Source organism: Sphingobacterium sp. HMA12 (assembly GCF_002933815.1).
Classification (GTDB): Bacteria; Bacteroidota; Bacteroidia; order Sphingobacteriales; family Sphingobacteriaceae; genus Sphingobacterium.
Genome location: NZ_BEYR01000001.1, coordinates 230,687 through 288,357, shown reverse-complemented (window position 1 = coordinate 288,357; position 57,671 = coordinate 230,687). Strand labels below are relative to the sequence as shown.

30 protein-coding genes (2 of these 30 running past the window's edge) are annotated in these 57,671 nt (G+C 42.1%); 12 read left to right on the top strand and 18 right to left on the bottom strand.

What is annotated here, in order from left to right; genetic code table 11:
- A protein-coding gene (locus HMAT_RS01120; RefSeq protein WP_104380985.1) for an aspartate aminotransferase family protein crosses the window boundary here: on the bottom strand, window positions 1–72 show its 5' portion. Its footprint begins 1,251 nt before the window's first position; only the first 72 of its 1,323 coding nucleotides appear in the window; its start codon is at window positions 70–72; its stop codon lies off the left edge, out of view.
- A gap of 158 nt (window positions 73–230) precedes the next feature.
- Between HMAT_RS01120 and HMAT_RS01115 the strand changes: the two genes are divergently transcribed.
- Complete coding sequence (locus HMAT_RS01115; RefSeq protein ID WP_104380984.1) at window positions 231–1,028, top strand: SMP-30/gluconolactonase/LRE family protein; 798 nt, start codon at window positions 231–233, stop codon at window positions 1,026–1,028.
- Window positions 1,029–1,066: 38 nt separating this feature from the next.
- Here the strand turns inward: HMAT_RS01115 and HMAT_RS01110 are convergent, their stop codons facing one another.
- From HMAT_RS01110 to HMAT_RS01095, 4 genes are all read right to left on the bottom strand, one after another.
- Complete coding sequence (locus HMAT_RS01110; RefSeq protein ID WP_104380983.1) at window positions 1,067–1,705, bottom strand: GntR family transcriptional regulator; 639 nt, start codon at window positions 1,703–1,705, stop codon at window positions 1,067–1,069.
- 70 nt (window positions 1,706–1,775) lie between these two features.
- Window positions 1,776–4,499 (bottom strand): hypothetical protein, encoded by a 2,724-nt coding sequence (locus tag HMAT_RS01105; protein WP_104380982.1) that lies wholly within the window; start codon window positions 4,497–4,499, stop codon window positions 1,776–1,778.
- Between the two features lie 55 nt (window positions 4,500–4,554).
- The gene (locus HMAT_RS01100; protein WP_158655551.1) at window positions 4,555–6,171 is read right to left on the bottom strand and encodes a RagB/SusD family nutrient uptake outer membrane protein; all 1,617 of its coding nucleotides are present in this window, start codon (window positions 6,169–6,171) and stop codon (window positions 4,555–4,557) included.
- 11 nt (window positions 6,172–6,182) lie between these two features.
- Entirely contained in the window at window positions 6,183–9,299 is a 3,117-nt protein-coding gene (locus HMAT_RS01095) for a TonB-dependent receptor (protein WP_104380980.1), read from the bottom strand.
- Window positions 9,300–9,674: 375 nt separating this feature from the next.
- Between HMAT_RS01095 and HMAT_RS01090 the strand changes: the two genes are divergently transcribed.
- From HMAT_RS01090 to HMAT_RS01070, 5 genes are all read left to right on the top strand, one after another.
- Window positions 9,675–11,198: a PQQ-dependent sugar dehydrogenase gene (locus HMAT_RS01090; protein WP_104380979.1), complete on the top strand. Its 1,524-nt coding sequence runs from the start codon at window positions 9,675–9,677 to the stop codon at window positions 11,196–11,198.
- A 4-nt stretch (window positions 11,199–11,202) separates the two neighbouring features.
- Entirely contained in the window at window positions 11,203–12,435 is a 1,233-nt protein-coding gene (locus HMAT_RS01085; protein WP_104380978.1) for an Nramp family divalent metal transporter, read from the top strand.
- Between the two features lie 7 nt (window positions 12,436–12,442).
- A complete protein-coding gene (locus HMAT_RS01080) occupies window positions 12,443–13,465 on the top strand; it encodes an NAD(P)-dependent oxidoreductase (RefSeq protein ID WP_104380977.1) in 1,023 nt (340 codons plus the stop codon).
- Window positions 13,466–13,483: 18 nt separating this feature from the next.
- A complete protein-coding gene (locus HMAT_RS01075) occupies window positions 13,484–14,542 on the top strand; it encodes a dihydrodipicolinate synthase family protein (protein WP_104380976.1) in 1,059 nt (352 codons plus the stop codon).
- 197 nt (window positions 14,543–14,739) lie between these two features.
- Window positions 14,740–15,939: an MFS transporter gene (locus tag HMAT_RS01070; RefSeq protein WP_104380975.1), complete on the top strand. Its 1,200-nt coding sequence runs from the start codon at window positions 14,740–14,742 to the stop codon at window positions 15,937–15,939.
- Between the two features lie 182 nt (window positions 15,940–16,121).
- On the opposite strand, the gene HMAT_RS01065 is transcribed toward HMAT_RS01070, so the two are convergent.
- The 10 genes from HMAT_RS01065 to HMAT_RS01020 form a co-directional block, all read right to left on the bottom strand.
- The gene (locus HMAT_RS01065) at window positions 16,122–20,297 is read right to left on the bottom strand and encodes a two-component regulator propeller domain-containing protein (protein WP_158655550.1); all 4,176 of its coding nucleotides are present in this window, start codon (window positions 20,295–20,297) and stop codon (window positions 16,122–16,124) included.
- A 62-nt stretch (window positions 20,298–20,359) separates the two neighbouring features.
- A complete protein-coding gene (locus tag HMAT_RS27635; RefSeq protein ID WP_104383243.1) occupies window positions 20,360–23,053 on the bottom strand; it encodes a glycoside hydrolase family 88 protein in 2,694 nt (897 codons plus the stop codon).
- 86 nt (window positions 23,054–23,139) lie between these two features.
- On the bottom strand, window positions 23,140–24,327 hold the full coding sequence (locus HMAT_RS01055; protein WP_104380973.1) for an alginate lyase family protein: 1,188 nt from the start codon (window positions 24,325–24,327) through the stop codon (window positions 23,140–23,142).
- A 19-nt stretch (window positions 24,328–24,346) separates the two neighbouring features.
- The gene (locus tag HMAT_RS01050; RefSeq protein ID WP_233789076.1) at window positions 24,347–26,917 is read right to left on the bottom strand and encodes a glycoside hydrolase N-terminal domain-containing protein; all 2,571 of its coding nucleotides are present in this window, start codon (window positions 26,915–26,917) and stop codon (window positions 24,347–24,349) included.
- A 4-nt stretch (window positions 26,918–26,921) separates the two neighbouring features.
- A complete protein-coding gene (locus HMAT_RS01045; RefSeq protein WP_104380972.1) occupies window positions 26,922–29,396 on the bottom strand; it encodes a glycoside hydrolase family 2 TIM barrel-domain containing protein in 2,475 nt (824 codons plus the stop codon).
- A gap of 36 nt (window positions 29,397–29,432) precedes the next feature.
- Complete coding sequence (locus HMAT_RS01040; RefSeq protein WP_104380971.1) at window positions 29,433–30,887, bottom strand: alpha-L-fucosidase; 1,455 nt, start codon at window positions 30,885–30,887, stop codon at window positions 29,433–29,435.
- Between the two features lie 17 nt (window positions 30,888–30,904).
- On the bottom strand, window positions 30,905–32,470 hold the full coding sequence (locus HMAT_RS01035; protein ID WP_104380970.1) for a RagB/SusD family nutrient uptake outer membrane protein: 1,566 nt from the start codon (window positions 32,468–32,470) through the stop codon (window positions 30,905–30,907).
- A gap of 12 nt (window positions 32,471–32,482) precedes the next feature.
- Window positions 32,483–35,572 carry a TonB-dependent receptor gene (locus tag HMAT_RS01030; protein WP_233789075.1) on the bottom strand — a complete coding sequence of 1,030 codons (3,090 nt, stop codon included), beginning with the start codon at window positions 35,570–35,572 and terminating at the stop codon, window positions 32,483–32,485.
- Window positions 35,573–35,860: 288 nt separating this feature from the next.
- Window positions 35,861–37,375 carry a RagB/SusD family nutrient uptake outer membrane protein gene (locus tag HMAT_RS01025; protein ID WP_104380969.1) on the bottom strand — a complete coding sequence of 505 codons (1,515 nt, stop codon included), beginning with the start codon at window positions 37,373–37,375 and terminating at the stop codon, window positions 35,861–35,863.
- A gap of 115 nt (window positions 37,376–37,490) precedes the next feature.
- Window positions 37,491–40,592: a TonB-dependent receptor gene (locus HMAT_RS01020; protein ID WP_104380968.1), complete on the bottom strand. Its 3,102-nt coding sequence runs from the start codon at window positions 40,590–40,592 to the stop codon at window positions 37,491–37,493.
- A gap of 384 nt (window positions 40,593–40,976) precedes the next feature.
- Between HMAT_RS01020 and HMAT_RS01015 the strand changes: the two genes are divergently transcribed.
- The 6 genes from HMAT_RS01015 (at window position 40,977) to bglX (ending at window position 52,601) form a co-directional block, all read left to right on the top strand.
- Window positions 40,977–42,485 (top strand): two-component regulator propeller domain-containing protein, encoded by a 1,509-nt coding sequence (locus HMAT_RS01015; RefSeq protein ID WP_104380967.1) that lies wholly within the window; start codon window positions 40,977–40,979, stop codon window positions 42,483–42,485.
- 35 nt (window positions 42,486–42,520) lie between these two features.
- Entirely contained in the window at window positions 42,521–43,801 is a 1,281-nt protein-coding gene (locus tag HMAT_RS01010) for a triple tyrosine motif-containing protein (protein ID WP_104380966.1), read from the top strand.
- 266 nt (window positions 43,802–44,067) lie between these two features.
- Entirely contained in the window at window positions 44,068–47,172 is a 3,105-nt protein-coding gene (locus HMAT_RS01005; protein ID WP_104380965.1) for a TonB-dependent receptor, read from the top strand.
- Between the two features lie 19 nt (window positions 47,173–47,191).
- Window positions 47,192–48,622: a RagB/SusD family nutrient uptake outer membrane protein gene (locus tag HMAT_RS01000; RefSeq protein ID WP_104380964.1), complete on the top strand. Its 1,431-nt coding sequence runs from the start codon at window positions 47,192–47,194 to the stop codon at window positions 48,620–48,622.
- A 76-nt stretch (window positions 48,623–48,698) separates the two neighbouring features.
- On the top strand, window positions 48,699–50,084 hold the full coding sequence (locus tag HMAT_RS00995; protein WP_104380963.1) for a glucoamylase family protein: 1,386 nt from the start codon (window positions 48,699–48,701) through the stop codon (window positions 50,082–50,084).
- A gap of 240 nt (window positions 50,085–50,324) precedes the next feature.
- The gene (gene bglX / locus HMAT_RS00990; RefSeq protein ID WP_104380962.1) at window positions 50,325–52,601 is read left to right on the top strand and encodes a beta-glucosidase BglX; all 2,277 of its coding nucleotides are present in this window, start codon (window positions 50,325–50,327) and stop codon (window positions 52,599–52,601) included.
- 364 nt (window positions 52,602–52,965) lie between these two features.
- On the opposite strand, the gene HMAT_RS00985 is transcribed toward bglX, so the two are convergent.
- The 3 genes from HMAT_RS00985 to HMAT_RS00975 form a co-directional block, all read right to left on the bottom strand.
- Window positions 52,966–54,330, bottom strand: a complete 1,365-nt coding sequence (locus HMAT_RS00985; protein ID WP_104380961.1) for a sulfatase-like hydrolase/transferase — start codon at window positions 54,328–54,330, stop codon at window positions 52,966–52,968.
- Window positions 54,331–54,372: 42 nt separating this feature from the next.
- Window positions 54,373–55,932: a RagB/SusD family nutrient uptake outer membrane protein gene (locus tag HMAT_RS00980; RefSeq protein ID WP_199768511.1), complete on the bottom strand. Its 1,560-nt coding sequence runs from the start codon at window positions 55,930–55,932 to the stop codon at window positions 54,373–54,375.
- 85 nt (window positions 55,933–56,017) lie between these two features.
- Window positions 56,018–57,671, bottom strand: partial view of a TonB-dependent receptor gene (locus HMAT_RS00975; protein WP_104380959.1) — the 3' portion only. The gene runs 1,442 nt beyond the window's last position; 1,654 of the gene's 3,096 nt are visible here — the last part of the coding sequence; its start codon lies beyond the right edge, outside the window; its stop codon occupies window positions 56,018–56,020.

The following is a 57,671-nucleotide window of genomic DNA, read 5'->3' as shown; positions in this document are numbered from 1 at the left end:
CGATACCACACCACCTGGTATCCATTTTGCATTTTCGCGCAGTAATGCGGCTGATCTTTCGTTTTCTTGCATGCTTATTAAAAGTTTTGCTTTTATTATTTTTATAATTGGAGTACTGCCTCGCACCTAATCTGTGATACAGCAATCTTGTATTTAAATACACATCATTTTATGTATACCAAATTACAATATTTTTGTATACATTTAAAATAAATTTTAAAATAATTCAGATGAATGTACTTATTGACGGCCTACACTTTCCGGAAGGCCCCGCCTTTGATCAGCAAGGCGATATATGGCTGGTAGAAAAAGAAGCCGGCAACCTAATCCGCTACAGAGATAACAAGCACGATCGCATACAGGTTGGCGGACATCCCAACGGGATTGCTGTTGCGCCAGACGGAACGATCTGGTTCTGCGACGCATTACAAAACAGCATCCGCAGGTATAACCCTGCCAACAGCAGCTGCGAAACCCGCCTTAATGAATTGAACAACAAAGCATTAAAAATGCCCAACGACTTATGCTTTGACAGCAGCGGAAACCTGTTATTTACCTGTCCGGGAAGCGAATTGACAGATGGAACAGGCTACATCTGCTGCCTACAGACCAATGGCACTGCTCATGCAGTCCATCAGAACATGTACTATCCGAACGGACTAGCCTTTGCCCCCAATAGCAGCAGACTATATGTTGCTGAAACAGGCAGTAAATGGATCTGGAAAATGAACTGGAATGCCTTATCATGCCAAATGGATTCCATTGAAAAATTTGCACTTGCAGGTGGACAGATCGGACCCGATGGGATCGCATTTGATGAGGAAGGCAATTTATTTGTTGCCATATATGGCTCATCGCATATCTTAGTGCTGGATCAAAGCGGTACAGCCACTAAAAAAATTCAAACATCAGGAAAAAACCCAACCAATTGTGCACTAGACCCATCCGGAGTAATTGGATTGATTATTACAGAAGCGGAAAAGGGGCAATTACTACAACTGAATCACACAAAAAAGGGGATATTATAGTCTATATCCCCTTCTCTTTTGTATATTCTAGTAAAACCTTAAACAAGCTCCAAAGCCTCCTGCTCGCCTCGATCGAGATGATGCACCAGCGTCTCATAAGCCCTGTTCCAATCATTCGCTTTTAATGCATCCACAATCGCACGATGCTCTTGCTCGGTATCCAGGTAATCCTCCATCTGCCCAAGAATAGCACCCAATTTCATGTGAAATAAAGGTATATTGCTATTTTTATAAATCGCAATTAACCTGGAATTACAAGTCCCCTCGATAATACGTTCATGAAAGCGTACATCTGCCTCACAAGCTCCACCATAATACCCTTTGCTGACCATATCCGAAAAGTCATTGCAGATCAATTCCAAATCATCAATCAGTTCTTTATTCTTTTTTGAAAACAAAATCTTTAAAGCACCGACTTCAAGCAATTCACGCAGTTCACGGATATCCCGCACATCCTCGACGGTCATCTTTTTCACAAAGCAACCTCCTTTTTCACCAAATTCCACCAGACTCTCTCCCGCCAAACGCATAAAGGCTTCGCGAACAGCCACTCTGCTTACAGCCAGCTTATCGGCCCAGGCACTTTCGACCAACCGCGCCCCGCCAGCGAGCTGACTTGATAAAATCTTCTTGCGGACTTCCAAATACACCTTATTGGCAAGCGAATCCTCTTTCATATTGTATACAATTTTCTACAAAAATAAGAATACAAAATCATTTAAAAAATTTAAACAATATATTCCTTTACTAAAACGCCCCTTCACGGGCACCATACTGTCTCCCCGGTGACAAATAGAATAGCTCTGCCTTAGATTTCCAACTGGTTGTATGATTCCCTTTGAGGATATTTATATTAAAGCTACTATTTTTCGATGGATTTTTCACATTCCAGAAACCATCTTTCAAGCCCACGACAATCACTTCATATTCCTGATCCGCAGGAACAGCGATTTCAACCGTTTTATCGAGATATCGATCAGGTTTGGCAATAACGAGCATGCGATCTGCAATCCGAATCAGGTAATAATCTTCCTTTTCCTCGTAATTCACCTGTAATTTTGCTTCGGCACTTTCCACCATTTGAAAAACCGTCGCGTAACTCACTTGCGCACTTTTAGCTTTTGGACTAACCAAAACCCGCGCCCCGCGCGCCTCCGGCCAGGGCGATTTTACCTGATACTGGTCTCCAAATACAAAAGCCGTGGAATCACCCGCATAAATTTTCACCTCCCGATCGACCACCGCAGGCTTAAACATATCGATATAGGTCGTCCCGCCCATATCCTTAAACTGGTTATTCAAAACAAAGCCTGCTTCATTGATAACTGGTTTATTCAGGGTATTAATCTGCCAGTAGGGTTGAAATTCACTATTATTGGTTTCCAATTCATCCAATAACACAATAGCAGCAGGCACATCTTTCCGTTTCAGATTCAAAAACAGAAAACTCTTTGCATACGACTTTACTTTGGACGAGTAGGCCGCGGTAAGGTCTGCATTAAAGTAACTATAAGCAGGCTGGATAGGATCCGTACCAAATGCAGAAGCCCTGATTTCTCCGGTATGGTACCAGGAGTCACCGAGCACTTCCGCAACAGTACGCGGAAAGCGCTGACTAAACCGCGTCCCACCATCATTAGTTTTGGTCCGGAACAAGAGCGGCTCGGCAGGATCGCGAACCAACAGCATACTGTGCGCAACGGAACGCTTATTAAAATTAAAATCATAAGGTGATCCATAAGAAAGATATAAACCCAGATCACCCACCTGAATACCATGATGATAAATCTGCAAGGCACCGGCATCCGCATGTTGATGATTTCCAAAATGATAACCACCACCTTTTATTTCCGCAACGACCTCCTTACTTGTTTTCTCCTCACTCCATCCAGTCCGAGCAACCATAGACCCCAAAACCGGCCCAAAATCCTTGGTCAATGGCAGCTCTGAGCGATCGTAATCCGCTTTGAGCTTCGGATCATTTAACAACAGAAACAGTACTGGATTGTCAGGCAAACCACCCTGTTTCAAAAACTCAGCTTTGATCATTGCATTTCCCGAGTAAGCGTAACAAAGCAGCATTGTTTGGGGGTTCTTCCAATAAAAATCATCACTGGAATTATACTTCACATTAAACATATCGCCATCACGCAGCATTTTCCCGTCAGGTGTACGCATGTACAACCAATAATAGGGCATATTCTTGATATTATCATCAAATACGGGATAACCCAGCATACGATAATATAACCAGGCAGCATGCATTTCCCAGCCAAAGCGATAACCACCATAATCAACCCCCTGGTTGTGCCGTGGGGACTGATATTCGAACTTACGCATTGGCACAAGCTGCTCCAGAACACTATAAGCAACATATTTATACGGTTCAGGATCTTCATCATATACTGCCAAACTCCAGGACAGCATATCCCGGCAGATTTGTGCTTCATTACCATGACCATTAATAATACTCTCTAGCCCATAAAATGGTGGCCATCCCACTTCCATATCCATGACCAATCGCTTAAAATCCTTCTGCATCTGACTCTTTAAACCGGTATCCATCAGTGGATAACACCAGTCATAGACCAGTGCCCCTGTATAGATTGCCCGTCCCAATTCCCGGGTAATATCACCGTGTGTTACATTCCCAAATTCCAGAACTGACAAATAACGCGAAACCAGATCCACAGCTTCCCTGCCGACTCGTTCATCCTGCGTCATAAGGTAGTAAAAAGCTTTCTGCTCAATAACATGCTCCAGCCCTTCGTTGTAAAATATTTCCTGATTTCCATTAGTCGGAAAGGTATAAGGCGCTAAAGCGGTGACTTTCACCTTAGCCCACGCCGGACCATTCTCTTCAGACAAAAGCCGCTTCCTAACAACAGGCAAACTTTCTTTATTCACCCACAACCTTGGCCTTTCTTGCGGCGGTGTAATTTTAGGCTGATAATGCACAGCCTCTAAAGGTGCCACAGGCGGGACATAGGGCCTGATGCGCAAGCCCTGCAACATTAAATTTGCAGGTAGCCAGATTTTCAATTTTTCCGTTGTATTCAGCAGCTCAAATTTTCCAAGCTCCTGATGCCCACCTTTCAGATTATCATACACAACACGTTTTGTCACCCGTTGTTTCCCCAGTTGAAAATAGGCAACTTTTGTCAGTAAGCCTGTTTCATCTTCTTGTTTTAATCGCTCCAAATCTTGAGGCCGAGCATCTGACTCCAACGCATACCACCCTGCCTGCGGCACCTTAACCGCAACTTCAATATCTGCCACGCGATCAGGGTAACCTGCAATGGGGGCGATTTTCAACACCAGCCCCCGCCCAGCTCCTCCCGTTGGTTTTTCATAAGCGACGGTCTTTCTATTTAAGTCACCCCGACTCAAGTCAACTAGAATCTCTTTTTGCTGCGCACGGGAAACCGACACTAACCCCAATACCATAAACAACGAAAAATATGTTTTCATCACACTCATTACGAATAATACAATACAACTATTTAACCAAGGGACGGAAGTATTTCTACTCCCAACCCGGATTTTGTGTCAACTTTGGATTCACATCCCTTTCCGCCTGCGGAATAGGCCACAGATAATAATGATCCGGAAACCCCCGCTGCCTGATCTGCGTTCCGTTAAAATCTGTCATCCAAACTTTATCCACGACATCTTTTGCGATTTTCCATCGTCGGATATCCGAATACCGCTGCCCCTCACCAGCCAGCTCTACCATGCGTTCGCGACGTATTTTTTCACGCATTAACGCCTTACTCAAGCCAGAAGGCAAATCAGGCATTTTAACTCTCTTACGAACTGCATTCACCGCATCATAGACCGTTTGATCAGGTGCACCCAGGGCCTCATTCTTTGCTTCAGCATACATCAGCAGCACGTCCGCCAGGCGAATCAACGGAAAGTTTTGTGGCATATTATCCTGAAGTGTATAAACAGAACCTGTCTCCACAAATTTCCGCCAGGCGTAGCTGCCGTTTGTCCACACAGGCACATAAGCATTCGGATCGGTACTCGCCACCGGAAACTTGTACAGATAAGACACACCACCACGCCCCACAAAAGTCGACCATGGCACAACAATAGACTGCTGCAAGCGTGGATCACGTTTTTCAAAAAGCTTACGTACCGAAGCCTCATCTTTCCAGTCTTCCACACTATTGGGATTAAAAGGCTGCCCTTTTGCATTGGTATAATTCGCAAAATCAAAGGGCGCTCCATCTTCCATATCAAAAGCATTGACAAGCTGAGGTGTGGGCCTTGTCCTCTGGGATCCTGTCGTCGCACCCCGAGCATTCCCATAATTACGATCGGTCGCTATACCGTTCCCCTGTTCAGCAATATATTGCACATCAAAGATCACTTCACTATTGTTATTTCCGGCAACCCGAAACAAACTATGGAAATCAGCAAGCAACTTGCGGTCACTTTTATCCATCAGCTCCTTAAAATCAGCAGCAGCTTTTGCATATTCCTTTGCCCAAAGATGCGCTTTGCCCCGCATGGCGAGGGCCGCCCATTTGGTCACACGCCCCTTATTTGAAGCATCATATGTATCCGGCAATGTCTCATAGGCTTCGGTCATATCTTTGACTATAAACGCATACACCTCTTTCTCCGTATTGCGGGGCTCATAAGATTCATCCACATTGATCGGGCTGTCATACAAAGGAACTCCCCCGAAATAATCCCATAATTTAAAATAAAAATACCCCCGGAAAAACTTAGCTTCGCCAATACTCCGTTTTTTTATAGCTTCACTCATTGCGATAGCAGGAATATTCTTCAGGGCCGTATTTGCACGATACACTCCTTTAAAAAATATCCCCCAAGAGGTGAGGTAAAAACCCGCATTGGCAGGAAAAACACCCGTTGTCAATCCCGTTGCAAAAGACTGATAGGATATATCGGTAAAATCATCCATCATCCCATAAATCACAATACTATTTGTAAATTCCCTATTGGCATGGTAAAGGGTATTCACCCCCATGACAGCATCTTGCTCAGACTTCCAAAAACTCTCCTCCGAAAGACCGACCAATGAGTTTCGGTCCAAAAAATCACTACAAGAACTTAGTAGCGCTAATGCAAGTGATGCAATTATTATCTTGTTAAATTTCTTAATCATGGCTTTTCGTCTTAAAATGTAACATTTAAACCAACTACCCATTGTTTCATTAAGGGATAAGAGACACTGGCGTTCTCCGGATTATAACCTTTGAACTTTGTGAATGTAAAGTAATTCTCCAGATTAGCGAATACACGTAATCTATCCACTTTAAATTTCGCCGAAGCTTCTTTTGGCAGCGCATAACCCAGCTGTAGCGATTTTATCCTCAAAAACGAGGTATTCTGCAACCAATAATCACTATACACGGTATTTAAAGCACTGCCCGAAGTACGCAGTCGCGGATATTCGGTAGAATGGTTTTCAGGTGTCCAGCGATTTAATATTTCGGCATTCTGCAAGAAACCTTCATTAATGTTGAACGTATTAAAACCGTCGTTACCCCAATATTGCTTCACACCACTAACACCCTGTGCCACGACGTTCAGATCAAAGCCTTTATAACCGGCATTCAGACTCAGTCCGTAAGTTACTTTAGGCAATCCCGAATAATTCTTGACAACCCTATCCTCCTCATTGAACACCTTGTCACCGTTCACATCTTTGTACAACATATCCCCCGGCTTAGGCTCTCCGCCTACATATGTCCCAAAAGTATAACCATCTGCCTTCAATTGATCAATTTCACTTTGATCCTGTATAATTCGATCAAATTCAAGCATAAAGAAACTATTGAAAGGCTTTCCTTCCATCGTAATATAACTTTCGTTGATTGATCTATTGCCATTGAACTTAATCACTTTATTATTCAGGAAGGACAGGTTACCATTTAAACCGTAGGACCAATCTGCACCTATTTTCCCAAAGTATCCAAGCTGAAGATCAACCCCTCTGTTACGCATCTCGGCAACATTTTGCCAAGGCGGTGAAAAGTTACCCATCACCATAGGAATAGGGATCTTCGTCAGGATATCAGATGTATTGCGATCAAAATATTCTGCACTAAAAGTCAACCTATTATTTAATAGAGCAAGATCCAAACCGATATTAGCAATCGTGGTCGTTTCCCACTTTATTTTACTGTTCGCGATTTCCTTTGGCGCCACTCCTTGCTTCAGCTGACCGCCAAATGGATATAAATAGGAACCGTATACGACTTGATAAGTATAATCGCCGATTCTATTATTCCCCAGCTTACCCCATGAACCACGAATTTTAATTTCATCAAATACAGCTTTCAAAGGCTGAGCAAACGCCTCTTCCGTTACACGCCAGCCCGCTGAAAAGGACGGGAAGAACCCCCATCTATTCTCCTTTGCAAATCGGGAAGAACCGTCATAGCGTGCATTTGCTTCAAATAGATATTTCCCCTTAAAATCATAATTCAAACGGCCGAAATAAGACTGGAGGGCATCATCTGTTCCGGAACCATTGATCGCTTCAAGGTTTGCCCCCGCATCCAGAATATAGATCGCATCATCCCCCAATATATCATTCTTTTTTGCATCAAATTTGTCCAGACGGTTATACTGCTGATCAAAACCCAGCAATACCGCCAAATGGTGATTCTCAGCAATTGTTTCACGATACCGCAACAAGGTATTCAACACCGTTGTATAATTACGGATACTACCATTGAACAAACTACTTACGCTTGGCTTTTTTTGATATTCCAATCCAGTCTGTAAATTCCACAAGGAGTAAGGCCGCACATATTCCCAATTCCGATTATTATTGTAATTAAAACCAAAACTACTCTCCCACTCTAGATTTTCCATGAAATTTACTATACTAAAAAACTTAAGACCAAGCCTTTGTCTTTCGTAATCACCCCGAATATTATCTACATAAGCTCTTGGATTAGCACCCTGAGGGAGCCCTCGAAACATCTCCCCTCCATAACGACCGTCCTCATACAGTGGAACAACCCCGGGCGTGGTATTACGAATCGCTCCAAAAAAGCTATTCACATCCAGCGGCTGACGGTTTGACCAGGTACCAAAAACATTTCCGCCCAATGTCAAGAAATTCTTGATTTTCGTATCGGCATTAATCCGAAAATCATATTTTTTATAACCAGAATTATCCACTACCCCCTTATTATCCAGAAAACCCAAGGACATGGCAAAATTTCCTTTTTTTCCACCGCCACGAACAGACAGCGTATGCTCGGTTAAGGGTGCGGTATTCAGCATTTCCTTGTACCAATCTGTATTTGGATACAGCGGATTACCGGCCGCCGACTCCTTTCTCCAGGTATCAATTAATTCAGCACTATATTTTTCTCGCCCTTCTGACTCGTTTACAAGCTCCATATGGGTTGCCATATCGGTTATAAAATCGATATTTTTAGCCACTTGCTGACGCCCGAAGTACCCATTATAAGTTACAGTAAAATCTTCTCCTTTACCGCGCTTGGTGGTTACCAATATAACGCCATTCGCAGCGCGGGAACCATATATGGCAGCCGATGACGCATCCTTCAACACGGATATGCTTTCTACGTCATTGGGATTCACATCATTCAACGCACCGGGCACCCCATCAATGACAACCAAAGGGGAAGCATCATTCATTGTCCCCTTGCCACGAATCAACAGGTCAAATCCTTCTGCACCGGGACTACCGGAGGTCTGCGCGATATTAAGCCCAGAAGCCTTACCGACCAAAGCAGACGCCAAATTCATGTTTGGCCGACTCACCGTTGACTCATCAAATCTAACACTGGAAACAGAACCTGTCAGATTCTCTTTCTTCTGCTTACCATAACCAACTACAACGACTTCATCAAGGGCATTTTCATTCGTTTCAAGCACCAAAGCCTGCACGTCACTCGCCGAGACCACCTTTGTACTAAAACCAATTAGACGAAACTGAATGCGATCCGAAGATGCCCCATTCAATTTAAAACGTCCTTCCTGGTCTGTCACCGTAACAGATGAGTTTTTAAGATTGCGCACCTCCACCCCAGCCAAGGGCTGACCTTTCGCATCGAGCACCTGCCCAACGATCTGCTGTTGAAAATTTGCTGCGTTCCCAGCCGAATTAAGAACGCGTTGAATAGGAATCTTTTCCAGGTGAGGAAAAGACGGAACGGTGGCAAACGCACCCATTGAAATAAAAGGCAGTCCGACCAAAAGACAGTTCCTGTTTATCACATCCCGGATTTTAATCTGTTTTAGTATCATGAATACTCAGGTTAAAGTGGTTAAATAAATGATTTATAAGCTCTTCAGTTTATTGGTATTTAAAAGAAGCGGTATTTCGTAGTCCTGATTTATGATGACTCCGCCTCTATACTTTATCATAGTGAATACAATAATATATATTTTTTGTATACAATTCAATATTTTTTTTATTTTTTTACAAAAAGACCTTTATAATAAATACAGATTAGTATAACTAAACCATCCATTAAATTAATAAATGAGAAGACTAAATTGAATTTAGCAATGTGCTGCCAATATTTTTGTATACAATTTACATTATTTTTTGTATATTTATTTTTAATAAACTAATTTTGACATAACCAGATAAATCAAAAAAATAACCATTGACCGACAATGAAACAACAAATAAACTGCGTTTGGCTATTGCTATTGATATCATTTCTATCTTCCTGTTCTACCCGGGACGAAAAGGAGACAGCCATAATCAACAGCATCCAATTGGAAAATAGCATACTTTCCTTATCCAAAGAAGCCACCGGCCTGCAGGTTCCATGGGATTTACAATACGACCGTGTGAACCAGGCTATTTTATTTTCGGAAATCGGCGGAAGTATCCGAAGGCTGGATATACAAACAAAAACGGTCAGCTTAGTTGACAGCCTAAAAGAGGTCTACCATCAACGTACGCTTGGGCTGTTAGGCATGTTTTTGTATCAGCCTGAACACGAACAGGCCTATCTCTATCTTTCCTATACCAGTAAAAGAGACAGTCTTATTTTTTCAAATTTATACCGCTATGATTACAGTGCCGATGGCAGACTGTCCAACCCAAAGCTCCTTTTGCAGATACCGGGCAATACCGGACACAACGGTTCGCGTGTCATTGTATCTTCTGACAAGAAAGTCTATTGGGCGACAGGCGATGCGGCAAGCGATACCTTTGCACAGGATAGCAGTTCGTTAAACGGAAAGATCCTGCGGTTAAACCTAGATGGTACGATTCCTTCGGATAACCCGATCGCAAACAGTTATGTTTACGCCTGGGGTTTCCGTAATATGCAGGGACTTACCCATAACGACAAAGGGACGATCTACACCTCCGAACATGGGGATGCCATTGAAGATGAGATTAATCTTATCCAGCCCCTTAAAAATTATGGTTGGCCACAAATTGAAGGTATGATTGATACCGAAAAGGAGAAAGCCATAGCCAAGCTAAGTCCTCGAACCGAACCCATAAAAGCGTGGACACCAGTTGTTGCCCCCTCCGGAATGGCTTATTATGGCGCCGCTACCATTCCTGAATGGCAGAACAGCTTGATTTTAGCAACGCTAAAAAACCAGTCCTTACGGATTTTGAAATTATCAGCCGATGGTAAAAAGGTAACAGATGAAAAAATCTTATTTAAAGATCAGCTTGGCCGGCTGCGTTCGGTCCTGGTTTTACCAAATGGCGATATCTATTTCTGTTCCAGCAACCGCGACTGGAATCCGCAAAAAGGATTTCCGAAGCCAGATGACGATGTTATTTATCGGCTTCGGCTTTCAGATAAAGCAGTAGCTCCCATCCTCAAGCCACAAACGGCCAACGCTATCGCGCCGAGTGTAAAAAACGGGCAAACAATATACGATTCCTACTGCGCTTCCTGCCACAAATCTGACGGTAAGGGACTGACAAATACGTTTCCGCCATTAGCACAGTCAGCCACAGTCATTGGTGAGCCTACAACACTGTTAAAGCTACTTTTGCATGGACTGAACGGTCAGTCGATCAATGGGGTCAACTATGAGGGCGCAATGCCAGCATTTTCGTTTCTCAAAGACGAGGAGGTCATCGCAGTTGCAAATTATATTCGAACTCATTTTGGGAATAATGCCTCTAAAATCAACCAACAGAACTTAAACTCATTACGCTAAATTTATGAAACAACAACAGGCCCCCAAACGCTCCTTATTCAAGAACTGGTTATCCATCCTGGGACCGGGTATCATTACTGCGGCGCTGGTTTTCGGCCCAAGTAAAATGACCATTACCTCAAAAATGGGTGCCGATTACGGTTTTTCACTCCTTTGGGTCGTCGTTGTCGCCATCTGTTTTATGACAGTATTCACCAATATGGCGGCACGCATCGGCATCGCCCGTGACGAATCCCTCCTCACCTTAATCCGAAATAAATTCGGAGAGACAACATCCATTGTTATTGGCATCGGTATTTTCCTGGTCGCCACCTGCTTCCAATCGGGCAATGCGACTGGCGTATCTATTTCCATTTCAGAAGCAACAGGAACGAATCCGCAAATTTGGATTATTGTGTTCAATGTGATCGGTATTCTGTTACTCTTCTTTAAATCATTCTACGCATTGCTGGAAAAATTAATGCTGGCATTGATCATCCTTATGCTCTTTGCCTTTCTTTCAACAGCGATTATGATTGAAACACCTGTAGGCGACTTTCTTAAAGGATTTGTACCCAGTATTCCGCCCAGCTCAGTCGGCCTGATCATTGCTTTTACAGCTTCCTGTTTTTCGATTGTGGGTGCTTTCTATCAAAGTTATCTTGTACAATCCAGGCGCAAATTATCTAGCGATCGGCAGACAACCCAAAGGCAGCTCATGGGGAGTCGGATTGGCATCATTATCCTTGGCATTATGAGTGCCGCCGTGATGGTATGTGCCGCGAACACACTCCATCCACAGGGTATCAAACTGAGTTCGGCAGCCGAAATGGGGCGTGCACTGGAGCCGCTTTTGGGAACTTACGCTTCGCACCTCTTTTTCATTGGACTGTTTGGAGCCTCTTTTTCGTCCTTAATTGGAAATGCTGTCCTCGGTGGCTCATTACTCGGTGATACCTTTGGTTATGGCAATAACCTGAACCACCCGAAAGTCAAGCTGTTCATTTCCCTGGTTATGATTTTTGGTTCTGCCATTGCGCTTATCTTCGGAAATCTACCTTTAGAACTGATTGTTTTTGCGCAAAGCATCACCATTTTCCTTGTTCCTTTTATCGGTATAATCCTATTTCTTATCGCCAACGACAAGGAGATCATGGGCGATCTCCGAAACAAACCATTGACGAAATTTTGGGCCATCCTGGGACTTGTATTGCTCATCGCCCTCGCTATCAGTAATTTTTACAATTTAATCAAATAAACCAGCTATGGATAACAACACTTTAGCAGCATTAGAGCAACAGATACTCGCACCATCGGCGGAGCTCATTGAAGACATAAAAAAAATCGAGGGAGATATCCTATTCTTAGGAATTGGCGGAAAAATGGGACCAAGCATGACTAGATTAGCTATTCAGGCCATTGAAGCTGCCGGAATCGAAAAAAAGGTCATTGGCGTATCACGCTTTTCAACAAAAGAGCTACAGCAGGAATTGGAAGATATCGGTATCTCAACCATTGCCTGTGACCTATTGGATCCCAATCAGCTCAAACAGCTTCCGCAGGTTCCCAATGTTATTTACCTGGCCGGGCATAAATTCGGGACAACCGGAAATGAGGACTTCACCTGGGCGATGAACACCTACCTCCCTGGGATGGTTGCCTCCCATTTCGAAAAATCCAATATTGTCGCCTTCTCATCAGGTAATGTACTTCCTTTTGTTCCCATCAATCGTGCCGGTGTATCTGAAGAAACCACGCCGGAACCCCTAGGTGAATATGCCCAATCCTGCTTGGGCCGAGAGCGCATTTTCGAATATTTTGCCAAGAAAAACCATACGCCGACCCTGATCTATCGGCTAAACTACGCTGTCGATTTTCGCTATGGTGTGTTGGTTGAAATAGCAAAGGCTGTCAAGGAGCAATTACCCATAGACCTGACCACCGAAAACGTCAATGTAATCTGGCAAGGGGACGCGAATGAAATCGCTTTAAGATCCTTATTGCACTGCCAGACACCTGCCAAAATACTAAATGTAACCGGCCCTGAAATTTTATCTATTCGTTGGATCGCCGAGCGATTTGCCGAACATTTCAACAGCACACCAATATTTATAAACCAAGCTGCAGGAACCGCCCTGCTCAACAATGCTTCTGAATGCCATCGTTTATTTGGTTATCCTAAAACGACCATTCGGGAAGCCATTGCTATTACAGCACATTGGTTAATGAACGGCGGTGAACTCTGGAACAAAGACACTCATTTTCAAGAAAGAAAAGGGAAATTTTAAGGAAAAAAAATTATTCCAATGAAAAAATTAGACGCTAATTTACAACAACATCTCTGGGCTGGAACTGTCATCCCCGCCCATCCCCTTGCTCTTCATGAGGACCGTAGTATAGATGAGGAGTCTCAACGTCTTTTGACAAAATATTATATCGCAAGTGGAGCCGGAGGAATTGCCGTCGCCGTACATTCTACCCAGTTCGAAATTCGTGATCCAAAAATCAATCTATTCGAAACAGTTTTAAAATGGGCCAGCGAAGAGGTGGACAAGGCGCAACTTCAACGGCCCTTCCTTAAGATTGCAGGCATCTGCGGGCCTACCGAGCAAGCCATTCAGGAAGCAAGCACAGCGCTTAAATATGGTTATGATATAGGCTTATTAAGTATGGGTGGGCTCAACGGCTGGACAGAAAAGGCTATACTCGATCGGGTGCGTGCGATCGCCGCTATCATTCCGGTATTTGGATTCTATCTCCAACCCTCGGTGGGTGGGCGTATTTTTTCCTATTCCTTTTGGCAGGAATTTGTTGCGATAGAAAATGTTGTTGCCATCAAATGTGCTTCTTTCAATCGTTACCAAACACTGGATGTTATGCGTGCGCTCGCAAATTCAAATCGTAGCGACCAAATCGCCATGTATACGGGCAATGATGACAATATCGTCAATGACTTAATGACCACTTATCAATTTCCAGTGAACGGGAAGATCGTAGCTATAGATTTTAAGGGGGGCTTACTAGGGCATTGGGCCGTGTGGACGCAAAAAGCAGTCACGCTTCTGGAAGAAATTAAGACTTACAAGCGCCATCCTGATAATCAGACAGCAAATCACCTTTTAAGCAAAGCCATTGCTATAACCGACAGTAATGCTGCATTTTTTGATCCAGCAAATGCATTTCATGGCTGTATACCGGGCCTCCATGAAGTCCTCACACGCCAGGGCTTGATGAAGGGTATTTGGTGTATCAATCCAAACGAGCAACTATCGCCTGGGCAAAAAGAAGAAATTGACCGTGTGTACAGCGATTATCCAGAACTAAACGATGATGCTTTTGTACTGCACTTCCTAAATTCCAGATAATACCGATAGCGTGGTCTGAAAATATTTTCAGGATCTTGGTTCAGCCATATTTCTACAACAATGTTGAGTCATTTTAGAGTCAACATTGTTGTTATTGACTTCCCAGGGCAGGACTGTTTGATTTTCACAACAATTTGTTTGAATTCTATATATTTTGTTTCCATCAATGGAATTATTTTTGTCGACAAATTATCAAGATGGAAAAAAACGCTAAACCCCGCCAATCTTTTATTCCGACGATACTGGCTTTTGCACTAGTTCCCATAACAGGACTTGCTACTGACATCTATCTCCCTTCGATGCCACAAATGGCTTTGGAACTCGGTCTCAGTGAGAGTCGCATCCAGTTAACGCTTTCATTGTTTTTGATCAGCTATGGTATCGCACAATTCTTCACCGGCGCGCTTGTCGATGCATGGGGAAGATATAAAATTAACCTAATTTCACTGTTTCTCTTCATCCTTAGTTTTTGGATAACGGCAACCACCCATGATATCTGGGTTATTTACGGTATGCGTATTCTCCAGGGAATTCTGTCTGCGTTCGTTGTGATTTCCAAACGGGCGTACTTTGTGGATGTGTATGAAGGTGAACAGCGCAAACATTACCTCAGCATCATGACTATCGTCTGGTCTATCGGACCTATTATTGCTCCTTTTATTGGTGGATACCTGCAAACACAGTTTGGATGGCGTTCTAACTTTATAGTTCTAGCCGTGTATAGCGCCATCCTTTTTGTGCTGGAGTTGATCTTCTCCGGAGAGACGATTAGACAAAGAAAACCATTGCATATCAGCTATCTTATCGGCGAATTCAAAATGATGTTAAAGACCAACGACTTTACCTTTGGGGTATTGATGTGTGGAATATCTTATGGACTTGTTATGTTTTATAATCTTAGTGGCCCGTTTTTCATCGAGCACCAATTGGGTTACGGGGCAATCACCACAGGCTACACATCACTTATCATGGGATTGGCCTGGATGTGTGGGGGCTTTATTGGAAAAGCATTGATCAAAAAAGCCCTTCTCCCCAAATTGCGAATTGCGAATTTTATTCAGATCATCTTGGTATTAGTCATGATTGTGGTCTCTCCTTATATAGCAAATTTATATACGTTGACATTTTTCGCGTTTGCCATCCATTGCACGGCCGGATTTATATTTAACAACTATTTCAGTTATTGTCTGGGCAGATTTCCCTTGTCCGCAGGGATTGCAGGCGGATTAGTCGGTGGAATTACCTACCTGGTCACATCCTCCTTAAGTTATGGCACTGTCAGCTTGGTCAACCCGTCGTCTCAGCTTGAAATCGGACTGGGCTATGCCTTATTTGCAGTATTGGGTTTGCTTACGCTTCTTTTCATTAGCAAACTAGCTAAAACGAATAGGCTGTAAAATAAACAAATAAAACAACATTGTAGATTTTAAGCTACACATTCCGATATGGGTGCTATTTTATTTTTGGAATAAGTTTAAAACAGCTACCTTTGTATCATCATAATTTAGGTTTATAATTGGTTATTAAAGGTTTTCATTCTCCCCGTTTGAAAACCTTTTTTTATGCAATACAATTCTCCTTAATTTTCTTTCACACTAAATTTCTCGATGTAGGTACGTGGACTTTCTTTATAGAATTTCTTAAAGGTCTTACTAAAGTATTTTGGATCATTGAAACCGACTTGATAGGCAACTTCGCTAATACTCAGTTCGCTGTTGTGTACTAATATGTGTGCTGCTTTTTTTAGACGTACCATATTGATAAATTCGACCAGATTCAGGCCAGTTTGCTGTTTTATTTTGCGGTATAAAACGGATCGGCTCACCCCTATTGCCTTTGTCAATTCCTGTACGCCGAAGTCTTCACAGCCCAGATTTTCCTCCACGATACCCAATACCTGATCCAAAAAACGCGTTCTTTCCGTTGTCTCTGTTCCCTGGCCTCCCAGCAGATAATTTTGCACAAACTTTTCTTCCAAACGTTTTCTTGTCTGTATAATGTTGGCTATTTTCTGAATTAGGTGCGGCATACTGAATGGTTTGGTAATATAATCGTCGGTACCAACTTCAAAGGCTTCAGTAATATAAGGATCGGCCGTTCGGGCAGTCAATAAAATAACAGGGATGTGGTTTGTGCTATTATCGTTTTTTATTTGCTGCAATAATGTTATCCCATCGCAATTGGGCATCGTTACGTCAGAGATAATAATGTCAGGCTGCCGCGTATGAACTAATGCCAGCGCCTCATTTCCGTCATTGGCCTCTAAAACCAAATATTTCTTGCGTAAATTTTCAGAAAGGAAACATCTGAGCTCCACATTATCTTCAGCAACTAGTATAATCGGTTTTTCATCCGCTATGCGCTCCGCTTCAACTTCGTTTTTTTCATCATCATCCACCGGTTGATCCGTGTGTTCGGCCACATCGGATTCAGGCATATCCGTTAAAAGATCCATGGTACCTGAGGCATCCATACCCAAATTCTGCTGAGGCAGACTAATCCGGAAAACAGTATTGTACGCCAAAGCTTCTTTTGCCATATTACTCGCTACGGTTAACAAACCGCCATGCAACTGAATAATGGATCGTGACAATGCAAGTCCAATGCCACTGCTGGTAGCGACGAATCCCTCGCTATTTGCCTGGTAAAACTGCTCAAATACATGGGGAATATCTTTTGCCGGAATCCCTCTGCCGGAATCCCATACGGAAACAATTAATCTGGCATCACCTCCAACGTCCTGCAATTCGGTTTGTACTTTTATCCGTCCCCCCTTATCTGTAAATTTAAAGGCATTGTAGATTAGATTGACAAGTACTTTTTCAAACTGCTCAGGATCCAGTGTTGTCCTGTAATCGATGGGGATATTATTTTCGAGAAAAAACTGGATATTATTCTTTTCTGCGATAAAATGGAAGTTTAGTAAAACATTTTTAAGGTATTCGGCGACCAGAACTTTCTGATAGTTCAGTTTCATTTTTCCACCTTCCTGTTTTCGAAAATCAAGCAGCTGATTAACTAAATTCATTAATCGGTCAGCATTTCGTGTGGCATATCCCAAATGTTCCTTTGCATATTCCGATAGAGACTGATCCGTCTTCAACTGATTCAATGGACCTATAATCAACGACAAAGGTGTACGGAATTCATGTGAGATATTTGTAAAGAAATTCAGTTTAGCTTCATGCAATTCCTCTTGCTTTTCTGAAGCGAGCTTCCGAATCAAAAGGTCACGTTTTAAGTTATTTCGACCATGAAAAAAACGAATAATCAAAAATACAACAAAGCCTAAAATCAAAAAATAACCGGTATAAGCCCACCATGTTTTCCATGGTGCAGGGAGAATCCTTATTTTTAACATCCGTGGCTTTTCATTCCAAATACCATCGTTATTAGATCCTTTTATCCAGAGTTCATAATTGCCCGGATCTAAATTCGTGTAGGTCGCTACCGGGTTTGTTACGTAGTTCCACTCCTGATCAAAACCTTTTAAATAATAAGCATATTGGTTTTTTTCGGGATGAACATAGTTCAACACACTGAATTCTAAGCTAAATACATTCTGATTATGATCCAGCACCAATTCATCCATCATGGAAATATCCTTGGCAATTATGCCATCCACGTCAGGCCTGACAGAGCGGTTAAACAGTTTGAGATCGGTAAACTGTATCGGCGGAACATAACTATTTACACTCAGGCTATCGGGATTGAACAGCGTAAAACCTGAGAAACTACCGAAAGCGAATTTTCCATCGCGCAGTATTGTGGCTGCATTTTGAATATACTCATTCCCCGGCAAGCCATCCACTTTTGTATAACTTCTAACGCTTCCCACCTGCGGGTCGAAACAGGTAATCCCAGTGTTGGTGCTCAACCATAATTTGTTTTTAAGATCGCTCAAAATACCAAAAACATTGTTTATCGGCAGACCATTCTGTTCATTGAAACGCTTAAAGGCTTTCTTTTCGGGTAGATACCGATTTAAACCACCCATATAGGTTCCGATCCAGATCTGCCCTTTTCTATCTTCGTGAATGCTGATAATATCGTTGCCACTAATCGAAAGGGAATCATTTTTGTGGTTAAAAAAAGAGACAAATTTATCCGTTCCAGCTATTTTAAGATTTAGTCCATTGGAAGTCCCGATCCATAGGTTACCTTTGGAATCCTCCAACAGTGCTCTAACCATGTTCGAACTTAACTGTTTGCCAGCCACATCGAACGTCTGAAAATAGCCCGGCTTCTGATGCTTCCTGAGGACCTGCAAACCACCGCCAAATGTGCCGATCCAAATATCTCCCTGACGATCTTCCAGTAGTGCATACACGTTATTGTTTGCCAGTCCATTGATGACATTTGGATCAAAACGAAAATGTTCGTAAACCTGTTGTCCTTTACGTCTCAAATTTAATCCACCATCATAAGTGCCAACCCACAAATTTCCCTCCCGATCGTGACAGATCGATTTCACATTATTATGGCTTAAGCTTCCAGTATTATTTTTATCGTGCCTTTCATTAAAAAAGGAACCATTATATCGGTTAAAATAGTTCAATCCACCACCCTCTGTCCCAATGACTAGCTCTCCATTCGGATTTTCCAAAAAGGCGCTGACAACATTATAGCTTAAGCTATTTCGTCGGGACTGATGCGTAAAATTCTGAAAATTCGGGATATCCTTATCATAGATATTGATTCCGCCAAAATAAGTACCGATCCAGATGGATCCTCTTTTATCCTGAAAAATTGGCCGAATAGAGTTGTTACTTAGACTATTGGGATTATTGTCGTCGGCCTGTATAAATAATAGCTTTCCATTTTGATACAGATAGAGACCATTGAATGTTCCAATCCAGATGCTTCCATCATCAGCCTTCTTAAGCGAACGCACATCCTGATTAGCTAAATTTGCGGTCTGGCTATCGAGACCAATCAGGGAAGATACTTCGCCCGTATTTTCATTAATTATTTTTATTCCATTATATTTCGTTCCCACCCAAAAAACTCCGGGAGAAAATTCCAGTACAGCCTGAAATCGTTGATTTACTTTATTAATCAATCCTTTCTGATTAAAATAGGTGCGTAACACTTTCAATCTATTCCCGTCCCTAGAAGCTGATTGCATGAGTACAATTGCATCATCTGTGCATAACCATAATCTTTTCTTCCCGTCTTCGTAGATTGTTCTAAAATTTCTAAAATACGAACGTCCATTGCTCCCTTCTACTGTAACCTCATTAAAAACAAGCTCTGCCTCCAAATGAGTACCTTCTTTTATCCGGTATAATCCAACATTTGTTGCGACCCAAATTACGTCTTTAGAATCTTGGAAAATCTGATGCACATTTACCTCTATCTTCCCACTGTTGCTCTCTACTACGGGCAAAGAGATGCGCGTAAAATTATCTGCATCACGATTGTATAGGTTAAGACCACCTGTTGTACCTACCCAAAGCCGTTTTTTCTTATCTTCAGTGATCGCCTGTATAAAATTATGCTCTAAAGAAAGACTATCCTGAGGATTGCTTCTATAAATTGTAAACTTCCGGCCATCATATTTATTCAATCCGTCGCGGGTACCGATCCACATAAATCCCAAGTGGTCCTGCTCAATAGCAAAAACACTACCTTGCGATAAGCCTTCATTTACATCCAGATGTAAAAAACGATAGTTCTTTTCCTGTGCACGAGAAATAGAAAAGGTAATCAGTAAACTAAAAACCCAGAGTATACAAATACGCAATGGCATCATAAGGAATATAATTGAAATGGATAGGCTAAAAATAATCATTCCATTCTATAAAACACCAATAGTTATTTATTTAACCTATCATTTAATTGTTGCTCATAAAGCGACTCAATTCGCATTTTTTGGTTTTGATTTTCCCATAAACCAACGGGTCTATCTTTAAATCTTCCGGGGATTTTTTCACCGCTTACCCCTATTGCAAAATTTTGTCCTGATGCCCAAGGTCGCTGTATCGCCGCTCCCCGGACTTTACAATTCCACAGTACCTGTGTCACTCCGGCCCAACCGTGTCCACTTCCCCAGTTACCCCGATCCTGAACATTAATCTCGCCATCAGTTGTAATCTGATCGTACAAGGTACCTACAGCCCAACGATGATGTGGACCAATATCCGCGTGTGTATTCGTTGCATCGGACATACTAAATACATTTGGTCCCAATGTTCTCGCTCCCGTGACGTAATCATGCCTTCCTTCTGTGGTATATAATCGCGTAAACAGATTGAGCTGTCCATTGTTATTGAAAGAGTACCGACGCCCCCCTGTAATTTGAGATTTAGCATCAAGACATTTTGACCTGATGACTGTTGTCTGTTTTGCTAAGGTTCCCAAGCTTACTGCCGCGTAACCGAAATAGCGTGCTGTAATGTTGCGTACCCAAGCATTTTCAACTTTATCAAGCTCAATGGCTATCCAGCCATGGTTTTCGTCTGTTTCATTGACAAATTCCGATTCAAAACGTAAATTTTCAACCCCTACTTCCTGAATACGTCCCGGAAACTTAAAAGGCACGACCGATACCTTACCAAACTGAGGATCTATGGCCATAACGACCGGATTATCCAAAAACAGTGTATCCCCGCTAACGGCTGCGATAACACGTTCAAATTTCAATTTATATTCTTTGGTTGTCCATTGTTTTGTTCCTTCCCTTGCTATAATTTGATCCATTTTAACTGCTTTAATCCATGCCGCATTGAGTTCATAAGAAAGAAGTACTGATGCCCCTTTCTGAAAATTGTGACTATCGTCCACAACGACATACTTACTTCCGACTGGGATATATATTGACTGAACCACATGTCCTTCAGCCTGATCTTCGACATAGTTACCGTCACCTGAAATTTTCAATAGGCTACGCTGTTGCTTTCCCGTGGCACGCAATAACGTTTCACCTTCCGCATCCCCTTCTCCTCTCAATACGATACCACTCGATTTGATCAGTAAACTTCCAGGTATATTGTAAGTTCCTTTTTTCAGCATTATCGCACCTCTATATCCATCTTTACCGAGGGGTTGTCTTGCTATTTTATCAATAGCACCTTGTATCATCTGTTGATCAGTTCCATCTGCTGTAGGCTGCAATGTGATAATGCTAGCCACCGTGGGAAGCGGTCGATCCCCCTGGTGATAGCCAACCCGACTGAAATCGGGGATGATATCCCTCTTATTATCTGGAAAATAGATCAGTTTTCCCTTGGGATCTTTTCGAACCAAGCTTGACTGTAACAATCCCGAACGCAAGTTTTCCTCCCGAAGTAGGGCTTCCAAGAAATAATAATCAGCATAACTTAATGGCTTATCCACTTCGGAATTGGAAGGTTTTGATCCCGTGCTGTGCAGTAATATAAAGCCTTTATTTTTATTTGGAGGAGACATGTAGTTGTCAATCAGATTAGACATTATTGTCTGCGCTTTGCTCCAATAGTCTTTTCCCTGATCGCTGAATGTACTCAATTCCAATAGTCCCGATGCAATGACAGCGGCGGCTGAAACATCCCTGGGTTCATTTGGAATATGAGGTGCATCAAAATCCCAATACGGAATCAAATCTTTAGGCATGCGTGGATGGGCAAAAAGCCAATGCGCGACCTTCTCCGCTTGCTGCAGGTATTTTGGATCACCGGTCTCACGATAGCACATGGTATAACCATAGAGTGCCCAGGCTTCTCCCCGCGCCCATGTGGACTCATCGCTAACCCCCTGATGCGTATTTTTATGCTGTACTTCACCTGTTGCAGGATTATAGTCAATAACATGATAAGTGCTATAATCCGATCTAAAATGGTTTTTCATTGTCGTATTTGCATGACTTACAGCGATATGATAATAGCTAGAATCCCCGGTCAATCTGGTTGCCTCAAAAAGCAATTCCAAATTGAGCATATTATCAATAATGACCGGAAAATCCCAACGGTGGCTATTATGATCCCAGGAACGGATACATCCGACCTTTGCGTTAAATCGTGTTGCCAAAGTTTTAGCGGACTGGATGATAACATCCCGATAATGTGTATTGGCGGTAAGGCGATAACCGTTGCCAACACTACAAAAGATTTTAAAGCCCATATCATGAGTCTTCGCGTTATATTGTTCGTCTTCTATTGAGCTTGTCAACTCGCCCGCCAGTTCTTTCCAATTTTGTTTTCCAGATTTCTCGTATAAATACCATAAAACACCGGGGTAAAAACCACTTGTCCAATCGCCTCGTTTAACAGCAACCAGCTCGTTATTTTCGGAAAGCGTACGTGGCGATGTTAGTGTAGAATCACCTTTTTTTAGCGACTGAAGTTCCTTATAGAGCAGTTGCGACTGTCGCTCAGCAAGATCCCAGGCCTTTTTCAATTGCCTTGCGTTCTGCGCTTTTGTTTCCTGAATGCCACAAAGGATAGTTGCCAAGCCCAATATCGAAATAATACATCTTCTTTTTCCGATAAAACGATTCGAAATATCTACATATTTTGTTAGCAGCGTATTCATATTGAACATCATATTAGATTTAGGTTTGTTTAAGTAAAAGGTTAATTGGTAAGATTTATAACCAGAATAAAATTGTTATCCTTACATTACAACCATATTAAAGGATTACGGATAGGCAAGTTGCGAATGACCTCCTCCTCCTTGGGGTTATGATCCAGCTTAGCCCAAAGTTGCAAATAGCTGTTGTCTTGGTAAGCATTTGCAGCAAACACAAGGGCAGGTTGAGCGATAGGCCATTGTTCCCAGTACATCACATCTTTTTGATAAGGCCATTTGTTCTTATCACTGATATAAGGTATCATAAAATCCACTCCCTTTCTGACCATCCGTCCGTCGGGTAAAATATGTTGCCATAGCGGTTTATTTGCTGTAGACAGGATGTGGCAAATCATGGTCATCGCATCTAGATTAAAGAGCGAATAGCCAAAAGGCTTGGTCCGTTGAAGCTCACGTGGAAAACTGCCATCTTTTTCCATCTGGTTAGGTAATAAAATTTGCCGGTAGCGTTCAGCGCACATGCTGAGCAAAGCCGTATCTTGCACTAGACTCGCAAAGGATGCGACCTGCATCACCCAACATGTACCATGATTATTTGCCGCATTCATTTCATCTTTACCATATTGGTGTTCAGTCAACCAGCGCAGATATGTTGCAAACCAACGATGTATGGCATCTTTGGTCGACTGTGGAAAGTTTGGATCATTTTCGAGCACTTTGACGCCCTGCGCCACTTCCATTAAATGAATGGTATCAATAATGCCAATACCGCGACCTGTAAATCGTCCTTGTACAGCTTGGGCATACAGTAGATTGGGATTCATCATCGTCTCGGAATCGACAAACCAGGCGTTTAAATGAGCCAATGCCTGCTGCACATATTTTTTATCGGGATTCAAACGATAGGCCGAAGCTAGGGCGCCGATAATTCGGCTAAAACGGATCATGGCTTTCCGATGGGCAACAAAATTGGCTGGATTGCTCATACCATCCCGTTGGACATAGGGGGCACCCGCATCCATTGGATCTGGCCACCAATAGTCGCCTTCCGAGTAAAAGTCATGAATACCACCGCTACTTCGAACTGCAGGGTAAGCCGTCACGGTCAAGGGCTTTTGCTTCAGTGCCCATTTTGATTGCTTTTTTATAATAGGACGCAAAACCGTCATGATTTTACCCTTGAAAGATGCATTGGGTTCATTCGCCCCAGCGAACAGGGGGAGCAGCACAATCCCAATACATGTGCAAGCTAGTCTGAAGATTGATTTTAAATTCATTTCCTTAGATTTTTATGAGCTATATCGGGATAATGCGGTACTCCTTGCCCTTGACTGTTTGAAATTCAATTTCAAAAGTTTCTTTGGTTGATAAAGGCGATAATTTTTCGCGGTCAAGGATATGGTATTCTAATGAACTTGGTTTGTATAGCAATTCATTTTCAGCCCCATTGACTTTATTCCCATTTGTTCCAATTACTTTCACTGGCATAGAGGTCCGCAACTTGCATATTCCACCTATATTGGAAACGATGCGTGTCTGTTGCAATTTATTATCCTTCCAATCGATGTCTACCGTAAAGTTTCCTCTTGCTTTAATTCCCTTGATATGCCCTGTTGACCATTCATCGGGCAGCGCTGGCAATAGATGAATAGCACCATCGTGACTTTGTAGAAGCATTTCAGTCATTCCGGCCGTTGCGCCAAAATTGCCGTCGATCTGAAAAGGAGGATGTGCATCAAATAAGTTCGGATAAGCACCACCACCGCTCATCTGTGCGCGATCCAGTTTGGGATCAATAAAGTTCAGCGCATCCTTAAGAATTTTATAAGCGTGGTTTCCATCCTGTAATCTTGCCCACCAATTTGTTTTCCATGCCATCGACCAACCTGTGCTCACATCACCGCGCAAAAGCAGCGATTTTTTTGCCGCAGCGGCCAATTCACTATTTGCTGTCACGCTAATCTGGTTGCCCGGATAGAGTCCAAAAAGATGCGAAATATGCCGGTGCTGATCTTTGGGATCATCCCAATCTTTAAACCATTCTTGCAGTTGACCATATTGTCCAACCTGATAGGGATATAATTTTGCACGCGCCTGTTCCAATGTCGATTTAAACTCAGGGTCGATCTGCAGTACATCGCAAGAGCGAATAACCGCAGTAAATAGCTCGCGGATAATGGCCATATCCATCGTCGATGCCCTAGTCAATTGATATTCTTTTCCCGCTATTTTAATGGTATTTTCCGGTGATGTAGAAGGGTTTGTTATCAGGTATTTATTGTCAGGATCAGCGATCAACCAATGTAACATAAACTGAGCAGCCCCCTTCATGAGTGGATAGGCCTTATTTTGGAGAAAAGATTTATTTCCCGTAAAGCGATAATGTTCCCACAGATGGGTACTGAACCAAGCGGCGGCCATTGGCCATGCAGACCATCGCGGCATACCTTTAGGATCCCAGTCATAGCCTCCTGGAGGGGAGGTTTTGGCCCAGAGGTCCGAATTATGGTGAGCTACCCAGCCTTCCTTTATGTTGTAATTTACAGCTGCAGTTTGGGCTCCATTGACCGCCAGTTCCTCCATAAAATCAAATAGGGGCTGATGGCATTCGGACAAATTGGTATTTTCTGCCAGCCAATAATTCATTTCGGTATTGATATTCGTGGTGTAATTACTTCCCCAAGGCGGCTGTACATGATCATTCCAAATCCCCTGTAGATTAGCGGGTCTTCCACCTTGTCTCGAACTTGCAATCAGCAGGTAACGTCCAAAATGATAGTACAAAGTCAGTAAATCCAGATCTGTAGGACCTTTTGAAAATTGCATAATGCGCTGGTCGGTCGGTAAATTTACATGTGTTGAAATTCCTGCCAGTTCGAAATCTACCCTGTTAAACAGCGACCTATAATCCTTCTGATGATCTCTAAGCAGTGTTTCAAAGCTTTTTGCAGCAGCCTGTTTCAATAAATTGTTAACTGTTGTCTTTACATCCTTTCCAGCCCGGCTCGGCGATTTGTCAAAACCATTAAAACTGGTTGCTTCTGTGAGTAATAATAGTACCTCATCAGCGCCAATAATACGAAGTTTGTCCTTTTCTTGCTGCACTTTCCCTCCTTTTGCCTGTACGTTAACACGTATTTCGAAAGTCATCCCCTTTTCCTCAATGCTGTCGTAAACCACCTGTTTAGGTTCGTAATCCCGATTGGCCACAAAACTGGGGGCTTTTCCCACAAGGCTTAGTACATCGTTGCCGAGTGCTGAAACCGTACTTTTCAGTTTACTGGTCACAGACAGATCCAAAGTGATCGATTTAGCTTTATTTGCTTTTAAGCGAATGACCAAAGCCTTGTCCGGATAGCTGACAAAGCTTTCTCTTTGATATTGAACTCCTTTATACGTATAACTTACCGTACTTAGCGCCCCTTCCAAATCCAAATCCCGCCGGTAAGCTTTAACCTCTTTCTCCTCTTGATGAAAATCCAGCCACAGGTCCCCCATGGGTAAATAACGTGCCGAATAAGGGCCTTGCATTTTCTTCCAGAGCACAGCAGCCTCTTCATATTTCCCATCTAAAATAGCTTCACGTACCAATGGTAAAATTTGTGGACCATTGGGATTGTTTCCGGCCTCAGGTTCGCCCGACCACAGGGTATTATCATTAATCTGAAAACGATCCTTGCTCAACCCGCCAAAGACCATTGCTCCTGTCGTACCGTTACCCAGCGGTAGTGCCTCCTCCCAATATGCAGCAGGTTTATCATACCACAGTTGGCGCTTTTTTTGTTTATGTTGCGCATGACCACAGGTAGCGGTGACCATTATCCCGAGCAAAAGAAAAAAGCTCAAATTAGTGTTTAATTTTATCATCTCACTATTTTTCAATTGTCAACAAAGTACTTTTTGATTCGTCCATCCGTCCGGACACAACCGCTTTTCCCTCGGATAAGCGAAGCCGTATCAAGGCTCTTCCATTGTATGCCTGTACTTTTCTCGCCCCTATGGATGTTCCCTGATCAATGATCAGCTCACCATCTCCTGTAGCATCAAAATAGATCCAGTTTTTGGCATCCAGACAAAGAATATCATCTTTATCCAATACCTTGGCCTGCACCGTTACGATATCATCTTCCCGTGCAATTTCTTCAACCTGTAATTTCGCAGGTTTGCCCCAACGCTCTGTCTGATACACTTGTTCAATTTGATCTGTCATAAGCTCCTTACCATTTTTGGCAACAGCTTTGATCTGATTTTTTCCCTCACGTAACTTCACCATCCAACGCAATCCGGCAGCGGGGAAATCTTGGCTATTTCTTTTCTTTACCCCCTGACTTTCGCCATTGACAAATAGTTCGACCTCCTTCGCATTGGAATATACTTTGATCATCTTTGCCTCATCCGCCCCGCCCCAACGAACAGGCCAAGAGTGTCCGTAGATATGCAGCATGGGTTTTGAAGTCCAATACGATTGAAATACGTAATAGGATTCCTTCTTCGTAAAATCGCGTTCGACAACACCTTTCTGGTTGACATAGGGAACCGGATTATCTGGACGAACAGGTGTTGAGAAATCTTTAAAGGGCCAATATGCGGTACCCGTAAGCCAAGGCATGGTTTCCTGCTCCTTGAGGTGCCAATCAATCAAATTGCAGATATAGCTCTCACTCCAGTCTCCATCTTTGGAAACCCTTGCGGCACCACCAACAAGGGATGCATCGCCAGCCCGCTCATCGGTGGTACCATCGCCTTCTATTTTGGCTAGTGCCCGATCCGGATCCTCTGCATGGCGACGGGCATGGCTATCTCCGCCCCATTCCACATGAAGAAAATGTTTGACCTTTTTCCTCTCTTCTGCCGAGGCCGATTTATAATCTGTATACACTCCACGATACCAACCAGCCCAGATAGAGGGTGAATACACATCCACAATATCTTTACAAAAGTCACAACGTCGTATGGCGGTTTTACGACTGGGATCCAATTGGTGGGAAAGGACATGCAATTCACGCATAAATGTTCTGATTTTCTCTTTGTCGAACTCAGGAAAATCGCCGGGCCAATCATTTTCATTACCGAGCCCCCAGATAATGACAGAAGGGTGATTATAGTGCTGTTCAATCATATTTGTCAACATCCGCTTCCCCTGTTGCTGGTAGATTTCGCCGCCCAGGCCACCTCGGCACCAAGGAATTTCCTCCCAGACCAAAATACCAAGACTATCACAGGCTTCGAGCACCCTGCGGCTTTGTTGATAATGCCCCAGCCGAATAAAATTGACGCCCATCTCTTTCATCATCGTCATTTCCTGTAAAATCTGTGCGTCTGTCATCGCGGCTCCCACAGCAGCATGATCTTCATGGCGATGCGTGCCCCGAAGCAAAAGTCTTTTTCCATTCAATAAGAAGGGGCCATTATCTTTAAATTCTACGTGCCGAAAACCAAAAAGACTCTCTTCTTTAAATGTCTGCCCATCACTTTTGACGATGGTTACCAAACGATACAAAGCAGGATGATCTGGGCTCCACAATTCAGGTTTTTTAACCGTTAGTTTTCCAAAGTCAAGAGATCCTTCCAGCGAACGAACAAGCGGTGTCTGACGCAGTAGCAATTTACCGGAAGGGGCATAAAGCTGTGTTTCGACATCAAAATTTGAGCTGTTGGATCGTGTTAACAGCCGACCACGGATTTGCAATACTCCCAGCTTTCCATCGGCATCGACAGTTGGGGCAACAAAGACTTTTTCTAAGGCCGTCTGTGGTACATATTTCAAATTCAGGTGGCGATAGATACCACCATATAGGTTAAAATCGGATAGATCCGAAGGAATCATTTCGAGGTCACGCGAGTTATCTACCCGAATTGAAACAGGTATCTTGCCTTTAAACTGTGTTTTATAGGCTTCGGTTTTTTTAAACTGTTCGACAGCCTCAGTAATATCTACTGTCCATTCGTCATATCCACCAACATGCTCCCCTACCTTTTGGGTGTGGATATAAACTGTAGACTTTTGTCCAGCTCCTTCAAAATGAAGCAATGTGCGACCATTTGGGTACGGATTTTCGATGGTTAATCCTTTTCGATACCAACCTGGCCCCTGATAGTAATTCACAGCTGGATCAACGGCATCTAAAGCATTGTAACAATGAGGCAAACTAACGGTTTGCCATAGGGGAACGGATTCCGGATTACCCGCTCCGACCGGTCGTACAGCCTCCCAAATCCCTCCGAGATCACTCTTCAGAAAGTCCCATTCTTGATCAATGCGTCTTGATTCCTGCGCTTGGAGTTGTAACGCGCCAAATCCTAATAGCAGTGTCAGTATCTTATAAAATTTATTTTCTGTTATCATTAATATGCTTCTCTTTTCTTAATCTTTAGATCTGGGTTATTCATCCAAGGCTCCGGTTTTCATTTTTTTTGCAGTAGCAGTCTTATCTCTTTCAAGCTTTCCGGCTAACTCAATTTTGATTACAGTCGCCACGGCATCAACCGCCTGTTTGGGAACTTCAATTTTGATCGCATTAGGCTGTGATTTCACCTTAAGCGTTTTACCATTCGCTAAAAAACTGGCTTTTAAAACTTTATTTTTTATTGGAAGAACGACCGTTCCATCCTGAGGCCAGTCAAATATGGTCAGGTAAAGCAGGGTCTTGTCGCCCTGTTCCTTCATTGTGCATCTTCCCCACTCAAAGGGTTGCAGCGGGCTGCTTTTGGTTGCATAAATTGCTTCACTGTTTCCTTTCATCCACTTGCCTATCGTCGCCAATCTGTCTATGCTTTCCTGCGGAAAGCTTCCATCTGGTTTCGGACCGACATTGAGCAAATAATTCCCACCTTTTGATGCGATATCAACCAAATTACGAATCAATGTTTCTGCCGACTTCCATTTATGGTCAGACGTACGAAATCCCCAGGTTCCATTCATAGTCATACAAGTTTCCCAATGCTTCCCTTCCAATTCGCTCCAATCTGGAATTTTCTGTTCTGGCGTCTTTGTATCACCGGGAAAATTTGGTCTTTTCAAGCGGTCATTGGTAATAATATTCGGTTGAAGGCGCAATTGTTCCTGTAACATGCTTGCAGCCTCATCGGTCATATTTGTTGGCGTATCCCACCATAAGACGGAAATATCACCATAATTACTCAAAAGCTCTTTCACCTGCGGTACAGACACATTTTTGATATAGTCATCAAAACTCGCGGTCTCTTGCTTTGGATCCCAATGACCTTTATGCGCTAAGGTATAGGCATCTATTTGGGCTGAATCCGGATTAGGCCAGCCTTCGCGCATGAGTTTTCGCGCTGCTGAACCTCCGGGATTATTCCAGTCTTGCGCCTGTGAATAATAGAAGCCCAATTTGATTCCATACTTTTTACAGGCTGCAGCCAAAGGCTTTAACAGATCCTTACCATAAGGAGTAGCATCGACCATATTCCATTTGCTGGCTTTTGTTTCGAAAAGCGCAAATCCATCATGATGTTTGGCTGTAATAATAAGGTATTTCATACCGGCATCTTTCGCCATGCGCACCCATTCGTCGGGATTATATTGTAGGGGATTAAACTGGCCGGCCATAGCCTGATATTCGTCAACTGGGATTTTGGAACGGTTCATAATCCATTCCGCCCCCCCTCGAGCTTGTTCATGACCACGATAAACACCTCCAAATTGCGCGTATACGCCCCAATGAATAAACATACCAAACCGAGCTTCTTCCCACCATTTCATCCGCAGACTATCCGGTAGTTTATTTTCTTGCGCCATCGATGCGCCATTTGACATTCCTGAGACCAAGAGTATTAGGAATAGTATTTTATATATGTTGAGTTTAGTTTTCATGCCTATAATGGTTATTTTTAGAAACCTTTTGTTTGCGTAAATTTATCATTTCCCAAACTTTTGGCAATATCGACTTCAGACTGCGGTACGGGCCATAAAGTATCCCGCTCTCTAAATATACGTGAAGCTCCAGTAGGATCTTTGATTGCATCCATCACTTTTTTGATCGATCCCCAACGCTTTAGATCGAAGTAACGCTGCCCCTCCAAGGCCAATTCCACTCTTCTTTCCTGACGGATAATGTTGCGAAATTCTTCCTTTGTCAATCCGGGACCAAATTGTAATAAAGGCATTTTTACATCCGCACGGGATCGCACCTGATTCAATGCATCAACGGCTGTTTGCTCAGGTCCCGTACTTTCATTTTTTGCTTCTGCATACATCAGCAGAATATCAGCATAACGAAGAAATACCCAATCTTGATCACTTTGTGTAGCGTAGCTGGTTGGCCATTTGGCTTCGTTGATATATTTTCGGGGCAGAAATCCTCCCAAAACACCTTCCGCAACGGGATCAAAGGCAGAAGAAGCTGTTGTTCCACGCCATACTCCCCGATAAATTATAGATGCTTTCAAGCGAGGATCCCTGTTTTCGAAAGGATTTTTCGGATCATATTGAGCAGAAGTACTGATATTCTTACCATCAACACAATAGTAAGAATCTACTAGATAGCTCAAGGGTTGTATTGTTTTCAGATAGGAATACATCATATCAGCCGGACTATACATATTAGGCGGTAGAAATCGCGCCGAAAACATGATTTCAGGATTGTTGGTCTGTCCCGGTTTTCTGAACAGATCCCGATAACCACCCTGATAAATCGAAAATTTATTTTCATCTATTATTATTTTAGCGGCAGCGGCAGCCTCAACCCATTTTTTCTGGGTCAATAATACTCTTGTTTTATAGCCGAGTGCAGCACCTCTGACTGCATGGCCTTTATATGCCGTATTTGGCAGTTTCTCACTGGCATAATCAAGATCTGCTAAAATTGTTTCTATAACTTTATCTTTTGCTTCTCTTCCCAATTTGGCACTTGCATCGTCCATACCCAGAGGCGCTAGCGTCAAGGGTACATCGCCATAAAGATTGGTTAGCAAAAAATAGTAATGGGCTCGTATAAAACGTGCCTCAGCACTATACCGATCCCGATCCTGTTGGCTCATGCTAGTGATACGATCAATATTAGCGATCAACCGATTACATGCAGCGATCGCCTGATAGGAAATTTCGTAGCCTTCTGCTTGAATTCCTCCAGTAGTGGAGGTCAGCCCGCCCCTGGATATTGTATTAAAATTATTTGACGTGCTTGACACAAATGCATCATCAGAGAGACCATCCCAAAACATGCTGGCTCCCCCCCAGCCCCCACGGGCATTGGATGAAGAAGTCGCATTATATCCCCGACATAGAAATTCGTACACACCTGATAGCGCGAGGTCTGCATCCGCCTGGGTTTTCCAAAAAGTTGATTCAGGGATCTTATCGGTGGGATTTTTGTTCAGAAAATCTTTGGTACAGCCACTTGACAAAATACCGGCGGACAGACAGATATATAAATAAGTTTTAATTTTATTTTTCATGATTTCATCTTTTTAGAAGGTGATGTTCGCACCAAATGCAAAAACTTTATTTTGGGGATGAGCTACATAACGTCCCGAAGTAGCACCACCACTGGACGAAACGCCGCGTTCGGGATCTAATCCCGGAAACTTAGAAAAAGTAACCAGATTATCAGCTGCAAAATAAACCCGTAGTCCTGAAATACCTGCTTTTGCCAATGTGTTTTGTGGAATACTATAGCCTATTTGAATATTTTTCAATCTTAAGAAAGATCCATCTTTCAGGAAAAATGTAGAGGCACTTCTCACGTTATTTGCAGCAGGTGACTCATCTAATCCCACGATAGGTAGTGAAGCATTGGGGTTTTCCGGTGTCCAAGCATCCAGCCAATCTCGTGTAAAGGTTCCGCCTTGCCTAAAAGGAACAATTCCCCATTCGCTAACAAATATTTTTTGACCTTGGGATCCAAAGAAAAATGCGGTAAAATCAAAATTCTTCCACACTGCTGTAGCATTGAAGGAATAGTCAAAATCAGGGTAGGCACCGGAGACCACTGTACGATCATTATTGTCTATCACCTTATCCCCATTGATATCAGCAAATTTCAAATAACCGGGCTTGGCGGGGATCTGCTGTTCTGGTGCGCTTTTCACCTCCTCTTCCGATCGGAATATGCCCACATTTTGCCACAAATAGAAGCTACCGTAAGGTAAGCCTTCACGGATAATTGTATTACCAGAAATACGTTCGGCCCCATATTTTATGACTTTATTGCGGTTGGCCTGAATATTTCCATTCAATGTTAATGAAACCTCACCTATTTTTTCACGGTACTGAAGCCCAAGCTCGACCCCTCGATTACGCAGTGTTCCATAATTTACCGTAGGCGCAGTCAGACCGATATAAGAAGGGAATGCTGTTGACGCTGACAGAATATCAGAGGTCACTTTGTTGTACCAATCAAAAGACGCTGTCAGCTTATTATTCCAGAAGCCCAGATCAACGCCGAAGTCCAGCACTTTGGTGCTCTCCCATTTGATGCGTTCATTAGCCATGGCAACCTGACGCGCTCCTTGTTGTAGGGTTTCTTCAAACGGATAAGCAAAAGCGGAGCTATAAACGGTCTGGTAGGGATAATTTCCGATATTCTGATTCCCCAAGGTACCGATGGAGGCTCTAAGTTTGACTTCATTGACAGTCTCTTTTAGTTTTGTACCAAAAAAAGCCTCATCCGAAAGTTTCCATCCTCCGGATATCGATGGGAAAAAGGCCCATTTGCGATTTTCAGGAAAACGTGAGGAAGCATCATAACGAGCATTTCCTTCTAAAAGATACTTACCTTTGTAATCATAATTCAAGCGGCCGTAATATGACCTTAAAGACCATTCATTGGTTACCCCACTATTTGACTGCTGCCCGGCTCCGCCGCCATCCAATTCAAGTAAATCCTTATTGGGAAATTGTAATCTGCTGCCAAATAATTTCTGTGTCTTATTATATTCGGCTTGTGTGCCGGCAAGTACTTTCAAATGATGATCTCCAAACGACTTATCGTAAGTCAATTGGGTATATCCAACAGGATACACGTTATTGTCATCAGTCACCTCCAAGCCTTGTCCCCCAACATCCAATTGTCGTGCTGGAAGTGCATCTGGTTTGGCCTGCCACATATACTGATTGATCACCGGCTTGTTTGTGTAGTTTTTTGTAAATCCATACGTTAGACCACCACTGGTTTTCCATTCCAAACCATCCAATAATTTTACATTGACAAAAATATTGCCCTGCATAAAGTAATTATTCAGCCTTGTGAATGCATTTTCAGCAACAGCTACAGGGTTTTTATTGGGTGATTGAAACGGATAAGCTCTGGAAGTATATCGGCCGCTACCATCTGGAAGTACAGGACCATATAAAGGAGATTGGCTTATTGTTGACAGGAACTGATCCTCGGCTCCGTTTCTGGGATATTTCCGATCACCGTAGTTCAATGTGATGCTTGAGCCAAAACTAATTCGATCATTGATTTTCGAGTTGAGGTTCAGCTGCAAATTATACTTTTTAAAGGACGTACCGATCATAATATCGGGCTGATCGACGTAACCGAGAATCACATTATAATTAGTTCCACCAGCACCGCCACTTAAACTTAAATTATGTGTTTGTACCGGTACAGTTTTAAAGACTGCATCCAACCAATTAAAGTCGGGATAAAGTGTTTTATCTGTCGCATTTTTATATGCATCAATCATTTCTTGACTGAACAACGCATTCGCATTGGTTGTACCAGAATTCTTCGCGGCTTGATTATACAATGTCATATAATCTACCGAATTATAGACCAAATCAGGTAATGCTGAAGCCTTTGTGATTCCGACATTATAGTCGTAGCTCAATTGTGCTTTCCCGGATTTCCCCTGTTTAGTTGTGACTAGAATCACACCATTCGCCGCTCTCGCCCCATAAATGGCGGCAGATGCCGCATCTTTTAATACAGTTATATTTTCAATCGCCTGTGGATTCAGGTTTTCCAGACTACCGGGAATCCCGTCTACTATGACCAGTGGAGCAGAGGAAGCACCATAAGATCCTAATCCCCTAACCTGTAAATTCACATTTTCATTACCTGCCTCTCCGGACCCTTGCGTCACGCGAAGTCCCGGCATACGCCCTTGAAGTAATTGTGTAGGATTAGTTGCAATCCGTTTATTCAGTACTTTTCCATCGACTGCGGCAACCGCTCCAGTTAAATTGCTCTTTTTCTGAGTACCATAACCTACAACGACGACTTCATCCATTAGGCTACTTAATTCTTGTAACACGAGATTGATGTGGTCCTTTTTATCGACCGCTATTTCGGCTTTTTCTCTACCGACCAAAGAGAAAATCAACACATCAATATCCCTAGCAAGAATTTGGTAATTGCCGGATGCATCTGTAACAGTTCCATTCTTTACGCCTTTAATCTGTACTGTCACCCCCGCGAGTGGTTCGCCCGCCGGTGAGGTTACTTTTCCTGATATTTTCAACTGTGACTGTGCGAACACTTGTGGTACGGTCATACTCATCAGCGAAAACAAAAGCAACCCTTTCCCTACCGTTTTGGTTATCGGTGTTATCATAGTTGTCTTGGTTTATTTGGTTATTTAACTCAATAAATGAAACCAAAGATCAAGAATAGCCCCCGTCCAAGAGGGGTATTTTTCGTTCAAATAGGTGGAAAAAATGTCTTTTTTCTTGATTTACAACAGAATTAGATGGATTTTGAAGAAAATTAAATTTTCAATCACTGCTTCACTCCTGACGATAGCATAAAAAAAGCTTTATCTATACTCAAAAAGAAAATATCAACCTATTTACAAGTTGATATTTTCTTTCATTTAGCTCCAAAGAAGTCTGATATTGCTGTTCTAATACCCTGGATTTTGAGGCAGTAAATTTGTATTACGTGCGATTTCATCCTGAGGAATAGGCATCAGTGCATGAAAATCTTTTACTTTTGGTTGGCTTTCATAGGCTCCCTGCCTAGTAAATGCATCTACTACTTGTCCCCAACGTTTGATATCGTACCATCTTTTCCATTCAAAAGCTAATTCAACACGACGTTCTTCCTGCACGGCTTTTCGAAAGTCTGTCTGCGACATACCCGTTGCCAGGTCGGCAGGATAATTCTGTACTCCCTGTGGCGTATACCTTGCTCTAGCCCGAACAGCATTTATATAGCTATAAGCCTTTTCCGTTGGTCCGCCTTTACTTTCATTTAATGCCTCAGCTGCCATTAAAAGAACTTCGGCATAGCGAAAGATAACATGTTTGATATCGGAGTCGGAACCATCCGCTCCAGCATTCGTACCCGGATGCAAACACCATTTTGCGGTATGTATACGAGGCCATTTCCACTTCTGATAGGGTGTCATCACTCCTTTTACCGGTGTTTCGGTCAGAAAACTAATTTTCTTTCTATAATCTTGATCAGAAAAGCTACCATATACACCGGTTGATGGTACAAGAACGCTCCAGCCCAACATATCGGCATCCCGCACACCGGTCATCGGCGCCGTATAATCCTGATTGGATGCATTTTCACCGGTAATTCCGCCCAGAAAATCAACGACCCAGACATGCTCCGTCTGAAAGCCAAGATCAGCATCCCATAGGCTATTATAATCTTTGACCAAAGCATACTGGTATTTGTTTGCATCATTGATTACGGCCTCAGCCATCTTAGTAGCATCATCCCATTTTTTCAAAACCATATAAACCGAGGCCAACAAAGTCTGAGCGGCTCCTTTGGATGGTCTCGCTTTGTTATTATTGGCATATGTATCTGGCAAATTCGCTATCGCATATTCGCAGTCTGCAATGATATTTTCATAAACTTTTGCTGCCGGAGTTTTGCTGATTGCAATTACTTTGCTTGGATCGCTGACGAATTCACCAATATATGGAATATCCCCAAATAGCTGCACCAAGTGATAGTAATACAAGGCCCGGAGTAACCTCGCTTCGGCGATAAGTGCGGATTTTTTCGTCTCATTCATTGTGACGGCCGGGATGCCATCTATTGCGGCATTTGCCGCGCCAATACCCAAGTAAGCGGTTTTCCATACAGCGAGCAGATCTTGATTGCTCGCATCATGCGTAAAACTGTTCAACTGAATCCGACTAGATTGCGTACCTATATCCGCAATATCAATGTCATCCCCCAGCAATTGCAGTACCATGGTCAATCGTCGTCCATAAAAATCGGCATTGGCCAAAAGTCCATAAATTCCCATGACTGAAGCTTCTGCGTCTGCTTCCGTCTTAAAATATTGCTTGGGATCCAAAATACTTACCGGTTCCTCGTTTAGTTTGGTACAGGAAAACAGGCTGGTAAAACACAGCGTTGTAAGTATAATACGATATAAAGTTATCTTTTTCATTAGCATGAATTATTAACAGGTGCCTATTTCGAGTATCTAGCTGAAAATTGCTGCACCCAGATTATTTTTTTTCATTTAACTACCATTTATAATATTTAGATGGTCCTTCGTGATGTCAAAACCTTAGATTTAAGCCAAGGGTGTACGATTTAATATTGGGGTAGCCCATGTAATCTAATCCGACATTTCGGTTGGAATCTTGGTAGCTTACCTCAGGGTCAAAACCTGTGTAATTGGTCCATGTCCATATATTTTGTGCACTGACATATATCCTTAAATATTTTAAATGAATTTTTTCGAGTGACTTTTCTGAAAAATTATAGCCCAGGGCAAGATTCTTTAACCGGAGGTATGAGCCATCTTCTACCCAGCGCGAGGAGACCTCGGGATTGTTGGTTGAGCTCGCCCTTGGGACATCAGTATTGGTATTTTCGGGTGTCCAGCGTCGCAGGGCATCCTTGGTTGCATTCCCCTTTCCGGCCATCCAGTCGAGTTCCATTCGTGTGATGTTCAACATATCATTGCCATAACTTCCCTGCATAAAAATATTCAAGTCAAAATTCTTATACTTAAAATCATTATTAAAACCGAAGGTGAAATCAGGATTTGGATTGCCTATAATCGTACGGTCGTCAGCATTGACAACACCATTTGCACCGGCGATCAATTGATTATTTTTATCGCGGCCAAATAAATCCTTGTAGCGAATATCTCCAGGTTTCTTATTTGGTTGTGCGCTAAAATCATCACCCTGCTGATAAATCCCATCTGTCACCCATCCAAAAAATGCGCCGAGTACCTCTCCTTCGCGTAGCAGCTGCGAATCCGTTGAAAGCATGTGACCAGGGATCGTATTATATCGAATCTCACCTCCAGGAAGCTGCAAAATCTTGTTTCGATTGAAACTGATGTTAAAATCTGTTTTCCATCCAAAGGCGCCGTTGAGATTGGTTGTCTGCAAACCAAATTCCCAACCTTTATTTTGTACGCTTCCTACATTCTGAAGTGCCGTAGTAAATCCCGAATAGAGCGGCAATGGTACCTGATACAATAAATTGATTGTTTTTTTGTAGTAATAGTCTACCGATAGGTTGATTCGGCTCTTTAGAATACCGATATCCAGTCCGGCATCTGTCTGCTTGGTCGTTTCCCAAGTCAGATTGGGATTGGCTACATTCGTCGGACGTACTGCATTTACAGGGCTTCCGCCCATTGTTGTCAATGTAGGTGAGAATCTAGCCAGGGACTGGTAGGAACCAATTTCAGAGTTTCCAGTTTCGCCATAGCTTGTTCGTACCTTTAAATTACTCAGCCAATCGACAGATTTCATAAAAGGCTCCTGGCTTACATTCCAGGCAAGTGCTCCGGAGGGAAAGAAAGCCCATTTATTATTGTCACCAAACTTTGAGGATCCATCGTACCTCCCTGTGGCTGTAATAAAGTAACGATTTTTGTAATTGTAATTTAAACGGCCGTAAAATGAAGACATTACCCAATCTTCAAGATTCGAAGATGCATTTTGATAATTGGACCCAGCACCTAGATTCCAATAGTTAAAGCTGTCCGAAATGAAATTTCGGTTGTTGGCCTGCCAGGTTTCATTTCTGGAACTCTGGTAAGAATAACCAGCCATAGCATTCAGATTATGGTCTTCGTGAAAGGTTTGCGTATACGTCAAGAAGTTTTCATTGATCAAATTGGTATTTTTATGTGCCGCGATCGAGCCGACGCCACCGAAATTTCTACCTTCGACAAGTTCTTTTGACACATAATTACCTGTACGTTGATTACTGACCTGTACACCAAAGGTGCTACGGAAGATCAGATTTTTCAGAATCCCCAACTCCACAAATCCATTCCCTTGAAACAGGTCTGTAATCACTTCGTTTTTCCTTTCCATCGCAGCAGCCACCGGATTATCATGCGGGTCACCGAACTGCTTCAAAGTATATTTTCCTTCCTCATCATAAACGCCCTGTGTAGGTTCAAAACGCAAGGCTGCAGAGATCACTCCCGCGCCTGTCGTTCCGCTACTTCCTTCCTGTGTCCTTACACCGTTTAATTTATTGCGATTAAACAGCAGTCTTGTTCCGATTTTGATGCGATCAGAGACCTTCATCTCTAAATTTGAAGTCCCGGAAAGTCTTCTAAAATCCGAATTGATCACAGTTCCCTTTTGTCCAAAATGACTGACGGAAGTATAATATCTAATATTGTCACTGCCTCCCGACACGGAGACTTGATTATTCAACTGGTTTCCGTTTCTAAAAATAAGGTCCTGCCAATCGGTTCCTTCACCCAAGGATTGGGGATCTTTGAATGGGAGATTGTTGTTCCCGGCATTCGTATAGGTATCGTTAATATAAGCGGCAAATTCCGAAGCATTTAGTAGCGAGAGGCGCTTACCTACTTTTTGGGAAGCAAAAGAATTATTTAATTCAATAACAGGTTTGCCTGATCGTCCTTTTTTTGTTGTTATCATGATCACTCCATTGGCGCCTCTTGAACCATAAATAGCTGTTGCAGAAGCATCTTTTAACACTTCGATAGATTCAACATCTTCAGGGGCTGGAGCGGAACTGCCGGGGAAGCCGTCAACCACATACAATGGATCGCTACTTGCATTGATCGAACTACCGCCCCTAATCCGTACGCGAGGAGCTTTACCGGGTTCTCCATTCGTGCTGGTTACTGAGACCCCAGGGGCTCTTCCCTGTAAAGCTTGTGCAGTACCTGCCAAGGGGAATGCATTAATTTGATTCGCGTTAATGGAAGACACGGAACCTGTTAAATCACTTTTTCGCTGTGTTCCATAGCCCACGACGACGACCTCATCCATAACTGACTCATTCGACTGTAAGGTGAGCTCTACTGTCTTTTGATTTACCGCAAGTTTGACTTCTTGGCCAGCGTAACCAATGGAAGAAAAAGTTAATGTTGCATGCGCAGGCACCTTTAGCATAAACTCGCCTTTATCATTGGTCTGGGTACTCCGACCTGGAACTCCCTTCACACTTATCGAGACTCCCTGCAAGGGAGAATTGTCTTTGTTGACAACCTTACCTCTGATTTCTGATTCTTCCTGATTAATTTGATGATAGATACCTCTATTTTCGCCCTTAGTGGTCCCCAATGATAATCCCGGCGACAAAAATATTGCCATGGAAGCATAGGGAATAAGCGCACAGGGCCCTCTTCTGAAAAGCTTTGATTTCATAATTTTACTGTTTAGTGTTTTTGGGTTTACGTTTTAAATTGATGGATTCACTCCTTGAGCAATTCGTTTGAATCCAAATCTAATTTTTAAAGATTTGATCAAGTCATAGTCGTGTTTTGTTTGGTTATTTGTTTCCAAGGTAATTAAAAAACGAGTAGCCTTCAATGAATTGGGCTATTAAAAATGCGAAAACGATTTCGACTTTTTAGTCAAAAAAACAAGCTTGAATGTCTATAATGACATTCATCTGCCGTAGGCATTCTCCCTTTTGCGATAAAATCTATATATTGCTTTTCAAATTAATTTAAAGTGAGGTGTTAGATGGTCTCGAGAAAATGTAGCATAGCCTATATCTTTTGGTTTTGTGCTTTTTTTGTTCTTTATATGAATACTGGTTATTGTCAGACAATCATACCTACGGGCACACCTTTTGTAAAGCAATACAAGAAAAGCCAATACAAGGCAGGAAACCAAAATTGGTCTTTGGCTATTGATAAAGAAGGGCGAATCTATAGTGCCAATACAGAGGGCTTATTGCGGTTTGATGGACAATACTGGCGCATATACCCACTTCCTAACCACTCAACAGTACGCAGTGTTGCTATTGATAAAGCTGGGAGAATATATACAGGCGGACGAGGTGAGTTCGGCTACTGGACTTCAAAAGCGTTTGGAGATATGACCTATCATAGCCTTTCCAAATTGGTCGCAGACAAGACTTATTTTCCAAATGAGGAGATCTGGAAAATTATCGTGGAAGATCATCGTGTATTCTTCCATACCTTTTCCAAGTCCTATATCTGGGAGAATAATACAATCAGACCACTCATCGCTAAGGGCGAACCATTCTTATTTCCCCATCAGCTCAATAATCAGCTATTTTTTGAACAGCTCCCCAGTGGTCTACATGAATTCAAAGCCGGAAAACTGGTACCTGTACAAGGGAAGGAAATCCTCCGGGATAAAAATGTTTTAGCGATATTACCCTTTGATAAGGATAACTCAATAATAGCGACCGCCCGACACGGCCTTTACCTGATGGCGTCCAACGGAATAATTAAACAATGGTCAATTCCGGCCAATGCCATTCTTAGTCAATCTCAAATAAATAACGGTATTTATCTATACGATGGACAATATGCTTTTGGCACCATTCAAAATGGTGTGATTATTATCAATAAAGCTGGAGAAATTGTCCAACATATCAATAAAAACAACGGTTTACAGAACAATACGGTACTTAGCATTGTAAAGGATAAACAACAAAATATCTGGGTAGGACTAGATAATGGAATTGACCGGATCGAAATCAACTCTTCTTTATCTTTCTACACCGACTTTGTAGGCAAAATAGGCACGGTGTATACTTCAATCATCTACCAGGGGAAAATTTACTTAGGGACGAATAAGGGTTTATTCGTCAGTGAATGGAAGGGGTTAAACAATTATAATTCATTAGATTTTGCACAAGTCCCTAATTCAAATGGTCAAGTCTGGACATTGGCCATTTTCGGTGAAGACCTCATTTGCGGTCATAATGAAGGAACGTTTAAACTGGTCGGCGGTAAACTGGAAAAGATCTCCAAAATTACAGGAGGTTGGATATTCAAACCTATCTTTGGGACAAAAAATATTCTTCAGGGGAATTATACCGGATTATCAAAATTCGTTTTTGATGGTACACAAATTCAATTTGTACAGCAATTTTCTTCAATCAAGGAACCCGTTCGCTTCCTTGCCCAAAAAGATAACCATTCCTTTTGGATTGGGGATTGGGGACAGGTACAGTTAATTGATTTTGATCCGGGCTTCCAAAAAGCACGCATCCTGTTTACATCGATGCAAGACAGTCTCTTGCTGCTAAACGCAGATTTACCGGAATTTATACCTTAGAAAATAATCTTGTTTTCGCTACAGACAGTGGCTTCATGCAGTTTGATAATATCGTTAAACGCTTTAGTTATTCCAATGAATTAAACAATGCATTAGGAAGTTACAAAAATTCAAATAAGGTAATTCCCATCAGTACCAATAGTTATTGGTTTATTCAGAAGACAAAAATTGCCAAAGTGGATTTTGATAGCAAAGGAAAACTGAAGATAGATTCCAATCTGCTCAGCCCTTTGCAAGATCGTATGATGAATAATTATGAGAACATCCTACCCATAGAAAATCACTACTATCTCATTGGATTGGACGATGGTTTTGCCATTTACCGGAATTCTGACGAGCCCACTAAATTTATATTGCCACCACCGCAGATTGCTCAATTGACCAATCTCACAACCGGAGAAACTATCCTACCGGGGGCCGACCTTAAATTGGCCTCATCCGAAAACAACCTCCGGGTGAGTTTCTCAAGTCCTTATTACTCCTCTTCACCATTACAATACCAATATTACCTCGATGGGTATTCGGGCAAATGGTCTGAATGGAGTGAAACAGCCTTTCAAGATTTTACGAACTTGCCCTATGGGCATTTCGAAATTAAGGTACGGGCCAGAACCAACACTGGCTTGACTTCGGAGGTACAAACGATAGCTCTCACCATTAACTATCCCTGGTACCTCTCATGGTGGGCAAAAGGTATTTATATTTTGATGTCCGGTGGAATGATTTATCTTCTTTATAATTTCAATCGTCAACGAGAAAGAAAGAGACAGTTTCAGGCGAAGCGAAAATGGCTGGAAGAGAAGAAAATTGCATTGGACAGAGAAGCTGAACAACAGGAAAAGGAATGGATTAAATTAAAGAACCAGCAACTGGAAGATCAACTTAATCTAAAGAACAAGGAGCTCGCCAACGCCGCACTTAATATTGTCTATAAAAACGAAATGTTGAACAATCTGCACGATGAACTCAAACAGCTTAAAGATGCAGAAGGAAATAAGCTCAGTTCAGACGAATTGAAAAAAATAAATAAGCTGATCGAAGATGCCCATAACGACGATCGTGACTGGCATATTTTTGAAAAGAGTTTCAATGAATCACACGAGAATTTCTTCAAAAAACTGAAGCAGGAATTTCCGGATCTTGTTCCCAATGATCTAAAATTATGCGCCTATCTGAGGCTCAATATGTCGAGTAAAGAGATTGCTTCGCTACTCAACATCAGTACGCGGGGCGTCGAAATCAGGCGGTATCGTTTGCGTAAGAAATTAGGTATTCCAACAGATAAAAACCTCTCTGAATTCCTTTTGGAACGTTAAAATTTTGCTACAAACACTACATCATTACCACACACGCGCTTTAGTGTAAAAAGAACACTAAAGCGCGCGTATTTTTATAAAAAACGAACCAACAACACACTATCTATCACTAAGTTAAAATAAATTCAGTTTTCACAAAAGAAACGCCAAATTCGGTGTAGTAGTGATGTGCAAACGTTAAATTTTGGCAAGTATACACTACATCAACATATTTGCTGTGGGAATAACCAATTGAATTTTTTAAACAAACACCAAAATTTTACGATATGAGGAATTTATCCGCATTATTTTTGACATCCATGGTAGTCTCGGTAGCCTATGGACAAACTTCTATCCAAGGAGTGGTCAAAGATGGTTCCAGCATGATATCGATGCCTGGGGTCACCATTAGTATTAAGGGGAAAACCGCATCTACAAAAACCGACGCAACGGGGAAATTTCAGATCAACGCCGCTCCTACCGATTCTTTAGTTTTTAATTTTCTAGGCTACCGCACGCAAACGGTATACATCGGAAACCAAACACAACTCAGTGTTTTTCTAGAGAATGAAAATAAAGCCTTGGAAGAGGTTGTTGTTATCGGTTACGGTACACAAAAAAAAGCTGACCTGACGGGGTCAATCAGCTCTTTAAAATCTTCTGATATCACTAAACAACCCGCGATGTCAGCCATGCAATCTATCCAGGGTAAAGCCGCCGGTTTAAATATTGTCGCCAATGAAGCACCGGGCTCCTCACCCAATGTCATTATTCGGGGTTTAGGGACGGCATTATCAGGAAGAAATCCTTTATATGTCGTTGATGGTATCGCACAAGATGATATCAATAATATTAATCCTTCGGATATTGAATCCATGGATGTATTAAAGGACGCTTCTTCGGCTTCCATCTATGGTTTAAGAGCAGCAAACGGTGTCATTATCGTTACTACAAAGAAAGGCAAAGCAGGTACTGTTAGCATCAATTACGAAAGCTATGCTGGAATGAAGAAAATTCTCAATCGTGTAAAAATGGCCAATGGGGATCAATTCAGGACCTACTTTAATGAAAATTTGCTCTCTCTTGGAATAACTAATTGGGAAATAAAAGAAAAACAGCCTAATAACACCGATTGGTATGACGAATTGATTAAAACGGGAACAGTATTTAACAATGCTGTAAACATCGCTGGCGGTACTGAGAAAGTCGATTATTTTGTTTCAGCAAACAACTTTACTGAAAATGGTATTCTGGATGGTTCCAAATATGTTCGAAATACGATCCGCAACAACAATGTTTATAAATTTTTAGACAATAGGTTGAAGTTTTCGCAAAATCTTAATTTAACCTTGACAAATGCCACTCCAAAGCCCAATAGCGCTTTTACAACGGCATATAAACAGTCACCACTAGTGCCTTTAATGTATACCAATGGCCGTTATGGCATTGGACGGGTGAACCAAAATACGGGTATCGTGGGTATCGATGGAACAACTGGACAGACCATAGGAAATTTAAATACAATTGGCAACCCCGTTTATGAGGTTCTGAGACAAAATGAACGAACAAATACGTTACGACTTCAGGGGAGCTTCGAAGGTGAATTCAAAATTACAGACTATTTGAAAATAAATTCACGCATTGGGGCCAACAAATTCTATTCTAAACAACGTGTCTTCACTGATATTAAAGATCGTTGGCTTAATGCAAATCCTTTACGAGCTGAAAGTGAATTCTATAAAGAAAAAGGTAGTAGGCCGGGCAATACCAGTTATGCTGACAACAGTTTGAAATATGAAAATCTTGAACAGTTCAGATGGTCATGGGAAAACTTCCTAACATTTAACAAGACATTTGATAAGCACAATATCGAAGCTGTGGTAGGGATGTCTCGCGAAAAATACGATATCAACAGTATGAATAGCCAAATGGGCTATAATGTTCCAGAACAAGAACAATATTGGAATATCAATTTAGCAAAAGGAAAATCAGATGGTTATGACATCGTTTCATTGCAGACATACTATACACCTAGAGCCTTAGCGTCTTATTTTGGACGGGTACAATACAACTATGATAGTCGTTATTATTTAACAGCAACAGTTCGAAGAGATGCCTCAAGTGTGTTTCGTAATACAGGTAAATATTGGGGAACATTTCCATCCTTTGGTTTTGGCTGGACTGCATCCAACGAACAATTCATGAAAGACATCAGTTGGATCAACTTCTTAAAAGTCAGAGCAAACTATGGACATTTAGGTAACCAGAACATTCCTTTAAATGCGTATAATATTTTCTCAAGTCCAGAAAGTTCCAATTACAATTATGTTTTTGGTCCCGAACAGAATATGGTATATGGTAGCGCAAAAGGAACACCTCCAGTTGACTTAAGCTGGGAGGTTACCAAGGAAACAGGTGCCGGAATCGACTTCACTTTATTTAATAATCTATCTGGATCAGTCGATTATTATCATAAAAAGAATACCAATACCATTCTGGACGTCACCCCAATCTATTCTTCGCCAGATGAAAAAAACTATTATGCGCATGGCGCCAAGGTATTAAATCAAGGAGTTGAAGTTGCATTGAATTGGAACAAAAGTATATCGCCAGATTTTAGCTATTCCGTAGGTGTCAACTATTCTTATAACAGCAACAAAGTAACAGATGTTGTCCATACTTATGACGGTGCTACAGGTGGAAGTTTGAACAATGGTGAAATTACGAAGCAGTTAAGGGTCGGACAACCAATTTACGGTTGGTGGATGTTTGAATCCATCGGTGTATTTCAGGATGCGAATGATATCGCGAATAATCCTTCCTTCGGACCTGCCAAGCCAGGTTACCTAAAATATAAAGATCAAAATGGTGATGGTGTAATTGATACAAGAGATAAAAAATTCTTTGGTTCATTTATACCAAGTTCAACATACGGCATTAATCTTGGCATCAACTACAAAGCTATTGACTTCAATATTTCGGGTTATGGTGTTGCGGGAAATAAGATTTATAACGGCATGAAAAGTACACGTACCGATGGTGGAGAAAATATTGCCCTGTCGACCTTTGAAAACCGTTGGACAGGACCGGGCTCAACCAATGTACATCCCGGTGCTGAACGGGCAATTTGGGCATCAAGTTATTTCTTAGAATCAGGCAGTTACTTCCGTATCAACAACATCACGGTTGGCTACACATTTGATAAGCTGTATAGTTCAAAATCAAAATTGCGACTATATGTAACCGCTCAGAATCCATTTATGTTTACCAACTATAGCGGTTTCTCTCCAGAATTGGCTGGTGACGGTAGTCCAAACCTAACTTCAGGTATCGAGCTTTCGGCTTATCCAACCACACGTAATTTCCTTTTTGGACTTAACATGCAATTTTAATCGTTAAAATTACAACACCATGAAAATTAATAAACTCTATATAGCAATCGCACTCAGTGCAGGTTTGACATTACATTCCTGTAAAGACAGCAAATTTTTAGATGTTCCTTCAAAAGAAAATGTTGAGGCAGAAGACAGCGGGACGGTCTATACCCCCGAACAATTTGTGAACGGTGTCTATGGCATGTTTACAGATTGGGATTATGCTTTCTCCTTTTTGGGTATCACCGAAATGATTTCGGATAATGCAGACAAGGGAAGCTCTGCAACGGATTCAGGTGGCGACAAATTATTATTGGATAATCTTACGTACACCTCTACAGCGGGTTCATTTCAATCGATGTGGGCACGCTGGTATAAATCTATCGGTCGTGCTACCCGCGCAATTGAGTATACAGAAGGTTTTGGTTTAACCGACGAGGCCTATAAAAACAGGCTTATCGGAGAGGCCAGATTTCTTCGGGCACTCAATTATTTCTATTTGGTCCGTGGTTGGGGGGATGTCCCTATCCAGGAGCGCGATTATATCAAAAGAGAACCTGCTGCCGAAGTCTATGCCCATATTGAAGCCGACCTACAGTTTGCGATTGACAACCTTCCTATTAAATCTGCGTATGCAGCTAAGGATCTAGGGAGGGCAACAAAAGGGGCGGCTCAAGGTCTATTATCAAAAGTATATTTGTACCAGAGCAAGTGGCAGCAAGCTGCCGACATGGCAAAAACTGTCATCAACTCCGGCGGATATAGCCTCGAATCTGATTATGCTAAAATCTGGAGACTAGAAGGTGAGAATGGTCCCGAATCGCTTTTTGAGTGGCAGGCGCGGGGAAGCTCCATTGCCCATGGCATTAAACAATACAGCCAGGTACAGGCTCCTCGGGGTGGTGCAGTCGCGCTAGGTTGGGGTTTCAATATTCCTAGCCAGAATCTGTTGGATGCTTTTAATGCTGAAAAAGATGATATCCGTCGTGATGCAACCATTATTTTTAGAGGTGAAACGCTTTACGATGGACGGTTAATTGATAGTGGCGTCGAAAATCCCATGTATAATGAAAAAGCCTATTCTTCGGCAAATGGTGGTGCTGAACACACGGACAAAAACGTCCGCTACCTTCGCTTGGGGGAAATATACTTAATATTAGCAGAAGCTTCCAACGAATCAGGAAACAGTAGTGAGGCTTTAAACGCTTTAAACACCGTGCGTAAACGTGTAAAATTAGCCGAAGTAACTACGACCGATCAGGCGCAGCTTCGCCAATTGATCTGGAAAGAAAGACGTCTGGAACTAGCTTTCGAACATGACCGCTGGTTTGATCTCATTCGTACTAAGCAGGCAAAAGCAGCGATGGCCGCTGACGGAAAAACATTCCAAGACAAAATGTTTTTATTTCCAATTCCTGAAAATCAGCTTATCCAAACACCGGAAATGCCGCAAAATTCGGGCTGGTAATACTTACAAATAATAACTCAGTTCAAACGACCATAGGTCGTTTGAACATTTTTTAAGACTTTAAACAATACTATCCATGAGAAATCGAACAGCATATCCTTACTTAACTGGTATTGCTTTGGCCCTTCTTCTCAGCAGTTCATGCCAAAACAGATCAACCACCAGTACTGAGAATGCGTCCAACGGTGATTCCATAAGCCAACCAGTTATAAATGAAGACTCCTTGTTGACAACTATCCAGCAACAGACCTTTCAATATTTCTGGGAAGGTGCCGAACCGACATCAGGATTAGCACGTGAACGCATCCACATGGACGGTGTCTACCCAGATAATGACCGCAATGTCGTGACGATTGGAGGAAGTGGCTTCGGACTAATGGGGATGATCGTCGCTATGGAACGTGGATTTATTACAGCCGATCAGGGCACTCAAAAGCTTAATCACATCATGGATTATCTTGCCAAAATAGAAAGATTTCGTGGAGCATGGGCGCATTGGTATGATGGCGAACTGGGCACAGCCAAGCCTTTTAGTGAAAAAGACAATGGTGGCGATATTGTTGAAACTGCTTTTCTAGCACAAGGCTTACTCACGGTTCGCGAATACTTGAAAGACAAAAATGAGGCTGCAAGAGCAGTTGCACAAAAAGCAGATAGACTTTGGAAAGAAATCGATTGGAATCACTATACAAATGGACAAAATGTACTCTATTGGCATTGGAGTCCTAAATTTAATTTCCAGCAAAACCATCCTGTCAGAGGGTATGATGAATGTTTAATTACCTATATTTTGGCAGCTTCTTCCCCGTCCCACCCTATTGCTGCCAGTGTATACCATGAAGGATGGGCAAGATCCGGTGGGATTAAAAGCACGGCTAAAAAATATGATATTCCGCTAGCCATTAAACATAATGCGAAAGAAGGCGAAGTAGGCCCGCTTTTTTGGGAACATTATTCTTACTTGGGATTGAGCCCAAAAGGCCTAAAAGATCAATATGCTGATTATTGGGAAGTAACCAGCAATCATGTCAAAATAAATTTAGCGTATGCCAAGCTTAATCCCAAAGGTTATAAAGGCTACGGGCCTGACAAAGGCTGGGGCTGGACAGCCAGTTATTCTATAAAGGGCTATGATGCACATCATCCGGACAATGATCCGGGGGTAATTTCGCCTACAGCAGCATTATCTTCTATGCCCTACACGCCGCACCAAAGTATCCAATTTGCACAATATCTGAATAGTAAATTGGGGGATAAAGTTTGGGGTAAATATGGCTACTATGATGCCTATAGCGAAACTGCCAACTGGTTTCCGCAACGTTATCTGGCCATCGATCAGGGGCCTATTATTGTCATGATCGAGAACTATAGAACAGGAAAAATCTGGGACTTATTTATGCAAGCACCAGAGATTCAGCAGGGATTGAAAAAACTTGGTTTTACGAGCCCCTATTTCAAGTAGTGGATAATTTCGGAATCATTTTCAATCCGTCACACGTTGAAAATGGTTCCATCCACGAAAATATCAATAATAAGTTCGATAATCGACTCGAGTTTATTTTTTATAAAAATTAATGAAACTAGCTGTGGTAACATTGATAAGCAGTTTATTGAATAACAACTTACACACACTCCACTTAAATCCGATGTAATGGACTCAATGATAACATATAGTTCATAACGCATAACAGAAAATAATACAATGAAAAAAGTAGTAGGAACATTCCTCCTTGCATTTTTAGCTTGGCATGTGAGTCCAGCACAATCGAATCGAAAAATGGATCAGTTTATTGACCAACTTATGGCCAAAATGACTGTTGAAGAGAAGATCGGACAGCTAAATCTAGTCACCGGCGGCGAAGCGACAACCGGAACGACAGTTTCCACAGATGTGGAAGCGAAAATCCGAAATGGCCAGATTGGTGGTATTTTCAGTATGAGTACACCATCCAAAATTCGCAAGACCCAGGAAATTGCAATCAAGCAGTCTAGGCTTAAGATTCCGATTATCTTTGGTATGGATGTCATACACGGCTATCGCACTGTTTTCCCTATTCCTTTGGGACTCGCGGCGACATGGGACATGGGATTAATCCAGCAATCTGCCCGTATTGCAGCCGAAGAAGCCACAGCTGATGGCATTAACTGGGCCTTTTCGCCGATGGTAGATATTTCAAGAGATCCGAGATGGGGACGTATTTCCGAGGGTGCTGGCGAAGATACTTACCTAAGTTCAAAAGTTGCTGAGGCTATCGTTCATGGCTTTCAGGGGGATAATTTAGCAGCACACAACACGATGATGGCCTGTGTCAAACATTTTGCACTATACGGCGCAGCAGAAGGTGGACGTGACTATAATAGCACCGACATGAGCCTCCATCGGATGTATAATGAATATCTACCACCTTACAAAGCAGCTATAGATGCCGGAGCTGGCAGTATAATGACCTCCTTCAATGATATTAATGGCGTACCCGCATCAGCCAATAAGTGGTTGATGACTGATGTGCTACGCAAGCAATGGGGTTTTAAGGGCTTAGTTGTAACAGATTATACAGCTGTCAATGAGCTAACAGCACACGGCCTCGGCAATCTACAACAAGTTTCGGCATTAAGCCTTAACGCTGGTGTCGATATGGATATGGTGGGTGAAGGTTTTCTTACTACACTAAAAAAATCGCTTGATGAAGGGAAAGTTAAGCTCGCTGATATTGACAGAGCTTGTCGTTTTGTGCTGGAAGCAAAATATAAACTGGGCCTATTCGAAGATCCTTATCGTTACTGTAACGAACAACGTGCGAAAAACATAATCGGTTCAGCTGCCAATCATGCCAAAGCAAGAGAAATTGCAGCTAAATCATTTGTCTTACTGAAAAATGAAGATCAGATTCTGCCTTTAAAAAAATCAGGTACAATTGCTGTTATCGGTCCTTTAGCCAATTCAGGAGCCAATATGCCCGGGACCTGGAGCGTGAGTGCAGAACTGGAGAAAACAGCATCATTAGTGGAAGGAATGAAAGCAGTGCTGGGTAGTAAAGTAAATATCCTGACACATCTTGGAACTAATCTATTGGAAGATTCCACTTACCAAAAGCACGCAACAATGTTTGGGCGCACCATTGCAAGAGATCCACGAAATGAAGAGGAGATCATTGCCGAAGCGATAAAAGTCGCACAAAAATCGGATGTCGTTGTTGCCGCTCTTGGAGAATCTTCAGAAATGTCCGGAGAAAGCTCGAGCCGCTCCGAGCTGGATATACCAAAAAATCAACAAAATCTTCTGAAAGCATTGTTATCAACAGGAAAACCAGTTGTGCTTGTATTATTTACAGGTAGACCGCTAACGCTTACTTGGGAAGATGCACATGTTCCAGCGATTTTAAATGTTTGGTTTGGCGGCTCGGAAACGGGAAAGGCAGTCGCTGATGTCTTATATGGAGATGTTGTTCCTTCGGGAAAGATTACGGCAACTTTTCCGCGCAATGTTGGTCAGATTCCGATCTATTATGCACACAAAAATACAGGAAGACCTTATGGAAACTCCGGGGATTTTGAAAAGTTTAAATCGAACTATTTAGATGTTAGCAATTCCCCACTCTACCCTTTCGGTTATGGATTGAGTTATACAACCTTTACCTATGGAGAGATTCTTCTTGATAAAAACACATTGGAAAGCAACGGAACCATTCAAGCACGTATTGATATTAGCAATACAGGTCATTACGACGCGGAAGAGACGGTTCAATTATATATACAGGATTTAGTTGGCTCTGTCACCCGTCCAGTTAAGGAATTAAAGGGTTTTCAAAAGATATTTTTGAAAAAAGGCGAAGTCAAGTCCGTGAAATTTGACATTCAACTTAAAGACCTCAAGTTCTTTGATAACGATCTGAATTATGTTGCCGAACCTGGGGATTTTAAAATTTACATTGGGCCCAATAGCCGTGATGTCAAAGAGGGGGATTTTAAGCTGCTTTAAAGTCGATCGACCCCATTCTCGAGGCTGACTTTGCTTTTAGACAGCTTTTATTAGCCGACTTAATGGCTAAAGCACAAATTAACTATTGATTAACACCATCCTCATGATTAATAGGGGATTAACAGGGAGATAGCAGGGGGTTAACAGGGGTATAACAGGGATAAACCCCTATTAACCCCCTGTTAATACCTTATAAAGTACCTACCAATTGGGTTTTAAGGATGAAAATAGTGTTAACTTGGTCATAAGTTAAGTACCAGCATCTATAAATAACCAAATAAAAACAAGTAGGAAAGTTTCAAAATAGCCACAATACCCCATCCAGTGAGATTAGTGCCGTTAGCGTATATCGCCAATCCCTTTATTATTTCATATTCCCATCAAAGCTTTCAAACAGTAAACGTAATTCTGCTGCTTTCTCGGGATAATCTACAATTATATTCGTTCTTTCGCTCGGATCCCAAGCAATATTATGTAATTCTTCTACCGCGTCGTATGGTTTCCCAGATATCTGGTTAACACCAGCAGGTATACGCCTATATTTCCAATCTCCCGATCGGACAGCTTCCACATGACCGTAGTTTACCAAGAATATCGGGCGATGTGGTGTTTTTAAATCTTCCGTTTTACCATTTAGTAAAGCATCAATAGCCTGGCCATCGATGGACTTTTTTGGAAGAGGGGCCCCTGTCCATTTTGCTATCGTAGGCAGCACATCTAAATTACTGATCGCCTGTCTAATTACCTTACCTTCTTGTGCATATCCTTTTCCGTACACGATGAATGGAACACGAACCCCACCTTCAGTAGTTTCAGCTTTCGACCCTTTAAATACACCGGCTGTGCCTACATGCCAGTTTTTGGTCACATGGTCGTCCGACATCCGTGAAGGATATGCAATCCAGGGACCGTTATCACTCGAGAAAATCAAAATCGTATTTTCCGCCAATCCTTTTTTCTCTACGGTCTTCCAAAGCTCGCCAAAATTATGATCTAACTCACGCATGACTGCGCCCAAAGGGCCTGCATTCTGCTGATCAGCAAACTTATTCTTATTGTTGGCAAAGGCCAATGGTAAATGCGGAAAATTATGCGCATAATATAAAAAGAAAGGATGATCTTTATCTTGATTTTCTATAAAACTAACCGTTTCCTTATGATATAACGCACTTAAATCCGAATCATCAGGTGCTACAACCTCTGGCTTCCTATTTCTAAAAATTTTTATGACTGAATCTGTTTTTACATAGGGATCACGATAATCATGGCTATACAACATTCCATAAAAAAAATCGAATCCTTGCTTATTGGGATGATGATAGGCCTGTTTATCGCCAAGATGCCACTTACCGATCAGAGCTGTCCGATAACCTACCTTTTTTAGAAGCTCGCCAATGGTTTCTTCTTCATCCGGTAGTCCGAGATTTGACCCTGGTCCAATTGGTGCCGGTAGATTATAACGGGAAGCATATCGTCCGGTCAACAAAGATGCTCGCGAAGGGGTACAAGAGGGCGTTGACACCATAAAGTTTGTTGCCCGCACACCTTTACTGGCAATAGAATCCAAAAAAGGGGTTGAAATATTCGGACTTCCATAACAGCCGAGGTCACTATAGCCTAAATCATCTGTAAGAATCAGGATTATATTGGGCTTCTTATTTTGTGCATTAACAACTGTAGCGAAGAGAAACATGGTCATTGCCATGAATAGTTTGGTATACCGGATCATGATAGCATTATTTAATTGGAAACATTGATGCAATATAAGAAATTACCAATTTGGATTTTGTCGTAAATTAGAATTTAGATTCATTTCACGTTGAGGAATTGGCCATAGGTAATGTTTTTGCGGATCGAAAACACGCCGTTCTGATGCCGCTTCAACGATAACAGTTTCACCCTTGTTATTTAGATAAGTAATTCCATATACTTTACCTGGAACTACTTTTTCAGCTGTTTTCCATCTTCTGATGTCCGCAAGGTGCAATCCTTCGAAAGCGAGTTCCACAGTACGCTCGCGACGTACAAGCTGACGAAGCTGGTCCTTGTCTCCTATTGTATTTACATTTGGTAGTTTTACATCATCCCGTGTATTTCTGACCTGATTAATTGCAGCATATACACTTTCATCAATCTGTCCAATTTCAATTTTAGCCTCCGCAAAAGTCAGCAACACTTCCGCATAGCGTAATAATATAATATTCAAACCACTTTTAGAAGGATTGGAAAAATCCTTTTTATCAATATATTTTTTGATATTAAAACCTGTTGTAGAGGCGATATAAGTACTTCCGACTGCATCTGCTGTTCCGCTGTTGGGAGCCGGGCGGAAAATCGCACCATTAGGGAGTTGATCGCCATCTAAAAAAATGGAGTAATAAAGTCTATGATCGCGATTTTTATACGGATTTTTGAGATCATACCCACTAGTAGCATCAGTAATCAGGTGCCCGCTAGCAGTCGTATAGCTATCGATCAATGCTTTGGTGGGCACATAGGTGCTTTGCCCATTTTGCTGACTGTAAGGTGCCAATTGAGTAAAAACATTTTGAGTGTATATATTTTCCAAAAATTGCTTATCTAAAAGAACTTCTTTATTATTTTCCGCTGAATAGGAGAAAAGTGTCGCATAGGATGGGTACAATTCAAACTGATGACTATCAATAATTAACTTGGCCGCATTGGCCGCGACAGCAAAACGTCCAGCATAGAGGGCCGCACGTGCCTTCAAGCCTAAGGCTGTCCAACGCGTTATCCTCCCCATATCATTGCCCGTATAAATATTAGGTAAACTCGCGGCAGCTTGCTCCAGTTCTTCATCAATAAAATCATATATTTCAGTAAGTTCTGCTTGTCGCACTTCCCTTCCTTCTTGTAACGTAAGTGGTGTTTTCACCAAGGGAACTTTACCGAATAAATAGGCCAATTTAATATATTGATAGGCCCTTAATACACGAGCTTCACCAATATAGCGAGCAATTAATGCTTCATTTTTACTCCCCTCAATTCTATTCACGTTTGCCAAGAAATAATTTGCAGCACCAATACCTTTGTATGCACTATTCCAGGTATTATACACTCGCGAACTTGATGCATCATAAGTGCCCTGTTCGATATAAGCGTCGACTGCAAAAGGTTGATTGACATGTGCAATATCTGTTAATGCATCCAAATAGAAGATTTCTGCACCATCAAGATCATTGTACAATGCATTGACAGCTAATTCTGCATCTGTTTGACTTTTCCAAAATATATTTTCCGAAAGTCGATCCGTAGGTATGGCATCCAGCAGATCCTTGTCACATCCGGCCGTTACAAAAGATAGAATCATCAAACCAAAAAAAAGGTTTCTTTTTTGATGTAAATAGTTATAAAAATTCATTACTCTTCAATTTAAAAATAAAACAAAAGACCGTCTAAAGGGTCAAATTAACACCGAAGGTGTACAGTCCAGTCTGGGGATAATAAACAGCCCTTCCTGATTCAGCCTCTGGATCTAAATTCCATTCATTCAGTTTGGAAAAGGTCAGTAAGTTAGTCGCGGATAAATAGACACGCAGTTTACTGATGTTTACCTTCCCTATCTTCTCCAATGGAATGGTATACCCTAATTGTATATTTTTTAAACGGAGATAAGAGCCATTGACCACCAATCGGTCAGCAGTCGCCACATTTCGGAGATCATATTTAACCACACGTGGAAAACGTGCATCGGTATGTGTTGGTGTCCAATAATTAGCGGTATAAATTTCATGGGTAAATCCCTCTTGATTTCCCATTTCAGCTAACGCACCCGAAAGTCGAGTATCAATTTTCGCTGCACCTTGGAATAGTATATCAAGATCAAAGTTTTTGAAGGCGACACCCCCGTTCACTCCAAAAGTATATTTTGGAAAGGAGTTTCCAATGGCTGTCATATCATCTGCATTAATTACACCGTCTCCATTGAGATCCACATATTTCACATCACCAGGTTGCGTGTTTGTTGCATAGGTTGCGCCATAAGCTTTTATCTCCTCAGCAGACTGAAAGAGTCCTTCTGTTCTGTATCCCCACAGTGTATTGATCGGTAGCCCCGTTGCAATAATATATCTCGGATCAATATCGGAGCCAGCGATATATGGTCCTGTCCCTTTCAAATCAGTGACTTCATTATGGTTGATACTCAAGTTAGCGTTTAACTGATAAGTGAAAGCACCAGGACGCGATGGTCTCTTCTGATAATTTACAGCAAATTCCCAACCACGGTTAAGTACGGTTCCTGCATTCTGGGGGGAAGGTTTTAAGCCTAGCACAGCTGGAATATCTAAATTTAACAAGATATCATCAGTCACTTTATTGTAGTAATCTAAGGTGAAGGTCAATCTATTGTTTAAGAGTGAAGCATCTAGTCCCAGATCATACTGACGCGTAGATTCCCAGCCAAGTTGTTGATTTGCGTAGCTATCCAATCGATAACCTTGCACCGATTTACCTCCGAAATTATAACCTGCCGCTACCAATGCCGAATAGTAACTATATAGATCGACAGATTGATTACCAGTTTTACCCCAAGAAGCACGTAGTTTAAACTCATTAATCCAGTTTTTTATTGGTGACCAAAATTGTTCATTAGACAGAAGCCATCCCGCTGAAGCAGAAGGGAAAAAACCGTATTGTTTATCGCCGGTAAACCGGGAAGAGCCATCATATCGACCATTAAATTCGACTAGATATCGACCATTCCAGTCATAGTTCACCCGGCCGAAAAAAGAGCGCAGGCCATATTGTACGTCGTATCCACTATTATTTTTGGTCGCGTCATCTGCCCCTTGTCCAATGGAAGTGATGTCATTGTTGTAAAATCGTTCACGATATGCTGTTAGATTGGTTTGGTAATTGTGGATCTGCGAATATCCGGCAAGTGCTTTAATATGATGTGAACCGTTTGTCAACTGATAGGTAAGCAAATTATTCCAGGTATACTCACTGCTATTGTCCCGGAGCTCGGTTAACGAATTTATTGGAAAACTTTTCACGATTCCCGTATTCTTGTCCTTGTTTTCGAAGGCATTTAAAAAAGTCTTTGTG

Excerpts from the sequence above, each read along its gene's own strand:
- HMAT_RS01115 (WP_104380984.1), top strand. The coding sequence starts at position 231 with ATGAATGTACTTATTGACGGCCTACACTTTCCGGAAGGCCCCGCCTTT.
- HMAT_RS01110 (WP_104380983.1), bottom strand. The coding sequence starts at position 1,705 with ATGAAAGAGGATTCGCTTGCCAATAAGGTGTATTTGGAAGTCCGCAAG.
- HMAT_RS01105 (WP_104380982.1), bottom strand. The coding sequence starts at position 4,499 with ATGAAAACATATTTTTCGTTGTTTATGGTATTGGGGTTAGTGTCGGTT.
- HMAT_RS01100 (WP_158655551.1), bottom strand. The coding sequence starts at position 6,171 with ATGATTAAGAAATTTAACAAGATAATAATTGCATCACTTGCATTAGCG.
- HMAT_RS01095 (WP_104380980.1), bottom strand. The coding sequence starts at position 9,299 with ATGATACTAAAACAGATTAAAATCCGGGATGTGATAAACAGGAACTGT.
- HMAT_RS01090 (WP_104380979.1), top strand. The coding sequence starts at position 9,675 with ATGAAACAACAAATAAACTGCGTTTGGCTATTGCTATTGATATCATTT.
- HMAT_RS01085 (WP_104380978.1), top strand. The coding sequence starts at position 11,203 with ATGAAACAACAACAGGCCCCCAAACGCTCCTTATTCAAGAACTGGTTA.
- HMAT_RS01080 (WP_104380977.1), top strand. The coding sequence starts at position 12,443 with ATGGATAACAACACTTTAGCAGCATTAGAGCAACAGATACTCGCACCA.
- HMAT_RS01075 (WP_104380976.1), top strand. The coding sequence starts at position 13,484 with ATGAAAAAATTAGACGCTAATTTACAACAACATCTCTGGGCTGGAACT.
- HMAT_RS01070 (WP_104380975.1), top strand. The coding sequence starts at position 14,740 with ATGGAAAAAAACGCTAAACCCCGCCAATCTTTTATTCCGACGATACTG.
- HMAT_RS01065 (WP_158655550.1), bottom strand. The coding sequence starts at position 20,297 with ATGATGCCATTGCGTATTTGTATACTCTGGGTTTTTAGTTTACTGATT.
- HMAT_RS27635 (WP_104383243.1), bottom strand. The coding sequence starts at position 23,053 with ATGAATACGCTGCTAACAAAATATGTAGATATTTCGAATCGTTTTATC.
- HMAT_RS01055 (WP_104380973.1), bottom strand. The coding sequence starts at position 24,327 with ATGAATTTAAAATCAATCTTCAGACTAGCTTGCACATGTATTGGGATT.
- HMAT_RS01050 (WP_233789076.1), bottom strand. The coding sequence starts at position 26,917 with ATGATAAAATTAAACACTAATTTGAGCTTTTTTCTTTTGCTCGGGATA.
- HMAT_RS01045 (WP_104380972.1), bottom strand. The coding sequence starts at position 29,396 with ATGATAACAGAAAATAAATTTTATAAGATACTGACACTGCTATTAGGA.
- HMAT_RS01040 (WP_104380971.1), bottom strand. The coding sequence starts at position 30,887 with ATGAAAACTAAACTCAACATATATAAAATACTATTCCTAATACTCTTG.
- HMAT_RS01035 (WP_104380970.1), bottom strand. The coding sequence starts at position 32,470 with ATGAAAAATAAAATTAAAACTTATTTATATATCTGTCTGTCCGCCGGT.
- HMAT_RS01030 (WP_233789075.1), bottom strand. The coding sequence starts at position 35,572 with ATGATAACACCGATAACCAAAACGGTAGGGAAAGGGTTGCTTTTGTTT.
- HMAT_RS01025 (WP_104380969.1), bottom strand. The coding sequence starts at position 37,375 with ATGAAAAAGATAACTTTATATCGTATTATACTTACAACGCTGTGTTTT.
- HMAT_RS01020 (WP_104380968.1), bottom strand. The coding sequence starts at position 40,592 with ATGAAATCAAAGCTTTTCAGAAGAGGGCCCTGTGCGCTTATTCCCTAT.
- HMAT_RS01015 (WP_104380967.1), top strand. The coding sequence starts at position 40,977 with ATGAATACTGGTTATTGTCAGACAATCATACCTACGGGCACACCTTTT.
- HMAT_RS01010 (WP_104380966.1), top strand. The coding sequence starts at position 42,521 with ATGCAGTTTGATAATATCGTTAAACGCTTTAGTTATTCCAATGAATTA.
- HMAT_RS01005 (WP_104380965.1), top strand. The coding sequence starts at position 44,068 with ATGAGGAATTTATCCGCATTATTTTTGACATCCATGGTAGTCTCGGTA.
- HMAT_RS01000 (WP_104380964.1), top strand. The coding sequence starts at position 47,192 with ATGAAAATTAATAAACTCTATATAGCAATCGCACTCAGTGCAGGTTTG.
- HMAT_RS00995 (WP_104380963.1), top strand. The coding sequence starts at position 48,699 with ATGAGAAATCGAACAGCATATCCTTACTTAACTGGTATTGCTTTGGCC.
- bglX (WP_104380962.1), top strand. The coding sequence starts at position 50,325 with ATGAAAAAAGTAGTAGGAACATTCCTCCTTGCATTTTTAGCTTGGCAT.
- HMAT_RS00985 (WP_104380961.1), bottom strand. The coding sequence starts at position 54,330 with ATGATCCGGTATACCAAACTATTCATGGCAATGACCATGTTTCTCTTC.
- HMAT_RS00980 (WP_199768511.1), bottom strand. The coding sequence starts at position 55,932 with ATGATTCTATCTTTTGTAACGGCCGGATGTGACAAGGATCTGCTGGAT.